52 protein-coding genes and 1 tRNA gene (1 of these 53 running past the window's edge) are annotated in these 57,134 nt (G+C 66.2%); 46 read left to right on the top strand and 7 right to left on the bottom strand.

Features of this window, described 5'->3' with window-relative positions:
- The 8 genes in view from AC0Z2B_RS12680 to AC0Z2B_RS12645 are tightly spaced (at most 41 nt apart) and all read left to right on the top strand, a layout consistent with a single transcriptional unit that may run on beyond the window.
- Positions 1-145, top strand: the 3' portion of a protein-coding gene (locus tag AC0Z2B_RS12680; RefSeq protein ID WP_473005840.1) for a MotA/TolQ/ExbB proton channel family protein. It extends 491 nt beyond the left edge of the window; the window shows 145 of its 636 coding nt (coding positions 492-636); the start codon falls outside the window, past its left edge; it ends in the stop codon at positions 143-145.
- The gene (locus AC0Z2B_RS12675) at positions 142-567 is read left to right on the top strand and encodes an ExbD/TolR family protein (RefSeq protein WP_416423133.1); all 426 of its coding nucleotides are present in this window, start codon (positions 142-144) and stop codon (positions 565-567) included. The genes AC0Z2B_RS12680 and AC0Z2B_RS12675 overlap by 4 nt, the downstream gene beginning before the upstream one ends.
- Positions 567-1,568 carry a tetraacyldisaccharide 4'-kinase gene (lpxK, locus tag AC0Z2B_RS12670; RefSeq protein ID WP_476297012.1) on the top strand — a complete coding sequence of 334 codons (1,002 nt, stop codon included), beginning with the start codon at positions 567-569 and terminating at the stop codon, positions 1,566-1,568. Before AC0Z2B_RS12675 ends, lpxK begins: the two co-directional genes overlap by 1 nt.
- A 41-nt stretch (positions 1,569-1,609) precedes the next feature.
- Positions 1,610-1,795: a Trm112 family protein gene (locus tag AC0Z2B_RS12665; protein WP_027977460.1), complete on the top strand. Its 186-nt coding sequence runs from the start codon at positions 1,610-1,612 to the stop codon at positions 1,793-1,795.
- Complete coding sequence (gene kdsB, locus AC0Z2B_RS12660) at positions 1,792-2,556, top strand: 3-deoxy-manno-octulosonate cytidylyltransferase (protein WP_476297010.1); 765 nt, start codon at positions 1,792-1,794, stop codon at positions 2,554-2,556. Before AC0Z2B_RS12665 ends, kdsB begins: the two co-directional genes overlap by 4 nt.
- Positions 2,556-3,020, top strand: a complete 465-nt coding sequence (locus tag AC0Z2B_RS12655; RefSeq protein ID WP_473005842.1) for an arsenate reductase/protein-tyrosine-phosphatase family protein — start codon at positions 2,556-2,558, stop codon at positions 3,018-3,020. The genes kdsB and AC0Z2B_RS12655 overlap by 1 nt, the downstream gene beginning before the upstream one ends.
- Entirely contained in the window at positions 3,017-4,036 is a 1,020-nt protein-coding gene (gene murB, locus AC0Z2B_RS12650; protein WP_476297008.1) for a UDP-N-acetylmuramate dehydrogenase, read from the top strand. Before AC0Z2B_RS12655 ends, murB begins: the two co-directional genes overlap by 4 nt.
- Before the next feature lie 21 nt (positions 4,037-4,057).
- A complete protein-coding gene (locus tag AC0Z2B_RS12645) occupies positions 4,058-4,645 on the top strand; it encodes a nucleotidyltransferase family protein (protein WP_476297006.1) in 588 nt (195 codons plus the stop codon).
- Between the two features lie 367 nt (positions 4,646-5,012).
- Here AC0Z2B_RS12645 and rne read toward each other — a convergent pair whose 3' ends face one another.
- Positions 5,013-8,351 (bottom strand): ribonuclease E, encoded by a 3,339-nt coding sequence (gene rne, locus AC0Z2B_RS12640; protein WP_476297004.1) that lies wholly within the window; start codon positions 8,349-8,351, stop codon positions 5,013-5,015.
- Positions 8,352-9,091: 740 nt separating this feature from the next.
- Between rne and rluC the strand changes: the two genes are divergently transcribed.
- From rluC to AC0Z2B_RS12625, 3 genes are read left to right on the top strand one after another with little or no spacing between them, the layout of a single operon-like run.
- Positions 9,092-10,051: a 23S rRNA pseudouridine(955/2504/2580) synthase RluC gene (gene rluC, locus AC0Z2B_RS12635; protein WP_476297002.1), complete on the top strand. Its 960-nt coding sequence runs from the start codon at positions 9,092-9,094 to the stop codon at positions 10,049-10,051.
- Positions 10,041-10,703: an HAD-IA family hydrolase gene (locus AC0Z2B_RS12630; RefSeq protein WP_476297000.1), complete on the top strand. Its 663-nt coding sequence runs from the start codon at positions 10,041-10,043 to the stop codon at positions 10,701-10,703. Before rluC ends, AC0Z2B_RS12630 begins: the two co-directional genes overlap by 11 nt.
- 23 nt (positions 10,704-10,726) lie before the next feature.
- Positions 10,727-11,710, top strand: a complete 984-nt coding sequence (locus tag AC0Z2B_RS12625) for a S49 family peptidase (RefSeq protein ID WP_416423142.1) — start codon at positions 10,727-10,729, stop codon at positions 11,708-11,710.
- A gap of 129 nt (positions 11,711-11,839) precedes the next feature.
- Here AC0Z2B_RS12625 and AC0Z2B_RS12620 read toward each other — a convergent pair whose 3' ends face one another.
- Entirely contained in the window at positions 11,840-12,418 is a 579-nt protein-coding gene (locus tag AC0Z2B_RS12620) for a Maf family protein (RefSeq protein ID WP_476296998.1), read from the bottom strand.
- Between the two features lie 94 nt (positions 12,419-12,512).
- On the opposite strand from AC0Z2B_RS12620, the gene AC0Z2B_RS12615 reads away from it, so the two are divergent.
- The 20 genes from AC0Z2B_RS12615 to AC0Z2B_RS12520 all read left to right on the top strand — a co-directional run bounded on the left by AC0Z2B_RS12615 (position 12,513) and on the right by AC0Z2B_RS12520 (position 35,277).
- Positions 12,513-13,040, top strand: a complete 528-nt coding sequence (locus AC0Z2B_RS12615) for a YceD family protein (RefSeq protein ID WP_158155984.1) — start codon at positions 12,513-12,515, stop codon at positions 13,038-13,040.
- 13 nt (positions 13,041-13,053) lie between these two features.
- Positions 13,054-13,236, top strand: coding sequence for a 50S ribosomal protein L32 (rpmF, locus tag AC0Z2B_RS12610; protein ID WP_008375086.1), 183 nt, complete (start codon positions 13,054-13,056; stop codon positions 13,234-13,236).
- Between the two features lie 3 nt (positions 13,237-13,239).
- Positions 13,240-14,250 (top strand): phosphate acyltransferase PlsX, encoded by a 1,011-nt coding sequence (plsX, locus tag AC0Z2B_RS12605; RefSeq protein ID WP_476296996.1) that lies wholly within the window; start codon positions 13,240-13,242, stop codon positions 14,248-14,250.
- 127 nt (positions 14,251-14,377) lie between these two features.
- Positions 14,378-15,319: an ACP S-malonyltransferase gene (gene fabD, locus AC0Z2B_RS12600; RefSeq protein ID WP_416423145.1), complete on the top strand. Its 942-nt coding sequence runs from the start codon at positions 14,378-14,380 to the stop codon at positions 15,317-15,319.
- A gap of 16 nt (positions 15,320-15,335) precedes the next feature.
- Positions 15,336-16,076, top strand: a complete 741-nt coding sequence (fabG, locus tag AC0Z2B_RS12595) for a 3-oxoacyl-ACP reductase FabG (protein WP_416423146.1) — start codon at positions 15,336-15,338, stop codon at positions 16,074-16,076.
- Positions 16,077-16,272: 196 nt separating this feature from the next.
- On the top strand, positions 16,273-16,509 hold the full coding sequence (acpP, locus tag AC0Z2B_RS12590) for an acyl carrier protein (protein WP_007987170.1): 237 nt from the start codon (positions 16,273-16,275) through the stop codon (positions 16,507-16,509).
- 110 nt (positions 16,510-16,619) lie between these two features.
- Entirely contained in the window at positions 16,620-17,864 is a 1,245-nt protein-coding gene (gene fabF / locus AC0Z2B_RS12585) for a beta-ketoacyl-ACP synthase II (RefSeq protein ID WP_476296994.1), read from the top strand.
- Positions 17,864-18,679 carry an aminodeoxychorismate lyase gene (gene pabC, locus AC0Z2B_RS12580; protein WP_476296992.1) on the top strand — a complete coding sequence of 272 codons (816 nt, stop codon included), beginning with the start codon at positions 17,864-17,866 and terminating at the stop codon, positions 18,677-18,679. Before fabF ends, pabC begins: the two co-directional genes overlap by 1 nt.
- 3 nt (positions 18,680-18,682) lie before the next feature.
- Positions 18,683-19,846 carry an endolytic transglycosylase MltG gene (gene mltG, locus AC0Z2B_RS12575; protein ID WP_476296990.1) on the top strand — a complete coding sequence of 388 codons (1,164 nt, stop codon included), beginning with the start codon at positions 18,683-18,685 and terminating at the stop codon, positions 19,844-19,846.
- Positions 19,843-20,475: a dTMP kinase gene (gene tmk / locus AC0Z2B_RS12570; protein WP_416423150.1), complete on the top strand. Its 633-nt coding sequence runs from the start codon at positions 19,843-19,845 to the stop codon at positions 20,473-20,475. Before mltG ends, tmk begins: the two co-directional genes overlap by 4 nt.
- Positions 20,468-21,454 (top strand): DNA polymerase III subunit delta', encoded by a 987-nt coding sequence (locus AC0Z2B_RS12565; RefSeq protein WP_476296988.1) that lies wholly within the window; start codon positions 20,468-20,470, stop codon positions 21,452-21,454. Before tmk ends, AC0Z2B_RS12565 begins: the two co-directional genes overlap by 8 nt.
- 60 nt (positions 21,455-21,514) lie before the next feature.
- A complete protein-coding gene (locus AC0Z2B_RS12560; RefSeq protein ID WP_416423152.1) occupies positions 21,515-21,871 on the top strand; it encodes a PilZ domain-containing protein in 357 nt (118 codons plus the stop codon).
- Between the two features lie 15 nt (positions 21,872-21,886).
- The gene (locus tag AC0Z2B_RS12555) at positions 21,887-22,672 is read left to right on the top strand and encodes a TatD family hydrolase (RefSeq protein ID WP_476296986.1); all 786 of its coding nucleotides are present in this window, start codon (positions 21,887-21,889) and stop codon (positions 22,670-22,672) included.
- A gap of 374 nt (positions 22,673-23,046) precedes the next feature.
- Positions 23,047-23,682, top strand: coding sequence for a TetR/AcrR family transcriptional regulator (locus AC0Z2B_RS12550; protein WP_416423154.1), 636 nt, complete (start codon positions 23,047-23,049; stop codon positions 23,680-23,682).
- A 100-nt stretch (positions 23,683-23,782) separates the two neighbouring features.
- Positions 23,783-24,751 carry a GTP 3',8-cyclase MoaA gene (locus tag AC0Z2B_RS12545; protein ID WP_416423155.1) on the top strand — a complete coding sequence of 323 codons (969 nt, stop codon included), beginning with the start codon at positions 23,783-23,785 and terminating at the stop codon, positions 24,749-24,751.
- An 87-nt stretch (positions 24,752-24,838) separates the two neighbouring features.
- Complete coding sequence (locus tag AC0Z2B_RS12540; RefSeq protein ID WP_416423156.1) at positions 24,839-25,444, top strand: DUF4823 domain-containing protein; 606 nt, start codon at positions 24,839-24,841, stop codon at positions 25,442-25,444.
- 20 nt (positions 25,445-25,464) lie between these two features.
- Positions 25,465-26,028: a DUF1285 domain-containing protein gene (locus tag AC0Z2B_RS12535; RefSeq protein ID WP_476296984.1), complete on the top strand. Its 564-nt coding sequence runs from the start codon at positions 25,465-25,467 to the stop codon at positions 26,026-26,028.
- A 290-nt stretch (positions 26,029-26,318) separates the two neighbouring features.
- Complete coding sequence (locus AC0Z2B_RS12530; RefSeq protein ID WP_416423158.1) at positions 26,319-26,702, top strand: cupin domain-containing protein; 384 nt, start codon at positions 26,319-26,321, stop codon at positions 26,700-26,702.
- Positions 26,703-27,025: 323 nt separating this feature from the next.
- Positions 27,026-34,012, top strand: a complete 6,987-nt coding sequence (locus tag AC0Z2B_RS12525; RefSeq protein ID WP_476296982.1) for a hybrid non-ribosomal peptide synthetase/type I polyketide synthase — start codon at positions 27,026-27,028, stop codon at positions 34,010-34,012.
- A 65-nt stretch (positions 34,013-34,077) separates the two neighbouring features.
- Positions 34,078-35,277 carry an MFS transporter gene (locus tag AC0Z2B_RS12520; RefSeq protein WP_476296980.1) on the top strand — a complete coding sequence of 400 codons (1,200 nt, stop codon included), beginning with the start codon at positions 34,078-34,080 and terminating at the stop codon, positions 35,275-35,277.
- 123 nt (positions 35,278-35,400) lie between these two features.
- Here AC0Z2B_RS12520 and AC0Z2B_RS12515 read toward each other — a convergent pair.
- Positions 35,401-35,476, bottom strand: a tRNA-Asn gene (locus AC0Z2B_RS12515).
- Positions 35,477-35,547: 71 nt separating this feature from the next.
- Positions 35,548-36,744 (bottom strand): amino acid aminotransferase, encoded by a 1,197-nt coding sequence (locus tag AC0Z2B_RS12510; RefSeq protein ID WP_416423163.1) that lies wholly within the window; start codon positions 36,742-36,744, stop codon positions 35,548-35,550.
- Between the two features lie 330 nt (positions 36,745-37,074).
- Here AC0Z2B_RS12510 and uvrB point away from each other — a divergent pair, with 330 nt between their 5' ends.
- Entirely contained in the window at positions 37,075-39,090 is a 2,016-nt protein-coding gene (uvrB, locus tag AC0Z2B_RS12505; RefSeq protein ID WP_416423164.1) for an excinuclease ABC subunit UvrB, read from the top strand.
- Positions 39,091-39,130: 40 nt separating this feature from the next.
- Here the strand turns inward: uvrB and AC0Z2B_RS12500 are convergent, their stop codons facing one another.
- Together AC0Z2B_RS12500 and fliK are read right to left on the bottom strand one after the other, a co-directional pair.
- Entirely contained in the window at positions 39,131-39,448 is a 318-nt protein-coding gene (locus tag AC0Z2B_RS12500) for an EscU/YscU/HrcU family type III secretion system export apparatus switch protein (protein ID WP_473005863.1), read from the bottom strand.
- Positions 39,445-41,004 (bottom strand): flagellar hook-length control protein FliK, encoded by a 1,560-nt coding sequence (fliK, locus tag AC0Z2B_RS12495; RefSeq protein ID WP_476296978.1) that lies wholly within the window; start codon positions 41,002-41,004, stop codon positions 39,445-39,447. The genes AC0Z2B_RS12500 and fliK overlap by 4 nt, the downstream gene beginning before the upstream one ends.
- Positions 41,005-41,197: 193 nt before the next feature.
- Here fliK and ccmA point away from each other — a divergent pair, with 193 nt between their 5' ends.
- The 14 genes from ccmA to AC0Z2B_RS12425 all read left to right on the top strand — a co-directional run bounded on the left by ccmA (position 41,198) and on the right by AC0Z2B_RS12425 (position 56,228).
- Positions 41,198-41,830, top strand: a complete 633-nt coding sequence (gene ccmA, locus AC0Z2B_RS12490; protein WP_476296976.1) for a cytochrome c biogenesis heme-transporting ATPase CcmA — start codon at positions 41,198-41,200, stop codon at positions 41,828-41,830.
- Positions 41,827-42,498 carry a heme exporter protein CcmB gene (ccmB, locus tag AC0Z2B_RS12485; protein WP_476296974.1) on the top strand — a complete coding sequence of 224 codons (672 nt, stop codon included), beginning with the start codon at positions 41,827-41,829 and terminating at the stop codon, positions 42,496-42,498. Before ccmA ends, ccmB begins: the two co-directional genes overlap by 4 nt.
- A gap of 59 nt (positions 42,499-42,557) precedes the next feature.
- Complete coding sequence (locus tag AC0Z2B_RS12480) at positions 42,558-43,316, top strand: heme ABC transporter permease (RefSeq protein WP_416423169.1); 759 nt, start codon at positions 42,558-42,560, stop codon at positions 43,314-43,316.
- Positions 43,313-43,489: a heme exporter protein CcmD gene (gene ccmD, locus AC0Z2B_RS12475; protein ID WP_416423170.1), complete on the top strand. Its 177-nt coding sequence runs from the start codon at positions 43,313-43,315 to the stop codon at positions 43,487-43,489. Before AC0Z2B_RS12480 ends, ccmD begins: the two co-directional genes overlap by 4 nt.
- Positions 43,486-43,953 (top strand): cytochrome c maturation protein CcmE, encoded by a 468-nt coding sequence (gene ccmE / locus AC0Z2B_RS12470; RefSeq protein ID WP_416423171.1) that lies wholly within the window; start codon positions 43,486-43,488, stop codon positions 43,951-43,953. The genes ccmD and ccmE overlap by 4 nt, the downstream gene beginning before the upstream one ends.
- Positions 43,954-43,957: 4 nt before the next feature.
- Positions 43,958-45,931 (top strand): heme lyase CcmF/NrfE family subunit, encoded by a 1,974-nt coding sequence (locus AC0Z2B_RS12465; protein WP_476296972.1) that lies wholly within the window; start codon positions 43,958-43,960, stop codon positions 45,929-45,931.
- Positions 45,928-46,464, top strand: a complete 537-nt coding sequence (locus AC0Z2B_RS12460; RefSeq protein WP_416423173.1) for a DsbE family thiol:disulfide interchange protein — start codon at positions 45,928-45,930, stop codon at positions 46,462-46,464. The genes AC0Z2B_RS12465 and AC0Z2B_RS12460 overlap by 4 nt, the downstream gene beginning before the upstream one ends.
- Positions 46,461-46,931, top strand: coding sequence for a cytochrome c-type biogenesis protein (locus AC0Z2B_RS12455; protein ID WP_476296970.1), 471 nt, complete (start codon positions 46,461-46,463; stop codon positions 46,929-46,931). The genes AC0Z2B_RS12460 and AC0Z2B_RS12455 overlap by 4 nt, the downstream gene beginning before the upstream one ends.
- Positions 46,928-48,130 (top strand): c-type cytochrome biogenesis protein CcmI, encoded by a 1,203-nt coding sequence (gene ccmI, locus AC0Z2B_RS12450; protein WP_476296968.1) that lies wholly within the window; start codon positions 46,928-46,930, stop codon positions 48,128-48,130. The genes AC0Z2B_RS12455 and ccmI overlap by 4 nt, the downstream gene beginning before the upstream one ends.
- A 2-nt stretch (positions 48,131-48,132) precedes the next feature.
- A complete protein-coding gene (locus AC0Z2B_RS12445) occupies positions 48,133-48,540 on the top strand; it encodes a hypothetical protein (RefSeq protein ID WP_476296966.1) in 408 nt (135 codons plus the stop codon).
- A 493-nt stretch (positions 48,541-49,033) separates the two neighbouring features.
- Positions 49,034-51,043: a DUF1302 domain-containing protein gene (locus tag AC0Z2B_RS12440; protein WP_476296964.1), complete on the top strand. Its 2,010-nt coding sequence runs from the start codon at positions 49,034-49,036 to the stop codon at positions 51,041-51,043.
- A 12-nt stretch (positions 51,044-51,055) separates the two neighbouring features.
- Positions 51,056-52,423 (top strand): DUF1329 domain-containing protein, encoded by a 1,368-nt coding sequence (locus AC0Z2B_RS12435; protein WP_476296962.1) that lies wholly within the window; start codon positions 51,056-51,058, stop codon positions 52,421-52,423.
- Between the two features lie 422 nt (positions 52,424-52,845).
- Positions 52,846-53,832: a YCF48-related protein gene (locus AC0Z2B_RS12430; protein ID WP_473006827.1), complete on the top strand. Its 987-nt coding sequence runs from the start codon at positions 52,846-52,848 to the stop codon at positions 53,830-53,832.
- Positions 53,833-53,852: 20 nt separating this feature from the next.
- Positions 53,853-56,228, top strand: a complete 2,376-nt coding sequence (locus tag AC0Z2B_RS12425) for an efflux RND transporter permease subunit (protein ID WP_476297191.1) — start codon at positions 53,853-53,855, stop codon at positions 56,226-56,228.
- 97 nt (positions 56,229-56,325) lie between these two features.
- Here the strand turns inward: AC0Z2B_RS12425 and AC0Z2B_RS12420 are convergent, their stop codons facing one another.
- Positions 56,326-57,048, bottom strand: a complete 723-nt coding sequence (locus AC0Z2B_RS12420; RefSeq protein ID WP_416423179.1) for a FadR/GntR family transcriptional regulator — start codon at positions 57,046-57,048, stop codon at positions 56,326-56,328.
- Positions 57,049-57,134: the final 86 nt, after the last annotated feature.

The following is a 57,134-nucleotide window of genomic DNA, read 5'->3' as shown; positions in this document are numbered from 1 at the left end:
GGTGGGTATTCCGGCGGTGTTCTTCCACCGTTTCCTGCAACGTCGCATCGACGAGCTGGTAGTGGGCATGGAGCAGGAAGCGATCAAGCTGGTGGAAATGGTGCAGGGTGACCGCGAGGTCGATCTGGCCGAGGACAAAGCGTGAAGTTCCGCCGCAAGCAACGAGAGCAGATCGACATCAACCTGGTGTCGCTGATCGACGTGGTGTTTGTGCTGCTGCTGTTCTTCGTGGTCACCACCACCTTCACCAAACAGACGCAGTTGCGCGTGGACCTGCCCGAAGCTGTCAGTGGCAGCCCCGAGCAGGACGCCGGCAAGACCCTGGACATTGCCATCAGCGCCGACGGCGTCTACTCGGTGAACAACAAGCTGCTGCCCAAGAGTGACCTGAACACCCTGATGGATGCGCTGCAGGCCGAGTCCGGCGGCGACAGCAAGTTGCCGCTGTCGATCAGCGCCGACGGCAAGACCCCGCACCAGGCGGTGATCACCGCCATGGACGCCGCCGGCAAGCTGGGCTTCAGCCACCTGAGCATGACCACGGTCGAGGCGCAGGCGAACAACTGATGGCCTTTTCCGATCGCTTGTTGGCGGCCTGGTACACCGGTCATCCGGCGCTGGCGCTGCTGCGCCCGCTGGAATGCTTGTACCGCCGCGTCGTGGCTGGCAAGCGCCAGCGTTTCCTGCGCGGGGAGGGCACTATCTACCGTTCCCCGGTGCCGGTGCTGGTGGTGGGCAACGTCACCGTCGGTGGCACCGGCAAGACGCCGATGATCCTCTGGCTGATCGAGCACTGCCGGCGCCAGGGCCTCAAGGTCGGCGTGGTCAGCCGTGGCTACGGTGCCAAGCCGCCGCAGCTGCCGTGGCGCGTTGGCGCCAGCGACAGCGCGGCGGTGGCCGGTGACGAGCCGCTGCTGATCGTGCAGCGCAGCGGCGTGCCCCTGATGATCGACCCCGACCGCAGCCGTGCCGTGCAGGCGCTGACGGCGGCCGAGCCGCTGGACCTGATCCTCTCCGACGATGGCCTGCAGCATTACCGCCTGGCCCGTGACCTGGAGCTGGTGCTGATCGACGCCGCCCGCGGCCTGGGCAACCAGCGCTGCCTGCCCGCCGGCCCGCTGCGCGAACCCGTCGAGCGCTTGCAGACGGTTGATGCCGTGCTGTTCAACGGTGCCGAGCAGGACCGCGACCAGGGTTTCGCCTTCACCCTGCAACCTACCGCGCTGGTCAACGTGCTGACCGGCGAGCGTCGCGGCCTCGACCTGTTCGCCCCCGGCCAGGCCGTGCATGCGGTAGCCGGCATCGGCAACCCGCAACGTTTCTTCAATACCCTGCAGGCGCTACACTGGCGGCCACAGGCTCACGCGTTCGCCGACCACGCCGAGTACAGCCTGGCGGCACTGACTTTTTCACCGCCGCTGCCGCTGGTCATGACCGAGAAGGACGCCGTCAAATGCCGTGCCTTCGCCCGGGACGACTGGTGGTACCTGGCCGTCGACGCACAGCCCTCGCCGGGCTTCGTCGCCTGGTTCGACGCCCGCTTGCCCAGCCTGCTGGCGCGTACCTGACCCTTTTCGCTTCACGCTTGCTCTTTTGCCAAGGACCTAACATGGACACCAAACTGCTCGACATCCTCGCCTGCCCGATCTGCAAGGGCCCGCTGAAACTCAGCGCCGACAAGACCGAGCTGATCAGCAAGGGCGCCGGCCTGGCCTACCCGATCCGCGACGGCATCCCGGTGATGCTGGAAAGCGAAGCGCGCACCCTGACCGACGAAGAGCGCCTGGATAAATGAGCCAGGCGTTCACGGTTGTCATTCCGGCGCGTTTCTCTTCGACGCGCCTGCCGGGCAAGCCACTGCAGCTGATCGCCGGCAAGCCGATGGTCCAGCACGTCTGGGAACAGGCGCGCAAGAGCGCGGCCCAGCGCGTGGTGGTGGCGACTGACGATGCGCGCATCGTCGAGGCCTGCCAGGCCTTCGGCGCCGAAGTGCTGCTGACTCGCGCCGACCATGAGTCGGGCACCGACCGCCTGGCCGAAGTGGCCCAGGCCCTGGGCCTGGCTGCCGATGCCATCGTGGTCAACGTCCAGGGCGACGAGCCGCTGATCCCGCCAGCGGTGATCAACCAGGTGGCCGCCAACCTGGCCGCCCACGCCGAAGCAGGCATGGCCACCCTGGCCGAGCCCATCGAGGACGTCGAATCGCTGTTCAACCCCAACGTGGTGAAAGTGGTCGCCGACCTCAATGGCCTGGCGCTGACCTTCAGCCGCGCCACGCTGCCGTGGGCCCGCGACCAGTTCGCCAACGACCGTGACAGCCTGCCTGCCGGCGTGCCGTTCCGTCGCCACATCGGCATCTATGCCTACCGCGCCGGCTTCCTGCAGGACTTCGTGGCCTGGGGCCCGTGCTGGCTGGAAGAGACCGAGCGCCTGGAGCAGCTGCGTGCCCTGTGGCACGGCGTGCGCATCCATGTCGCCGACGCTGTCGAAGCACCGCCTGCCGGTGTCGACACCCCGCAGGACCTGGAGCGCGTACGGCGCCTGCTGGAGGCCTGATGCGCGTCCTGTTCGTGTGCCTAGGCAATATCTGCCGCTCGCCCACCGCCGAAGGCGTGCTGCGCCATCAGTTGCGCGCGGCCGGCCTGGCCGAGCAGGTGCAGGTGGCGTCGGCCGGCACCGGCGACTGGCACGTGGGCAAGCCGCCGGACAGTCGCACCCGTGCCGCGGCCCTGCGCCGCGGCTACGACCTGTCGGCCCAGCGCGCCCAGCAGGTCAGTGCTGCCGATTTCGGCCGCTACGACCTGATCCTGGCGATGGACCACAGCAACCTGGGCAACCTCAAGCGCCTGCAGCCGGCCAACGGCCGTGCCGAACTGGACCTGTTCCTGCGCCGTTACGACGGCGCGGTGGACGAGGTGCCCGACCCGTATTACGGCGGCGAGCAGGGCTTCGAGCAGGTATTGGACCTGATCGAGCTGGCGTGCGCCGGCCTGGTCAATGAATTGAAGGGGCGGCTATGAGCCTGCAGATCCGTGAGCAGGTATCGCTCAAGCCGTTCAACACCTTTGGTATCGACGTCAAGGCACGCTGGTTCGTCGAGGTCGACAGCGACGACCAGGTGCGCCAGGCGCTGGCCTGGGCCCAGGAGTGCCAGGTGCCGGTGCTGCCCATTGGCGGGGGCAGCAACCTGCTGCTGACCGCCGACGTGCAGCAGTTGGTGATGCGCATGGCCAGCACCGGCGTGCGCGTGCTTGCCGATGATGGCCAGCAGCTGGTGATCGAGGCCGAGGCCGGTGAGTCGTGGCACCCGTTTGTCCTGCAAACCCTGGCCATGGGCCTGGCCGGGCTGGAGAACCTCAGCCTGATCCCCGGCACTGTGGGCGCGGCGCCCATGCAGAATATCGGCGCCTATGGCGTCGAGATCAAGGACGTGTTCCACGGCCTGACTGCCCTGGACCGCCATACCGGCGCGCTGCGCGACTTCAGCCTGGCCGAGTGCGCCTTTGGCTACCGTGACAGCCTGTTCAAGCGCGAGCCTGGGCGTTGGCTGATCCTGCGCGTGCGCTTCACCCTGGCCCGCGCGGCGCAGCTGCACCTGGACTACGGCCCGGTGCGCCAGCGCCTGGCCGAGCAAGGCATCGAGGCGCCGACGCCCACTGATGTGAGCGCGGCGATCTGCAGCATTCGTCGGGAAAAGCTGCCCGACCCGGCCGAGCTGGGCAATGCCGGCAGTTTCTTCAAGAATCCGGTGGTGCCGGCAGCGCTGGCCGAGCGGATCAAGGCCGAGCACCCGGACCTGGTGGGCTATCCCCAGGCCGATGGCCAGGTCAAGCTGGCTGCGGGTTGGCTGATCGAGCGCGCAGGCTGGAAAGGCTTCCGCGACGGTGATGCCGGCGTGCATCGCCTGCAATCGCTGGTGCTGGTCAACTATGGCGCGGCCACCGGGCAGCAACTGCATGGCCTGGCCATGCGTATCCAGGCCGATATCCTCCAGCGCTTCGGTGTGGCGCTGGAGATGGAGCCGAACCTCTACTGAAGCCAACCTGGAGGCGCCAGCGTGACACCGTGCATCGTGGTATTGGCAGCGGGGCAGGGCGCGCGCTTCCAGGCGCAGGCGGGGGCGGGGCAGAGCAAGCTGCTGGCGCCATGTCCTGGCCTGGACGGGGTCGAGCGCCCCGTGCTGGCGCAGACCCTGCGCAGCCTCGATGGGTTGCCCGGTGAGCGGGTGCTGGTCACGCGCCCGGATCGTCCGGAAATCGCCGAACTGGGTCGCCTGCATGGCTTCCAGGTCATCCTTGCTCCCTCTCCCGGCATGGGTGACAGCCTGGCGGCTGCCGTCGCGGCGGCGCCATTGGCGGCTGGCTGGCTAGTGGTGCTGGGCGACATGCCGTTCATTCGGCCCGATACCTACCGACAGGTGTCGATGGCTGTTCACGATCGAATCATCTGCGTGCCTGTGGCGGGGCAGGGCTATGGGCACCCAGTGGCCTTTGGCAGCGCTTTTTCGGCTGGCTTGATGGGCCTGAGTGGCGACCAGGGGGCGCGGCGGTTGTTTGCGGGCGCGACGGTCGTCGAGATCGCGGTTGCCGATCCTGGGATCTATTGCGATATCGACTTGCCTTCGGATCTTTTGCGGCGCCTGTGACGCGGCCTGCGGCCGCTGCTACAGGTGTAATCGATAGGCTTTTTAACGCTTCAAGGTCAGACGGCTCTTCTGCCGCGTGTGCAGCTTCGGCCCGCCTCGTAGCAGCTGCCGCCAGGCGGCGTCTGCTTCATGCGGTGAACCAGGCACACCGCAGGGTCCGTGACGCGGCCTGCGGCCGCTGCTACGGGTCAGACGGCTTTTCTACCGCGTAGCAGCTGCCGCCAGGCGGCGTCTGGTTCATGCGGTGAACCGGGCGCACCGCAGGGGCCATGACGCGGCCTGCGGCCGCTGCTACGGGGGGCAATCGATAGGCGAAAAAAAGCCCCCGGTGCATTGCTGCAGCGGGGGCTTTTTTAACGCTTCAAGGTCAGACGAACGGCTTGTGCTCGTGCTGCTCTTCTACTGCGTGTGGCGCGTGTGCAGCTTCGGCGGCCTGGGCGGCAGCGGCGGCTGCAGCGGCGGCGGCTTCGGCTTCACGCTTGCGGCGACGCACTTCACGTGGGTCGTTCGGGGCGCGGCCGTTGCTGGCCAGTACCACGGCCGGGGCTTCCACTACAGGCTCGGCAACCACTTCGGGCTGGGCTTCGACAACCGGCTCAACCGCAGCTTCAACCACAGGGGCAGCTTCGACCACTGGCGCAGGGGCGGCTTCCACCACCTCGGCAACCGGCTCAGGCTGGATGTCGACCACAGGGGCGGCAGCTTCTTCGACGGTCTTTGGCGCTGGCGCCTCGAACACGAAGGAAGGCTGCTCGACTACCGGGGCGGCGAACACTTCAGGCTCCGGCTTGGCTTCGACCACCGGGGCAGCTTCAACCACTGGGGTGACTTCAACCGGTGCTTCGCTGGCTGGGGTCTCAACCACTGGGGTTACTTCGACCGGCTGGTCGGCCACCACTTCGGCGTGAACCACTGGAGCAGCAGCTTCTTCAGCAGCTTCGACAATCGGGGCCGGGGCCTCGATCACTTCAGCGGCAGCTTGCACAGCTACTTCAGCAGGGGCTTCAACAGGTGCTTCGACAGGTGCTTCAACAGCAACCGGCGCTTCTACCGCAGCAGTGGCGCGCTCGGCTTGAACGGCGGCTTCGGCTTCGGCCGGAGCGCTGATCTCGCTGTGGGCGACGGCTTCGGTCACGGCCAGGCCGGCAGCCAGTTCAACGCCCGATGGCTCGGTGCCTTCTTCCTGGCCTTCTTCGCTGCCTTCAACCACGTTGCCGTTGGCGTCACGCTGGCGCTCACGACGGTTGCTGCGGCGACGCTGGCCACGGGAGCGGCGGCGAGGGCGTTCGCCGTCGGTGCCTTCCTGGTTCTCGTCCTGCAGCAGCTCTTCGTTGGTCGGCAGCGCCTCGTCGGCTTCGGCTGCAGCCACGGTGGCGGCAACGGCGGCCACGGCTACGGCTTCACCTTCAACCTGCTCGGGACGCAGCACGCGCTCGCGCGGTGCACGTTCTTCGCGAGGAGCACGCTCTTCGCGTGGCGCACGCTCTTCACGTGGTGCACGCTCTTCGCGTGGCGCACGCTCTTCACGAGGAGCACGTTCTTCGCGTGGTGCACGCTCTTCACGTGGCGCACGTTCTTCGCGTGGGGCGCGTTCTTCACGCGGTGCACGCTCTTCGCGTGGGGCACGTTCTTCACGTGGCGCGCGCTCAGGGCGCTCTTCACGTACGGCCGGGGCTACGGCGTCCAGCGGCTCGCGCAGTTCGCGGACCGGGCGGTCTTCACGGCTGCGACGGTCTTCACGCGGTGCACGCGGCTCGCGCGGCTGGCGTGGAGCACGTTCTTCACGGGCGGCCGGGGCGTCCTCGCGGGCTTCGCGCGGTGCACGTTCTTCACGTGGCGCACGCTCTTCGCGCGGCTTGCGGTCTTCGTCGCGGCGGCCGTTACGGCTGCGGCTCTGCTGGCGGCCGTTGCGGCGCTCTTCGTTGCGCTGTGGGCGCTCTGGAGCAGCTGGTTTTTCAACCACGACCGGGGCAGCAGGCTCTTCCTTGGTAGCGAACAGGCTGACCAGCGACTTCACCAGGCCCTTGAACAGGCTTGGCTCAGGCACGACTGGCGCCGGCGCAACCGGGGCGGCAGGTGCAACCGGGGCTTCAACCGGCACCGGCGCGGAAGTGCGCGGCGGGGCGGTCTTGACCGCGGCTTCCTGGCGTACCAGGGTGCGGGTGGCGGCCACTGGCTGGGCTTCTTCGACTTCGGCTGCAGCGATCTCGTAGCTCGACTGGGCGCTCTGGGCTTCCGGGCTGTCGTCGCGCAGGCGCTGCACTTCGAAATGCGGGGTTTCCAGGTGGTCGTTCGGCAGGATCACGATGCGGGCGCGGGTGCGTAGTTCGATCTTGGTGATCGAGTTGCGCTTTTCGTTCAGCAGGAACGCAGCGACCGGGATCGGCACCTGGGCGCGGACCTCGGCGGTGCGGTCCTTCAGGGCTTCTTCTTCGATCAGGCGCAGGATGGCCAGCGACAGCGATTCGACGTCACGGATGATGCCGGTGCCGTTGCAGCGTGGGCAGACGATGCCGCTGCTTTCGCCCAGGGATGGACGCAGGCGCTGACGGGACATTTCCAGCAGGCCGAAGCGCGAGATGCGGCCGATCTGCACGCGGGCGCGGTCGGCTTCCAGGCATTCGCGGACTTTTTCTTCCACGGCGCGCTGGTTCTTGGCCGGGGTCATGTCGATGAAGTCGATCACGATCAGGCCGCCGATGTCACGCAGGCGCAGCTGGCGAGCGATCTCTTCGGCCGCTTCCAGGTTGGTCTGCAGGGCGGTTTCTTCGATGTCGCTGCCTTTGGTGGCACGCGCCGAGTTGATGTCGATGGACACCAGGGCTTCGGTCGGGTCGATCACGATCGAACCGCCCGACGGCAGTTCGACCACGCGCTGGAAGGCGGTCTCGATCTGGCTTTCGATCTGGAAACGGTTGAACAGCGGCACGCTGTCTTCGTACAACTTGATCTTGCTGGCGTACTGCGGCATCACCTGGCGGATGAAGGTCAGGGCTTCTTCCTGGGCCTCGACGCTGTCGATCAGCACTTCGCCGATGTCCTGGCGCAGGTAGTCGCGGATGGCGCGGATGATGACGTTGCTTTCCTGGTAGATCAGGAAAGGCGCGGAACGGTCCAGGGAGGCTTCCTTGATCGCGGTCCACAGTTGCAGCAGGTAGTCCAGGTCCCACTGCATCTCTTCGCTGCTGCGGCCAAGGCCGGCAGTGCGCACGATCAGGCCCATGTCGGCCGGGGCTACCAGGCCGTTCAGCGCTTCACGCAGCTCGTTGCGCTCTTCGCCTTCGATGCGGCGCGAGATGCCGCCGGCACGTGGGTTGTTGGGCATCAGCACCAGGTAACGACCGGCCAGGCTGATGAAGGTGGTCAGGGCGGCGCCCTTGTTGCCACGCTCTTCTTTTTCGACCTGGACGATGACTTCCTGGCCTTCGCTCAGGACGTCCTTGATGTTGACGCGGCCTTCAGGGGATTTCTTGAAGTATTCGCGGGAGATTTCTTTGAGTGGCAGGAAGCCGTGACGCTCGGAGCCGAAGTCGACGAAGGCGGCTTCCAGGCTCGGTTCGATGCGAGTGATCCGGCCCTTGTAGATGTTGGCCTTCTTCTGCTCGCGGGCGCCGGACTCGATGTCCAGGTCGTAGAGGCGCTGGCCGTCTACCAGTGCAACGCGCAACTCTTCAGGTTGGGTTGCGTTAATCAGCATTCTTTTCATGTAGTACCGTCGGTTTCCGGGCTGCCGGAAACGGCGTTCGGCACACACGACTTCTCACGGTCGGTGTCAGGTGCGTCAGCAGGGGCGAGGCCACTGCAGTGTCCAGCGAGGTTCATCCAACGGGGATGAAGTCGCGACGACGCGTCCTGCTTGCTGTGGTGTCAAAAGCACTCAGTCAGGAGGAGGAATCAATTGTCCTGCGTGGACGCCGGTAGGCGTCTGAATCAAGCCCGGGTCGTGTCGTGAGGCGCCTGTGGCAGTACTCGACATGACGCGGTGCTACACGGTCCGACGATTGTGCATCTCCACCCTACACGTATCCCTGATAATTCGGGTGCTGCCGCGCGCTGAATCCGCAACGGGTTGGCATTTATCGCAAGCACCGATGGGGTGCTGGCGCATTTATGGCTAAGGCTTTGTGTTTCCGAAGCATTCGCCGTTACCGGATGACAACGACCGCGTGGGATGAGAGTGGCATCGAAAAAAAACTGAAAATGAGTGCAAAAACACCGCTCTTTTTGGCTTTCTCTCGGTCTTCTCACATCTGCGCCGGTTACGTTGCGTACCACCCCGTAATCAAGCAAAAACCCCGTCGGACGGCCTCGCGTCCTCATGAATTGCGTTGGCAAGGGCCGGTCTACTACCGCATATCCGCTTGCCCGCCACTTTTGGCGGCGTTCGCGACTATAGCAGCAATCATTAAGTGCTTCAAATCCATAAAAAATTGTTATTATGGAGGAATGACGACTACAACCCCTCCAACCTCCGGCGTCCAGCTGCTCGAGGTTGCGCCGGAATATGCCGGCCAAAGAATCGACAATTTCCTCATCACTGCACTCAAGGGCGTGCCCAAAACCTTGGTCTACCGCATCCTTCGCAAAGGCGAAGTGCGGGTGAACAAGGGGCGCATCAAGCCCGAATACAAGTTGCAGGCCGGGGACATTATCCGTATTCCACCTGTGCGCCTGCCCGAGCGCGACGAGCCCGTGCCGCTGGCCCAGGGCCTGTTGCAGCGCCTGGAAGCCTCGATCGTGTACGAGGACAAGGGCCTGCTGGTGATCAACAAACCGGCCGGCATTGCCGTGCACGGCGGCAGCGGCCTTAACTACGGGGTGATCGAAGCCTTCCGTCAGCTGCGCCCCGACGCCAAGGAGCTGGAGCTGGTGCACCGCCTGGACCGCGACACCTCCGGGCTGCTGATGATCGCCAAGAAGCGCAGCATGCTGCGCCACCTGCACGCCGCCCTGCGTGGCGATGGCGTCGACAAGCGCTACATGGCGCTGGTACGCGGCCGCTGGGATTCGGCGCGCAAGCAGGTCAACGCGCCGCTGCAGAAGAGCAACCTGCGTTCGGGCGAGCGCATGGTCGAGATCGACGAAGAGGGCAAAGAAGCCCTGACCCTGTTCAAGGTGCTGCGCCGCTTCGGCGACTTCGCCACCATGGTCGAGGCCCGGCCGATCACCGGTCGTACCCACCAGATTCGCGTGCATGCCCTGCACGCCGGCCACAGCATTGCGGGTGACAGCAAGTACGGCGACGAGGAGTTCAGCAAGGAAATCCGCGACCTGGGCGGCAAGCGCCTGTTCCTGCACGCCTACGCCCTGACCGTGCCGCTGCCCGATGGCGGCGCGCTGAAGCTCGAGGCGTCGGTGGACGAAATGTGGGCCAAGACCGTGGAGCGCCTCGCCAGTGCGCCGTGACTATGACCTGCTGATCTTCGACTGGGACGGCACTCTGTCCGATTCCATTGGTCGGATTGTCGAGGCCATGAAAGTGGCGGCGCGCGCCGCGGGTTATGCCGAGCGCAGCGACGAAGCGATCAAGGGCATCATCGGCCTGGCGTTGCCAGAGGCAATTCTTACGCTGTATCCGGAAATGGATGACAGCCAAGTCGTAGCTTTTCGTCAACACTATGCCGATTGCTACATGGCCATGGATGCTGAGCCGTCGGCGCTGTTCCCTGGCGTGCCTGAGGCGCTGGAAGCCTTCCGTGCCCAGGGTTACCGCCTGGCGGTGGCCACGGGCAAGGCGCGTCGCGGCCTGGACCGGGTGCTCAAGGCGCACGGCTGGGAGGCGTACTTCGACATTACCCGGGCCGCCGATGAAACCCGCAGCAAGCCGCACCCGCTGATGCTGGAAGAAATCCTCGCCCACTGCCAGGTGCCGCGCGAACGCGCGCTGATGGTGGGGGATGCGGCGTTCGACCTGCTGATGGCGCGCAACGCGGGCATGGACGCCGTGGCCGTGGGTTACGGGGCGATGCCGCTGGAGGCGCTGTTGGTGCATGAGCCGGTGCTGGCCATCGAGCGTTTCAGCCAATTGCATGAGTGGTTGGCCAGTTCGACGAATTGAATTTTTCCCGAGGGAGCTGAACGATGTCTGATGAATGGAAAGCGCCCGACGCCGAAAAGCGCGGTGATGACAAGAGCTGGCAATTGCTGGAAAGGACGTTGCAAGCCAATGTCATCGAGCATCGGCGGACCCGGCGCTGGGGGATTTTCTTCAAGCTGCTGACCTTCGTTTATCTGTTCCTGGCCTTCGCCGCGTTCACGCCGCTGCTGGACATGGAAAAAAGCGCCACGCGCGGCTCCCATTACACCGCGCTGATCGAGGTGCGCGGGGTGATCGCCGATCAGGAGGCCGCCAGTGCCGACAACATCATCGGCAGCCTGCGCGCCGCCTTCGAAGACCCCAAGGTCAAGGCCGTGGTGCTGCGCATCAACAGCCCTGGCGGCAGCCCGGTGCAGGCCGGCTACGTGGTGGACGAGATTCATCGGCTGCGCAAGGAACATCCGGACACCAAGCTGTACGCGGTGATCAGTGATCTGGGTGCCTCGGGCGCCTACTACATTGCCAGTGCCGCCGACCAGATCTACGCCGACAAGGCCAGCCTGGTGGGTTCCATTGGCGTGACGGCGGCTGGCTACGGCTTCGTCGGCACCATGGAGAAGCTGGGCGTGGAGCGTCGCGCCTACACCTCGGGTGAGCACAAGTCGTTCCTCGATCCGTTCCAGCCGGCCAAGCCGGACGAGACCAAGTTCTGGCAGGGCGTGCTGGATACCACGCACAACCAGTTCATCTCGGTGGTGAAGCAGGGGCGTGGCGACCGCCTGAAGGATAAGGAGCATCCGGAGATGTTCTCCGGCCTGATCTGGTCGGGCGAGCAGGCGCTGCCGCTGGGGCTGATCGACGGCCTGGGCAACGCCAGCTACGTGGCACGCGAGGTGGTGGGCGAGAAGGAGCTGGTCGACTTCACCGTCGAGGATTCGGCCCTGGACCGCTTCTCCAAGAAGCTGGGCGCCAGCGTGGCCGAGAAGCTGGCGCTGTACATGGGCTTCAGCGGTCCTTCGTTGCGCTGATAGCAACCGCTTCATCGCCAGAATCGCGTCGCCTGCATCGCGACCAAGGCCGGCTCCTACGCCATTCCCGTAGGAGCCGACCTTGGTCGCGATGCAGGCGACACGGTTCCATTGCGGTTGTCATTGCCTTCAGGGCACCTGCACCCCTTCCTGCAACAACATATCCACCAGCCGGATCAGCGGCAGCCCTACCAGGCTGGTCGCGTCCGGCCCGTGGGTGCGCTTGAACAAGCTCACCCCCAGCCCCTCGGCCTTGAAGCTGCCCGCGCAATCGTAGGGCTGCTCGGCCCGCAGGTAGCGCTGGATGGTCGCCAGGTCCAGCTCGCGCATCTCCACGGTAAACGGCACGCAATCCACCTGGCAGTGCCCTGTGGTGCTGTTGAGCAGCGCCAGGCCGGTGAGGAAGGTGACGCTGGTGCCGCTGGCTTCCAGCAGTTGCGCGCAGGCGCGGTCGAAATCGTGGGGCTTGCCCAGGATCTGCTCGCCCAGCACCGCCACCTGGTCGGAGCCAATGATCAGGTGGTCGGGGTGGCTGGCCGCCAGGGCGCGGGCTTTCTGCTCGGCCAGGCGCTTGACCAGGGCTTCGGCGGGCTCGTCCGCCAGGCGGCTCTCGTCGATATCAGGGCTGGCGCAGGTGAAGGGCAGGCGCAGGCGGCCCAGCAATTCCCGGCGGTAGGGCGAGCTCGAGGCAAGTAACAAGGGCAGCATGGCGGTCTCCTGTGGATGAATGGTCATTCTATCATTGGGTTAGGGCCTAATTTCCTTTGACAGGGGAGGGGGTCGTCCCTAGAATGCTGCGCCTATGTTGAATGACCCGATTCCACCTCACGTTGACCCGCGCAAATTGGCCGATCGTGGCGTAACCCTTGAAGGTTCGCTGCCATTATCCGATTTGGAGAGACTCTGCGACCCGCTTTCCGACAATGTCGGTACGGTGCAGGCTAAATTCGTTTTCGAACGAGACGAGCGAAAGGCCGTGGTTATCCACAGCCATCTCGACGTCGAAGTCAAGATGGTATGCCAGCGTTGTCTTGAGCTGGTCACCCTGCCGATCCACAGCGAATGCAGTTATGCTGTGGTGAAGGAGGGTGCAAATACCCAGTCGTTACCGAAAGGTTATGACGTGCTGGAACTGGGCGAAGATCCTTTGGATCTGCAGGCATTGATCGAGGAGGAGCTTCTGCTCGCCTTGCCCATTGTGCCTGCTCATCATCCGGAAGAATGCCAGCAGCCGGCGGGCGCAGATGAGCCCGAGCCGAGCGAGGACGAGGTAACGCGGTCCAACCCGTTCAGTGTATTGGCGCAGTTAAAGCGTGACCCAAACGTTTAGGAGTTAATCAATTATGGCTGTTCAGCAGAACAAAAAATCCCGCTCTGCCCGTGACATGCGCCGTTCGCACGACGCCCTGTCGGCTAGCACCCTGTCGGTCGAGAAGACCACTGGCGAAGTACACCTGCGCCACCACGTTTCGCCAGAAGGCGTATACCGTGGCCGTAAAGTGATCGACAAGGGCGCTGACGAGTAATCCTTGTCCGCTCAAGTCATCGCGATTGACGCAATGGGCGGGGACTTCGGTCCCCGCAACATTGTCCAGGCCAGCCTTGCCTGCCTGTCTGCTACCCCCTCGCTGTACCTGACCCTCGTCGGTCACCCCCTACTCCTTGAAGAATTGATCGCCAGCCAACCCGGTGTGGATCGCGCGCGCCTGCAGATTGCTGCGGCCAGCGAAGTCATCGGCATGGACGAGCGGCCGTCCCAGGCCTTGCGTGGCAAGCCGGACTCTTCGATGCGGGTGGCGCTGGAGTTGCTGCGTGACGGCAAGGTGCAGGCGTGCGTGAGTGCAGGCAACACCGGTGCGCTGATGGCCTTGTCGCGCCACGTGCTCAAGACCTTGCCCGGCGTCGATCGCCCGGCGATGGTGGCCGCCATTCCCACGCAAACCGGCTCGTGCCAGTTGCTGGACCTGGGTGCCAACGTCGATTGCAGTGCCGAACACCTGTTCCAGTTCGCCGTGATGGGTTCGGTGGCCGCCGAGGCGCTGGGCGTGGTGCGCCCGCGGGTGGCGCTGCTCAACGTGGGCACCGAGGACATCAAGGGCAACCAGCAGGTGAAGCTGGCCGCCAGCCTGTTGCAGGGCGCGCGCGGGTTGAACTACATCGGCTTCATCGAAGGCGATGGCGTGTACCGCGGCGAGGCGGACGTAGTGGTGTGCGACGGCTTTGTCGGCAACGTGCTGCTCAAGTCCAGCGAAGGCCTGGCGACCATGATCAGCGGGCGCATCGAGGCATTGTTTCGACACAATTTGCTGTCGCGGGCCGTCGGTGCCCTGGCCATGCCGCTGCTCAAGCGCTTGCAGGCCGACCTGGCGCCCGCGCGGCACAACGGCGCGAGCTTCCTGGGCCTGCAGGGCATCGTGGTGAAAAGCCACGGTTCGGCCGGTGTGCAGGGCTTCCAGAGCGCGATTTCGCGGGCGTTGGCCGAAATTCAGGAAAATCTTCCCCAGCGCCTGCACGGGCAGCTGGAAAATCTGTTGCTTTAGGCATATCCGCCAAGGAGTGCTTAAATGTGACCACCCGGTTCTCTCTGTCATCCAACTGTCAGTTTCTTGCGTTCAACTCCGGTTGCACGTCAATTCTCCGACGACAAGATCAATAAGGGCTTGTTAAATGTCTGCATCCCTCGCATTTGTCTTTCCAGGGCAAGGTTCCCAGTCCCTGGGCATGCTCGCCGAGCTGGGCGCCCAATACCCGCTGGTGCTGGAAACGTTCAAGGAAGCTTCCGACGCGCTGGGTTACGACCTGTGGGCGTTGATCCAGGAAGGTCCGGTAGAAAGCCTCAACCAGACTGACAAGACCCAGCCTGCCATCCTGGCAGCCTCGGTGGCCTTGTGGCGCCTGTGGCTGGCCGAAGGTGGCGAGCGCCCGGCATTCGTCGCCGGCCACAGCCTGGGCGAATACAGCGCCCTGGTGGCCGCTGGCTGCCTGAGCCTGGCTGACGCGGTCAAGCTGGTGGAGCGCCGTGGCCAACTGATGCAGGAAGCCGTGCCGGCCGGGCAGGGGGCCATGGCGGCCATCCTGGGCCTGGACGACGCCGTAGTGGTCAACGCCTGCGCCGAAGCGGCCCAGGGCGAGGTGGTCAGCGCGGTGAACTTCAACTCCCCGGGCCAGGTGGTGATTGCCGGCTCTGCAGCTGCCGTGGAGCGTGCCATCGAGCTGCTCAAGGCAGCCGGTGCCAAGCGCGCCCTGCCGCTGCCGGTCAGCGTGCCGTCGCACTGCGCGCTGATGAAGCCGGCTGCCGAGCGCTTCGCCGAGTCGATCAACGCCATCGACTGGCAGGCCCCGCAGATCCCGGTGGTGCAGAACGTCAGCGCCGCCGTGCCGGCCGACCTGGACACCCTCAAGCGCGACCTGCTGGAGCAGCTGTACAAGCCGGTCCGCTGGGTCGAGTCGGTGCAGTACCTGGCTGCCAACGGCGCCCCGCGCCTGGTCGAATGCGGCCCGGGCAAGGTCCTGGCTGGCCTGAACAAGCGCTGCGCCGATGGCGTCAGCACTGAAAACCTGAATACCCCAGACGCGTTCGCTGCCGCTGTTGCGGCGGCGAAGGCCTGAAATAGGAGAAGCCTGCATGAGCCTGCAAGGTAAAGTTGCACTGGTTACCGGCGCCAGCCGTGGCATTGGCCAGGCTATCGCCCTGGAACTGGGCCGTATGGGCGCTACCGTCATCGGTACCGCCACGTCGGCCTCGGGCGCCGAGCGCATCGCCGCCACCCTCAAGGAAAACGGCGTGCAGGGCACCGGCCTCGAGCTGAACGTGACCAGCGACGAATCCGTCGCCGCCGTACTGGCGACCATCACCGAACAGTTCGGTGCCCCCACCATCCTGGTCAACAACGCCGGCATCACCCGCGACAATTTGATGCTGCGCATGAAGGATGATGAGTGGCATGATGTCATCGATACCAACCTCAACAGCCTGTACCGGCTGTCCAAGGGCGTGCTGCGCGGCATGACCAAGGCACGCTGGGGTCGTATCATCAGCATTGGTTCGGTTGTCGGTGCCATGGGCAACGTCGGCCAGGTGAACTACGCTGCTGCCAAGGCGGGCCTCGAGGGCTTCAGCCGCGCGCTGGCCCGTGAAGTGGGCTCGCGTGCAATCACGGTCAACTCGGTGGCCCCTGGCTTCATCGACACCGACATGACCCGTGAGCTGCCTGAAGCGCAGCGTGAAGCCTTGCAGACCCAGATCCCTCTGGGTCGCCTGGGCCAGGCCGAAGAAATCGCGAAAGTGGTGGCTTTCCTGGCCTCGGAAGGTGCAGCCTATGTGACCGGTGCTACTATCCCGGTCAACGGCGGCATGTACATGTAAGTGAAATGTGACGGATTGCTTCAAAAAAATGTCATACGTGTCGTTCAAAATCCGTTATAAAGCTGCATCCAAATTCTAGGTGGCGGGTGAGTGTGATCGGGAGCCGACGCTTTCAGCTTGAAATGCCGAAGCCTTCCTATAAACTTGCACACTGGCCAGCTGCCTGACTTATGTCCATTAGGAGTGAAAACAAGGTATGAGCACCATCGAAGAACGCGTCAAGAAAATCGTCGCCGAGCAACTGGGCGTTAAAGAAGAAGAAGTCGTGAACACTGCTTCCTTCGTAGAAGATCTGGGTGCCGATTCCCTTGACACCGTTGAGCTGGTGATGGCTCTGGAAGAGGAATTCGAGACCGAAATCCCTGACGAAGAAGCTGAGAAGATCACTACTGTTCAAGCCGCTATCGATTACGTCACTGCCCACCAGGCTTAAGACTTTGTAATCGCAGCTTCTTGTCATGGAAAAACCGCACTGCCTTTGCTGGCGTGCGGTTTTTTCTTTAGATGAGATGTAAAGGTTGTTCCTAGAATAAGGAGAGCGCTGTGTCGCGTAGACGCGTCGTGGTCACCGGTATGGGTATGCTGTCGCCACTGGGCACGGATGTGCCGAGCACCTGGCAGGGCATTCTGGCTGGCCGCAGTGGCATTGGTCTGATCGAGCATACCGACCTTTCTGCCTACTCCACCCGTTTTGGCGGCTCGGTCAAAGGCTTCAACGTCGAGGAGTACCTGTCGGTCAAGGAAGCCCGCAAGCTCGACCTGTTCATTCAGTACGGCCTGGCGGCCGGTTTCCAGGCAGTGCGTAACGCCGGCCTGGAAGTGACCGATGCCAACCGTGAGCGCATTGGCGTGGCCATGGGCTCGGGTATCGGTGGCCTGACCAACATCGAGGAAACCTGCAAGATCCTGCACGCCTCCGGGCCGCGTCGGATTTCGCCGTTCTTCGTGCCGGGTTCGATCATCAACATGATTTCCGGTTTCCTGTCCATCCACCTGGGCGTGCAGGGGCCCAACTACGCCATCGCCACGGCGTGTACCACCGGTACGCACTGCATCGGCATGGCGGCGCGCAACATCGCCTACGGCGAAGCCGACGTGATGATTGCCGGTGGCGCCGAAATGGCTGCCTGTGGCCTGGGCATGGGCGGCTTCGGTGCCTCCCGCGCGCTGTCCACCCGCAACGACGAGCCAACCCGGGCCAGCCGCCCGTGGGACAAGGGCCGTGATGGCTTCGTGCTGTCCGACGGCGCCGGTGCCCTGGTGCTCGAAGAGCTGGAGCACGCCAAGGCGCGTGGCGCCACCATCTACGCCGAGCTCGTGGGCTTTGGCATGAGCGGTGACGCCTACCACATGACCTCGCCGCCCGAAGACGGCGCGGGTGCCGCCCGCTGCATGGCCAACGCCCTGCGCGATGCTGGCGTGAACGGCAGCGATGTGCAGTACATCAACGCCCACGGTACCTCCACCTCGGCGGGTGACCTGGCGGAAGCCTCGGCCATCAAGTCGGTGTTCGGTGACCATGCCTACCAGCTGGCGGTCAGCTCGACCAAGTCCATGACCGGTCACCTGCTGGGTGCCGCGGGCGCGGTGGAAGCGATCTTCAGCGTCCTGGCCATCAACAGCCAGGTGGCGCCGCCCACCATCAACCTGGACGAGCCTGACGAAGGCTGCGACCTGGACTTCGTCCCGCATCAGGCGCGCAACATGCCGATCGACGTGGTGCTGTCCAACTCGTTCGGCTTTGGTGGCACCAACGGCTCGCTGGTGTTCCGCCGGTTCAACGGCTGATGCTCAGCTGGGTCGACGGCGTGCCGGCGGACACGCTGGCGCTGAAGAACCGCGGCCTGGCCTATGGCGATGGGGTGTTCGAGACCATCGCCGTCAAGGCCGGCCAGCCGCTGTTGCTGGCGCGCCACCTGCAGCGTCTGCTGCAGGGTTGCCAGCGCCTGGCAATCAGCCTTGACGCGGCCCTGGTCGAGGCGGAACTGGCGGCCTGTGCCGCGCAGCTGGGCGAGGGTGTGCTCAAGCTCATCGTCACCCGTGGCGACAGCCAGCGCGGCTACGCCGCCGACCCCCTGGCGCCGGCCCGGCGCCTGGTTCAGGGCAACCCGCCCGCCGCTTACCCCGCTGCCCATGCCGAGCAAGGCGTGCGCCTGTTCGACTGTGCCACGCGCCTGGCCGAACAGCCGCTGCTGGCTGGCCTCAAGCACCTCAACCGCCTGGAGCAGGTGCTGGCCCGCGCCGAATGGTCCGGCCCGGACTTTGCCGAAGGTTTGATGCGGGATATGTCCGGGCGCCTGGTCGAAGGCGTGTTCAGCAACCTGTTCCTGGTGCGTGACGGTCAGTTGCTGACCGCTGATCTGGCGCGCTGTGGCGTCGCCGGGGTCATGCGCGCCGAGCTGTTGGCCCAGGCTGCTGCCCTGGGCATTCCCGTGCAGGTCCGCGACCTGTGGCCTGAAGACCTGTGGCAGGCCGATGAAGTGTTCGTCTGCAACAGCGTGTATGGCATCTGGCCCGTTCGCGCTTTCGCGTCACTGAACTGGTCGCCGGGGCCGCTCACCCGTAAACTGCAGAGCCTTGCCCGCGCACTATTGGATGTGTGATTCGTGAGACGTAAATTCTTGGTGCTGCTGGAGACCCTGGTTATCCTGGCAGGCCTGACGCTGGGCGTTGCCGCCTGGAAAGTGCACAGTGCACTGGACCAAACCCTTAATGTCGCCCAGGAAGACCTCCTGGACGTGCCCAATGGCTCCACGCCCACCGGCACCTTCATGCGCATGCAGGCCAAGGGCACGCTGCGCGATGCCTTCTGGCTGCGCCTGTACTGGCGCTTCAACCTGGCCGGCACGCCGCTGCACAGCGGCGAGTACCGCCTGACCCCGGGCATGACCCTCAAGGACCTGCTGGGCGTGTGGCAGCGCGGTGAGGTGGTGCAGTACAACCTGACCCTGGTGGAAGGCTGGAACTTCCGCCAGGTGCGCGCTGCCCTCGACAAGCAGGAGAAGCTCAAGCACACCCTGGCCGGGCTGAGCGACGCCGAGGTCATGACCCGCCTGGGCCATGAAGGCGTGTTCCCCGAAGGCCGGTTCTTCCCCGACACCTACAAGTACGTGCGCGGCATGACCGACGCCGAGCTGCTGGGCCAGGCCTACAGCCGCCTGGACGAGGTGCTGGCCAAGGAGTGGACCGACCGTGCCCCTGATGTGCCGTATGACCAGCCCTATCAGGCGCTGATCATGGCCTCGCTGGTGGAGAAGGAAACCGGCGTGCCCCAGGAGCGCTCGCAGATCGCCGGCGTGTTCGTGCGCCGCCTGGCCACCGGCATGCTGCTGCAGACCGACCCCACGGTGATCTACGGCATGGGCGAGCGCTACACCGGCAAGTTGACGCGCGCCGACCTGCACGAGCCAACGCCGTACAACACCTATACCAACGCCGGCCTGCCGCCCACGCCGATCGCCATGGTCGGCCGCGAGGCGCTGCATGCCGCATTGAACCCAGCCAGTGGTACCAGCCTGTATTTCGTCGCCCGCGGCGACGGCAGCCATGTGTTCTCCGACGACCTCGACGAGCACAACAACGCCGTGCGCGAGTTCCAGCTCAAGCGCCGCGCCGACTACCGGTCCAGCCCTGCGCCCGCCCCGGTGCCGGCACCCGCGCCAGGCCAGGACGCGGCCACGCAGCCGCCGACGGTACCGGCGGCAAGCCCCGACACGGCCACCGACAGCAAAGCCGGTGCGCCCCAAGACACTCAGAAGGACAGCCAGTGAGCGGTTTATTCATTACCCTTGAAGGCCCCGAAGGCGCGGGCAAGAGCACCAATCGCGAGTACCTGGCCGAGCGCCTGCGCGCCGCCGGCCTGGACGTGGTGCTGACCCGCGAACCGGGCGGCACGCCGCTGGCCGAGGGCATCCGCGAACTGCTGCTGGCCCCCAGCGACGAAGCCATGCACGCCGACACCGAGCTGCTGCTGGTGTTCGCCGCCCGCGCCCAGCACCTGAGCGAAGTGATTCGCCCGGCGCTGGCCCGTGGCGCGGTGGTGCTGTGCGATCGCTTCACCGACGCCACCTACGCCTACCAGGGCGGCGGCCGCGGCCTCAGCCACGCGCGCATCGCCAGCCTGGAAGCCTTCGTCCAGGGTGACCTGCGCCCCGACCTGACCCTGGTGTTCGACCTGCCGGTGGAAGTGGGCCTGGCCCGCGCCACCGCCCGTGGCCGCCTGGACCGCTTCGAGCAGGAAGGCCGGGCCTTCTTCGACGCGGTGCGCAACACCTACCTGCAACGGGCCGCCGCGGCGCCCGAGCGCTACACCCTGGTCAACGCCGCCCTGACCCTGGGCGAGGTGCAGCAGCAGCTTGACAGCCTGCTGCCCGGCATCGAGGCGCGCGCCCGTGGCTGAGGCCTACCCGTGGCAGGACAGCCTCTGGCAGCACCTGGCCGGCCGTAGCCAGCACGCCCACGCGTACCTGCTGCATGGCCCCCAGGGCATCGGCAAGCGTGCCCTGGCCGAGCGCCTGATGGCCTTGCTGCTGTGCCAGCAGCCCCAGGGCCTGGCCGCCTGCGGGCAGTGCAAGTCGTGCCACCTGCTGGCAGCGGGCAGCCACCCGGACAACTACATCCTGGAACCCGAGGAGGCCGACAAGGCCATCAAGGTCGACCAGGTGCGCGACCTGGTCGGCTTCGTGGTGCAGACCGCCCAGCTGGGCGGGCGCAAGGTGGTGCTGATCGAGCCGGTGGAGGCCATGAACATCAACGCTGCCAACGCCTTGCTCAAAAGCCTTGAGGAACCATCGGGCAATACCGTGCTGCTGCTGGTCAGCCACCAGCCCAGCCGCCTGCTGCCCACCATCAAGAGCCGTTGCGTGCAGCAGGCCTGCCCGCTGCCCAGCCAGGCCATGAGCCTGGACTGGCTGGCCGGCGCCTTGCCCGAGTGCACGCCCGAGCAGCGCGAAGAGCTGCTGACCCTGGCCGCCGGCTCGCCGCTGGTGGCGGTGCGCCTGCAGGCCCAGGGCGTGGTCGAACAGCGCGCGCTGGTGGTGGACGGGGTGAAGAAGCTGCTCAAGCAGCAGGCCTCGCCCACGCAGTTGGCGGAAAGCTGGAACGCCATCCCGTTGCTGCTGCTGTTCGACTGGTTCTGCGACTGGTCCAACCTGATCCTGCGCTACCAGTTGACGCAGGACGAGGAGGGGTTAGGCTTGGGGGACATGCGCAAGGTGGTGCAGTACCTGGCGCAAAAGAGTGGGCAGGGCAAGGTCCTGGCCGCGCAGGACTGGATTCTGGCGCAGCGCCAGAAGGTGCTGGCCAAGGCCAACCTCAACCGGGTGTTGTTGCTCGAAGCGTTGCTGGTGTCCTGGGCAGGCTTGCCCGGCCAGGCTTGAAGAGCGTAGTGGGGCCCACCGTGGTGGGCCCTCAGTAGTTGGCGCAATCGAGGAATTTCAATGAATCAGCCAGTCAATCCCGGCCCGCGCAACGGCATCCTGTCCCTGACCATCAAGGACAAGTCGGTGCTGTACGCCGCCTACATGCCGTTCATCAAGAACGGCGGGCTGTTCATCCCCACCAGCAAGAGCTACAAGCTGGGCGATGAGCTGTTCATGCTGCTGAACCTGATGGACGAGCCGGAGAAGATCCCGGTCGCCGGCCGTGTCGCCTGGATCACCCCCAAGGGCGCCCAGGGCAACCGCGCCGCCGGCGTTGGCGTGCAGTTCAATGACGGTGACAACACCGCCCGTAACAAGATCGAAACCTACCTGGCCGGCGCCATCAAGTCCGACCGCCCCACTCATACGATGTAAGTTGCCCCAATGCCCATGCTTGTCGATTCCCACTGCCACCTCGATCGTCTGGACCTGGCCCAGCACGACGGTTCCCTCGATGCCGCCCTGCAGGCGGCCCGTGACCGCGGGGTAGGGCACTTCCTGTGCATCGGCGTCAGCGCCGACAACGCCGGCGCGGTCAAGGCCGTGGCCGAGCAATACGCCGACGTCGACTGTTCGGTGGGCATCCACCCGCTGGACCTCAAGCCCGGTGAAGCGCCAGCCCTGAAGTGGCTGCTCGAAGAGCTGGACCACCCGCGCGTGGTGGCCATCGGCGAGACCGGCCTGGACTACCACTACGAGCCCGAGGCGGCTGAACTGCAGCAGGCCTCGTTCCGCCTGCACCTGGAAGCGGCCAGCATCACCGGCAAGCCGGTGATCATCCACACCCGCGGCGCCCGCGCCGACACCCTCGACCTGTTGCGCGAGGCCAAACTGCCCCAGGCTGGCGTGCTGCACTGCTTCACCGAGGACTGGGAAATGGCCAAGGCGGCCCTGGACATGGGCTATTACATCTCCCTGTCGGGCATCGTCACCTTCCGCAACGCCGACGCCCTGCGCGACGTCGCCCGCCAGATGCCGGCCGACCGCCTGCTGGTGGAGACCGACTCGCCATACCTGGCGCCGATACCGCACCGCGGCAAGCCCAACCTGCCGCAGTACGTGCGCGAAGTCGCCGAATTCCTGGCGCTGGTGCGTGGCGAAAGCTACGAGCAACTGGCCGAGCAGACCACCGCCAACTTCAAGCGGCTGTTCCCGCTGGCCCACGTCGCCGGCTGAGGCAAATCCGGGGCAAAAAAAACCCGGGTTCTGGGGGGTGAATCCGGGTTAAGACCATTAGGAGTAAAACAAAGGCGTGCGATCCATTGACACCTTTATCGGCGTCTCACTTGGGGGGTATGAGCACGTCGACACTTCAAGTATTGGCTAGCCTGCGCACTATGCCACCGGTGATTGAGCGTTTTTTAAACAGATTTGGAATACGTCCGCGTCCATTGAGTGCTCTTGGCTTGGTTGGGCCCTGAAAGCGTCAAAAAACAGGTGGTAAAATTGTACCGGCACGTGTCGGCAACCGCTGTCATGGTTGGAACTTCCGTGCAATTTGCTGCAAGTTAGGCATAATACCGGCCTTCGATTTTGATCCAGTCCTTCTTATGCAGAAAGAACCTCGTAAGGTCCGTGAGTTTCGTCGCCGGGAGCAAGAGATCCTCGACACCGCGCTCAAACTGTTCCTGGAACAGGGTGAAGACAGCGTCACCGTCGAGATGATCGCGGATGCCGTGGGCATCGGCAAAGGCACGATTTACAAGCACTTCAAGTCCAAGGCGGAGATCTACCTGCGCCTGATGCTCGACTACGAGCGTGACTTGAACGAACTGCTGCATTCGGCGGACGTCGACCGCGACAAGGAAGCCCTGTCGCGCGCCTACTTCGAATTCCGCATGCGTGACCCGCAGCGCTACCGCCTGTTCGACCGCCTGGAAGAGAAGGTGGTGAAGGGCAACCAGGTGCCGGAGATGGTCGAGGAACTGCACAAGATCCGCGCCTCCAACTTCGACCGCCTGACGCTGCTGATCAAGGGCCGCATCACCGAGGGCAAGCTCGAGGACGTGCCGCCGTACTTCCACTACTGCGCCTCCTGGGCCCTGGTGCACGGCGCCGTGGCGCTGTACCACTCGCCGTTCTGGAGCAACGTGCTGGAAGACCAGGAAGGCTTCTTCCAGTTCCTGATGGACATCGGCGTGCGCATGGGCAACAAGCGCAAGCGCGACAGCGAACCTTCCGCCTGATTCGTCGCCGGTCAGGCGTATACTGATTCGATGGGGGCTTGCAAAAACCTGACTTTTCGGTCAGATTTTTGCAGTCCGCTTCCCCCATGCCGGAGTCATCATGATCGTCGATCGTCAAGGCAGGTCCTTTCGCAACCTGCGCGTCAGCCTGACGGCGGCCTGCAACTACGCCTGCACCTACTGCGTGCCCGACGGCAAGCGCCTGGTGGCCGCGCAGGACGAGCTGTCCGCCGCCGCCCTGGTGCGCGGCGTGCAGTACCTGATCGAAGCCGCCGGCATCGAGCGGCTGCGCATCACCGGCGGCGAACCGCTGGTCAGCCCACGCCTTGAAGAGTTCCTGCACGGCGTCGCGCCGCTGGGCCTTGCGGACATCAGCCTCACCACCAACGGCCAGTTGCTGTCGCGCAAGCTGCCGTTGCTGCTGGACACCGGCATCCGCCGCCTCAACGTCTCCCTCGACACCCTGGACCCCGACGCCTTCCGCGGCATCGCCCGTGGCGGCGACCTGCGCACCGTGCTCGATGGCCTGGAGCGGGCGCGGGCGGCGGGCTTGCGCATCAAGGTCAATATGGTGCCGCTGCGCGGGCGCAACGTCGACCAGGTGCTGCCGCTGCTGGACTATTGCCTGGACCGCGGCTTCGAGCTGCGCTTCATCGAACTGATGCGCATGGGCCACCTGGCCCGCGACAGCGCCGGCTTCCACGCCCAGTTCATTGGCCTTGACGCCTTGCTGGCGCTGATCGGCGAACATTACGAGTACCAACAGGCCAGCGCGCCGGTGGACGCCACCGCGTTGCGCTACGAGGTGCCGGGGCGTGGTTATTTTGGCGTGATCGCCAACGAGAGCGTGCCGTTCTGTCGTACCTGCTCGCGCTTGCGCCTGTCGTCCACCGGGTGGCTGCACGGCTGCCTGTCGTCCAGCAACCGCCACTACGTCGGCGACCTGCTGGAACTGCCCCGCGAACAGGCACTGCCGGCCCTGCAGGGCCTGCTGCAGAAGGCCTTGGGCGATAAGCAGGAGGTGGCGTTTTCAGGCGGCGCCACGGTGATGAAGATCATCGGCGGCTAAACCTTGCGGGGCGGATACGCAGACTGGCGCAAAAGCTGCATCACGCGGCTATTCGCCGGTTTTCCGTCACCGGCCTCTGGAGGAAAGATGCGTAGCCTGGTCTTGCTGCTCGCGCTGTTGGCGCTGGGCGGCTGCATGAGTGTGAGCGACATGGGTGAAGCCACCCGCGAACAATTGAGCGACGCCGGTGTGCTGAACCACAGCAACACCCGCCGCCTGAACAACTTCCGCCTGCAGCCGGATTCGTTCATCTACATCGGCCAGGGCGCCTTCGCCCCGCCGGGCAGCGCCTACCCCAAGCCTAACGTGGTGGCCGAGGCGGCGTTCAACGGCTTCATCGACTACTTCCCCATGGTCCGCCGCGCCCGCGCGCCGCTGGGCCTGGAGCAGGCCCTGGGCGAGGCCCGCAGCGCCGGCGCCAGCTACCTGCTGTACACCCGCTTCGCCAATGCCGATGACCGCATCGGCAACGCCGACGAGTGGGCCGACCAGGAAGCCGTCGACCGCCTGGGCGTGGACAACGGCACCATCCAGGTGATGCTGATCGAAACCAACACCCGCTACCTGATCGACAGCGCCACCATTCGCATGCGCGGCGGCCTGCTGAGCATCCACAACCAGAAGCCGGAAGATTTGCTAGAGCCGCCGCTGGAGGATTACGCTCGTATCCTGTTGGGCATGAGTCGCCCGTAAAGCGGTTACAGGAGCAAGGCATGAGTGGTGCAGGCAAGGCGAACGATCTGCTGGCGCAGATCCCCAGCAGCGGCAAGGGCCTGCCGCCCGTGCACCTGTGGAACCCGGACTTCTGCGGCCACATCGACATGCGCATCGCCCGGGACGGTACCTGGTACTACCTGGGCACGCCCATTGGCCGCAAGCCCATGGTGCGCCTGTTCTCCACCATCCTGCGCCGCGATGGCGACGACTACGTGCTGGTGACCCCGGTGGAGAAGGTCGGCATCACCGTCGACGATGCGCCCTTCGTCGCCGTGACCCTGGACGTGGAAGGGCAGGGCGAGGCCCAGGTGCTGCGCTTCACCACCAACGTCGACGACAGCGTGGTGGCCGACGCCGCCCACCCCCTGCGCGTGGAGACCGACCCCGCCACCCAGGAGCCGGCGCCGTACCTGCTGGTGCGCAGCAACCTCGAGGCCCTGGTGCACCGCAACGTCTTCTACCAGTTGGTCGAACTGGCCAGCGTGCGCGAAATCGACGGCCAGCGCTGGCTGGGCGTGTGGAGCAGCGGCGAGTTCTTTCCCATCGGCCTGGAGCCCTGACAATACGGGACGCCGCCTTCGGCAGCTGCTACAGGGGGGGCGCGGAACCCGCCGATCGCGTCGCCTGCATCGCGGCCAAGGCCGGCTCCTACCCCGAACGCTGTAGGAGCCGACTTTAGTCGCGATGCAGACGACGCCATTTCAAGACATTTGCTGCTACAGAGAGCCCCGTAGCAGCGGCCGCCAGGCCGCGTCCCGTTCATTGGCCCCCCAATCTTCCCGCCCATTGGCACTGTAGCCAGCGAACGAACGCGCCTATCTTCATCTCATCCCATCACGAGGCCACGAAGATGAACCTGCGCATCCTGCTCGCCACCGCCCTGCTGTCCACCAGCGCCTTCGCCCACGACAACGTGAAGATCCTGCAACAGCAGAGCCCACCCAACGCCCCGGGCCAGCAGGCCATCATGCTCACCGTCGACTACGCCCCCGGCCAGGCCTCCGACGCCCACAGCCACCCCGGCTCCGTGATGGCCTACGTGCTCGAAGGCAGCGTGGTGTCGCAGCTCAAGGGCCAGGCGCCGGTGACCTACAAGCAAGGACAGTACTGGTACGAGCCGGCCGGCACCGTGCACCTGGTGTCGCGCAACGCCAGCAAGACCCAGCCGGCGAAGTTGTTGGTGTGGGTGTTGAAAGGGCAGGACCAGCAGGTGCTGGAGCCGTACAAGCCCTAAAACCCTGCAGCCATGGCACGATCCCGACTCACCGTTCGTCGGGATCCCCACCCCTGCTCGATAGACCGCCGAACGCATTCTCCGTACACTGCCGCGTGATGGCGGTTTGCTATTCGTTTGCGTGATAACCCCGGCAATCGGGGGGTTCAGCCGAAACACAGCCGCCGTTGAACCACCCGTTTCACGATGACTCCCGACTCTCCCGTATTCCGCATCGAGCCTCGTTCCGTGGCTGGCCCTTTCCTGTGGCTGTCCTCCCGGCGCGCGCCCATGCCGGGGGTGAGTGCGTGGGCAATAAACGACCTTCACTAGGCTAACCCAGATTGACCAACCCTCTGCAGCATTCGCGCCCTGGCACCTCTTCGCTTGACCACCCCGTTGTTGCTTCCCCTGGTATCACCACTGCGCCCCTGTCCCGTGGGCAGCGCGCCATGTGGTTCTTGTGGAGCCTGAACCCCGACGGCGCACAGTACGGCCTGCCCATGGCCTGGACCATTCGCAGTGCCCTGGACCTTGCGGCCTTCGCCGGTGCCCTGCAGGATCTGGTCGATCGTCACCCGGTGTTGCGCACCACCTACGCAGCCCCCCAGGGCGAGCCGCTGCAGATGATTCATGCCCAAGCGCCGGTGGACTTCCAGCACCACGACGCCAGCCAGTGGAGCGCCAAGGCGCTGCACGCACGCCTGGCCCAAGAGGCCGACCAGGGTTTCGACCTGCAGCATGGCCCGGTGTTTCGCGCCCGGCTGTTCTCGGCCCGTGCCGATGAGCAGGTGCTGTTCCTGAACTGCCATCACATCGCCGCCGACACCTGGTCGCTGATCGTGCTGATGGAAGAGCTGGGCCTGCTGTACCGGGCGCGAGTGCTGGGCGAGGCGGCGGTGCTGCCGGACATGGGCCTGCCGTTCGAGGCCTATGTAGGCTGGCAGCAGCAACTGCTGGAGTCGCCTGCCGGCGAGCAGCATTGGGCCTACTGGCAGCAGGTGCTGCAGCGCCCGCCGGTGCTGGACCTGCCCACCGACCGCCCGCGCCCGCGGGTGCAGACCCACGTCGGCGCCGGGCATGCCTTCGAGTTCGACCAGGCCTTCACCCAGCAGATCCGGGCCCTGGCCCGCGAGCAGGACGTGACCTTCTACACCGTGCTGATGGCGGCCTTCTACGTGCTGCTGTACCGCTACACCGGGCAGGATGACATTGTCGTCGGTTCGCCGCGCTTCGGCCGCCCGCCCGAGGGCCATGCGCGTACGGTCGGCTATTTCGCCAGCCCGTGCGCCTTGCGTGCGCAGCTGGACGGCGAGCAGCCGTTCAGTGACTTCCTGGGCCATGTGCGCAGCGTGCTGGTGGGCGCCAAGGCGCACCAGGACTACCCGTTCCCGCTGCTGGTGGAAAAACTCAACGTGGCCCGCGATAGCAGCCGCAGCCCGGTGTTCCAGGTGTCCTTCACCTACCAGAAATCCCACCTGGCGCACCTGAGCGGCGTGGCGGCGGCGCGCATGGGCCTGGGCGGCGCGGTGGTGGACCTCAGCGGGCTGGCGCTGGAGTCCTACCCGCTGGAACAGCATGGGGTGAAATTCGACCTCGACTTCGTGGTCGAGGAGGTGGACGGCTGCCTGCGCGCAGTGTGCTGGTACAACACCGACCTGTGGGACGCCCGCAGCATCGGCTACCTGGTGGCCCACTACCAGGCGCTGCTGGCCAGCGCCGTGCAGGCGCCGGCCCAGGCCATTGCCCGCCTGCCGATGCTGACGGACGGCGAGCGCGCCAACTTTGCCGCCTGGAACGCCACCGACGCGCGCTTCCCCCAGGAGCCGGTGCACCACTGGGTGGAAGGCTGGGCCCAGCGCACGCCGGACCGCGTGGCCCTGCTCCATGAAGACCAGGCCATCAGCTACGCCGAGCTCAACGACCGGGCCAACCGCCTGGCCCATTACCTGCGCCGCAATGGCCTGCAGCCGGGGCAGCCGGTGGGCGTGAGCATGGAGCGCAGCCCCGAGCTGGTGGTGGGTATCCTTGCCATCGTCAAGGCCGGTGGCGCCTACCTGCCCCTGGACCCCGGCTACCCGGCGGACCGCCTGGCCTACATGCAGGAGGACTCGGGCCTGAGCCTGCTGCTGACCCGCGCAGGCGCGGGCGCCGAGCCAGCGTCGGCCAAGGTGCAACAGCTGTGCGTGGATACCCACGGTGCGGCCATCGCCCAGGAGCCTGCCAGCAACCCCGAGCGGGTGTCGCGGCCCGACGACCTTGCGTACATCATCTACACCTCCGGCTCCACCGGCCGGCCCAAGGGGGTGATGCTGGAGCACTACGGCCTGTCGAACATGGTCCATGCCCAGATCGAGGGCTTCGCCATCAGCGAGCAGAGCCGCGTGCTGCAGTTCGCCTCGGTGAGCTTCGATGCCTCGGTGTCGGAGATCTTCACCGCCCTGTGCGCCGGCGCGGCGCTGTGCCTGGCGGCCAAGGCGGACATCATGCCCGGCTCGGCGCTGATCAACACCATCGCCCGCCACGCCGTCACGGTGGTCACCCTGCCGCCGTCGGTGCTGGCGCTGCTGCAGCCCGAAGAGGTGCCCACCCTGCGCACCGTGGCGGCGGCGGGGGAGGCCTGCAGCCTGGACATCGTCAAGCGCTGGGCTCCTGGTCGGCGCTTCCTCAACGCCTACGGCCCCACCGAAGCCACCGTGTGCGCGACCATGGCCGTGCTGGGTGCCGAGACCACGCGGGTCACCCTCGGCCAGCCGCTGGCCAACACCCGCCTGTACCTGCTCGACTCGCGTCTGCAACAGGTGCCGGTGGGCATCGCCGGCGAGATCCACATCGCCGGCGTGGGCCTGGCCCGTGGCTACCTCAACCGCCCGGACCTGACCGCCGAACGCTTTATCGCCAACCCGTTCGAGGGCGGTGAGGCGCGCCTGTACAAGACCGGCGACCTGGCCCGCTACCTGCCCGATGGCAGCCTGGAGTACCTGGGCCGCCTGGATCACCAGGTGAAAATTCGCGGTTTCCGCATCGAACTGGGCGAAGTGGAAGCGGTGATTGCCGCCTGTGCCGGCGTGCGCGAAGCACTGGTGATCGCCGGTGGCAGCACGCCGTCGCTGCTGGCCTACGCCATTGCCGACGCGGCCACCGTGACCGCCGCCGACATCCGTGCCCACGCCCAGGGCACCTTGCCGGATTTCATGGTGCCGGCGGCGATCATGCTGCTCGACGCCTGGCCCCTGACCCCCAACGGCAAGATCGACCGCGCCGCCTTGCCAAGCCCGGCCGAGCAGCGGGCCAGCAGCCACCTGGTCGCCCCCCGGGACCTGCTGGAACAGCAGATCGCTGCGGCCTGGACCACGGTGCTCAAGCTTGAGGCCGTGGGCATCGACGACAACTTCTTCGAGGTGGGGGGCAACTCCCTGGACCTGGTGCGGGTAGAACTCGAGCTGGAGAAGGTGCTGGGCTACCGCGTGGCGACCATGGACCTGTTCCGCTTCGCCAACATCCGTACCCTGGCCGAACACCTGCGCGGCGCCCCCCAAGGCACCCGCCCCGCACCCCAGGCGCCGAGCCTGAGCAGCGTGGGCGTGGACACCGATATCGCCATCATCGGCATGGCCGGGCGCTTCCCCGGCGCGGCCAACGTCGAGGCGTTCTGGTGCAACCTGGCCGCCGGCGTCGAGTCGGTGGGCGAGCTGAGCGACGAACAGCTGCTGGCCGCTGGCGTCGACCCCGCGCTGCTGGCCGACCCGCGCTACGTGAAGCGCAAGGGCGTGCTCGATCAGGTCGAGCAGTTCGACGCCGCGTTCTTCGGCTACCCGCCACGCGAAGCGCTGTTGATGGACCCCCAGCAGCGGCTGTTCCTGGAAACCGGCTGGCACGCCCTGGAGCACGCCGGTTATGCCAATGCCGACTATCGCGGGCGCATTGGCGTGTACGGCGGTACCGGGCGCTCGGGTTACCTGTTGCACTACCTGGAGACCAACCCGGGCAGTGCCGCCGAGCTGTTCCAGACCACCATCCTCAATGAAAAGGATTTCCTCTCCACGCGCCTGGCCTACAAGCTCAACCTGCGCGGCCCGGCGCTGACGGTGCAGACCGCGTGCTCCACCTCGTTGGTGGCGGTGCACCTGGCCTGCCAGCAGCTGATCCTGGGCGAGTGCGACATTGCCCTGGCTGGCGGGGTGTCGATCGAGGTGCCCCATGGCACCGGCTACCTGCACCAGGACGGCCACATTCTGTCCGGTGACGGCCGCTGCCGGCCGTTCGACAGCCAGGCCCAGGGCACCGTGCGCGGCAGCGGCGGGGCGCTGGTGGTGTTGAAGCGCCTCTCGGCGGCGGTGGCCGACGGCGACCACGTGTGGGCAGTGATCAAGGGCTCGGCCATCAACAACGACGGCAACGCCAAGGTCGGCTTTACCGCCCCGGCGGTGGACGGCCAGGCCGACGTGATCGAACAGGCGCTGCAGCGCGCCAAGGTCGACCCGGCCACCATTGGCCTGGTGGAAGCCCACGGCACTGCCACGTCCCTGGGCGACCCTATCGAAGTGCAGGCATTGACCCAAGCCTGGCGGCGTCACACCGACGCCACGCAGTTCTGCGTGCTGGGTTCGGCCAAGGCCAACGTCGGCCACCTGGATGCGGCGGCGGGCGTCACCGGCCTGATCAAGGCGGCCCTGGCGCTGCACCACGGGCAAATTCCCGGCACCCTGCATTTCCAGGCGCCCAACCCCAAGCTCGAGCTGGCGCAGAGCCCGTTCAGGGTCAGCGCCGCGCTCAGCGATTGGCCGGCCACGGCCACGCCACGCCGCGCGGCCGTCAGCTCGTTCGGGATTGGCGGCACCAACGCCCACATGATCCTCGAACAGGCGCCGGCAGTTGCCGTGGCGCCGCCAGCGGGCGGTTGCCAGGTGCTGGCGCTTTCGGCAAAAACCGAGGCGGCCCTGGCGCGCATGACCAAGCAGCTGGCCAGCCACCTGCAGGCCAATCCCGGTGTCGACCTGGCGGATGTCGCCTACACCCTGCAACAGGGCCGCAGCCACTTCCAGCACCGCCGCGCGGTGGTTTGCGACACCCCTGCCGCAGCCGTCGAGGCGCTCACGGCGCTGCCCGCCGCGCGCAGCAGCACCGGCCTGGCCGGCCCTGGCGCCGGGGTGACGTTCCTGTTCCCCGGGCAAGGCTTGCAGCAGGTCAACATGGGTCGTGAGCTGTACGACAGCGAAGCGGTGTTCCGCGCTTGCATCGATGACTGCGCACAGCTGCTGCAGCCGGTGATGGGCCTGGACATTCGCACCGTGCTGTACCCGCCAGCGGCGGCCACGGACGCGGCGCGCGAGCAACTGATGCAGACCGCCATCACCCAGCCGGCGCTGTTCGTGGTCGAGTACGCGCTGGCGCAGCAGCTGCAACACTGGGGTGTGCGCCCTGCGGCCATGATGGGGCACAGCCTGGGCGAGTACGTGGCCGCCTGCCTGGCCGGGGTCATGGCGCTGCCTGATGCGTTGCAGTTGGTGGCCCGGCGCGGCCAATTGATCCAGGCGCTGCCCGGCGGCGCAATGCTCGCCGTGGAGGCGTCGGCCCAGGAGCTGCAGGTGTATGCCGTCAACGGCGTCGACCTGGCCGTGGTCAACGCTGCGCGCGCCTGCGTGCTGGCCGGGCCCCTCGCGGCCATCGATGCGGTGCAGGCGCAAGTCGCAGCCGCCGGCCTGCGCTGCAAGCGCGTGGCCACCTCCCATGCCTTCCATTCGGCCATGCTCGACCCGGTGCTGGAGCAGTTCATGGCCGAGGTCAGTGCCGTGCCGCTGCACGCGCCGACCACGCCTTACCTCACCAACGTCACGGGTGACTGGGTGACTGCCGAGCAAGCCACCGACCCGGCGCACTGGGTGCGCCACCTGCGCCAGGCAGTACGCTTTGCCGAGGGCCTGGAGCGCTTGCTGCAGGTGCCCGGTGGGTTGTTCCTGGAAGTGGGGCCGGGGCAGACCTTCACCTCGATCATCCGCAAGCACGCCCTGGCCGCCCATGCCCGCGTGGCCAGCGCGACCCTGGCCAGCAGCGCTGGCGGCGCTGATAGTGCCAGCCTGGCCATGGGCCTTGGCCGCCTGTGGGTGGCGGGCGTGGCGCCGCAGTGGACGGCCTTGCACCAGGGCGCGGCCCGTCGCCGCGTGGCGTTGCCCGGCTACCCCTTCGAGCGTCAGCGCTTCTGGCCCGGCAACACTGCGGCGCCGGCTCGGCAAGTGCCGGCGCCGCAGGTCGAGCCGCGGGCCCAGGGCAATTCCATCGAAGCGCAGTTGGTCGAGATCTTCGAGCAGGTGCTGGGCATGGACGCCATCAGCGTCAGCGACGATTTCTTCGAATTGGGCGGCAGTTCGCTGTCCGCCCTGAGCGTGATCATGCAGGCGCGGCAACGCTTCGGCCAGGCCCTGTCGCCCGCCGCGCTGCTGGAAAACCCCACGGCCAAGGCCCTGGCGGCCACGCTGCAGCGCCAGCAGGCGCCGCGCAGCCCGCAACTGGTGGGCATGCACACCGGCGGCGAACTGCCGCCGCTGTTCTGCATCCACCCCTATGGCGGCCACACCACCAACTACCTGGAACTGACGCGGATGCTGGGCAACGACCAGCCGGTGTATGGCATCCAGGCCGCGGGCCTGCAAGGGGAGGCCACGCCGCTGCGGCGGATCGAGGCCATGGCCACGGCCTATATCGCGCTGGTCAAGACGGTGCAGGCCGAAGGGCCGTATCACCTGGTGGGGCATTCCATGGGCGGCTGCATCGCCTACGAGATGGCCCAGCAGCTCACCGCGCGCGGTGAACGCGTGGCGCTGTTGGCGCTGCTGGATTCGCGCGCGCAGAACGCCAGCGCCCAGCCGCTGTACCGCAACGGCACCTACGGGCAGATGGCCAAGCGGCACTGGCTGAGCGACGACGCGGTGATGCTTGGCATCCTCATGCCCAAGCTGGCCTTCGACTGGGACAGCCTGCAAGGCGTGCCGGCCCAGGCGCAGTGGCTGCAGGTGCTGGCAGCCGCCACCGGCCAGGGTCTGCTACCCGCTGGCTCCAGCGAAGCGCAGCTGCGCCATGTGCTGACGGTGACCGATGCCAACGACGAAGCGCTGCGCAGCTACCAGCCGGCCCCCTACGCCGGCACCGTGCTGCTGTGCTGCGGCGAGCAGGGCTTTGCCCGGCAGTTCGCCGAGCCCGACCTGGGCTGGGGCGTACTGGCCGCGCAACTGGACCTGGCCTGGGTGCCTGGCGACCACCACAGCATCATGGCCAGGGACAACGTCGCGGCCATCGTGGCGCAGCTGCAACGCCACTTGGAAGGTCGCGGCTGACCCGCCGTCAACGCCCTGCAGGCCTGGCTTGCAGGGCAACCCCTGGACGTTATTAAGGATGGGCTGTGTCCACATCAACGCAAATTCGTTTCACCGGCGACGAGCTGAAAATCGTCGCCATGGTCACCGTGCTGCTGTTCATCGGCTTGCTGGGCACCGACATTCACCTGTCCTCGCTGCCGGAAATCATGAGCGTCATGCAGGTGTCGCGTGCCACCTTGCAGGCCTCGATCTCGATCTTCCTGTTCGGCACTGGCGTGGGAGCGCTGGTGTACGGGCCGCTGAGCGACAAATACGGGCGCAAGCCGGTGATCCTCATCGGCATCGCCGTGGCCATCGCCGGCAACCTGTGGGCGGTGTATGCCGCCAAGGCTTCGGTGTTCCTGGCAGCCCGCTTTGTCCAGGGCATTGGCAGCGGGGTGTGCCTGGCGCTGTCGCGGGTGGTGCTGTCGGACATCGTCCAGGGCCCGCGCTACGCCATCGCCAGTTCCTACATCACCTTGTTCACGGGCCTGTCGTTCGTGCTCGGGCCCTTGCTGGGCAGCCTGGTGCAGGCCTGGTTCGGCTGGCGGGCCAACTTCGTGCTCATGGCCCTGTTGCTGGCGGTGATTTTCCTGGCCTACGGCCGTAGCCGGGAAACCAATACCCACAAGGACCCGTCCATCAGCGTGGCCGGCGTGTTCGCCAGCTACGCCGTGGTGCTGGGCGACGCGACCTTCCTGGCCACCACGGTCATGGCCGGCATCGGCATGACCTGCTTCGTGCTGTACACCAGCTCCAGCCCCTTCGTGCTGCAGCAGCGCTTCGGCTTCAGCGCCACCGACTACGGCTGGGCCACGGCCCTGGTGGGCAGCGGCCTGATCATCAGCCGCCTGGCGTTCCCCTGGCTGGTGCGCACCCTGGGCATGCACGCCGCCATGGCGGTGGGTTTTGCCATCACCCTGCTGTGCGGCGCGGCGCTGCTGATCGTGGCGCAACTGGGGCTCATGTCGGCGTGGGTGTTCCTGGCCTGCGTGGCGGGCATCTCGTTCAGCTACTCCTTCATCGTCCTGTGCGCCTCGGCGCTGGCGATCAACCGCTTCCCCACCCGGCGCGGGGCGGCGGGGGCGCTGTATTGCTGCTCGCAGATGGGGTTGGCGTTCGGCGTCAACAGCCTGGTGTCGGCGGCGGGGAATGACGTGGTGACGCTGCTGGGAGTGAGCTACGTGGTGCTTCCGGTGCTGGGGTTGGCCTTGTGCCTGCGGATGAGAACGGCGGCGGCCTGACCCGCAATAGCGGCAAACACAATCCCGTAGCAGCGGCCGCCAGGCCGCGTCCCAGGCGCCGCTACTCATTTCCAAACCCCAGAAACGACAAAGCCCCTCTAAAAGAGGGGCTTCGTTATGTTTTGGCTCCACGACCTGGACTCGAACCAGGGACCCAATGATTAACAGTCATTTGCTCTACCAACTGAGCTATCGCGGAATCTGGTGCCTATGTTACTGATTCAAAAGGAGAAGTCAACACCTTTTGTTAACTTCTCCCGCTGAACGGCATCACAGCACGGCAACGATCGCCTTGATCACGCGGTCGATGTTGCTCTGGTTCAGGGCTGCCACGCAGATGCGGCCGGTGTCCAGGGCGTAGATGCCGAAGTCGCTGCGCAGGCGCTGGGCCTGGGCGGCGGTCAGGCCCGAGTAGGAGAACATGCCGCGCTGCAGGCCGACGAAACCGAAGTCGCGGTTGGCGCCGGCGGCGGCCAGGCCTTCGACCATCTGGTTGCGCATGCCACGGATGCGCAGGCGCATCTCGGCCAGTTCGGCTTCCCACATGGCGCGCAGCTCAGGGCTGTTCAGCACGGTGGCGACGATCATGGCGCCGTGGGTAGGCGGGTTGGAGTAGTTGGTGCGGATCACGCGCTTGACCTGGGACAGCACGCGGGTGCTTTCTTCCTTGGACTCGGTGACGATCGACAGCGCGCCAACGCGTTCGCCGTACAGCGAGAACGACTTGGAGAACGAGCTGGAGACGAAGAAGGTCAGGCCCGACTCGGCGAACAGGCGCACGGCGGCGGCGTCTTCGTCGATGCCGTCGCCAAAGCCCTGGTAGGCCATGTCCAGGAACGGCACGTGGCCCTTGGCCTTGACGGTTTCCAGCACTTGCTTCCAGTCTTCGGGGGTCAGGTCGACGCCGGTCGGGTTGTGGCAGCAGGCGTGCAGCACGACAATGGAGCCGTTGGGCAGGGCGTTCAGATCTTCGAACAGGCCGGCACGGTTGACGCCATTGGTGGCGGCGTCGTAGTAGCGGTAGTTCTGCACCGGGAAGCCGGCGGTTTCGAACAGGGCGCGGTGGTTTTCCCAGCTTGGGTCGCTGATGGCGACGACGGCGTTGGGCGAGAGCTGCTTGAGGAAGTCGGCACCGATTTTCAGTGCGCCGGTGCCGCCAACGGCTTGCACGGTGACCACGCGGCCTTCGGCCAGCAGTGGCGACTGGGCGCCGAACAGCAGTTTCTGCACGGCCTGGTCGTAGGCGGCGATGCCGTCGATCGGCAGGTAGCCGCGGGCGGCGTGCTGGGCAACACGTGCGGTCTCGGCTTCGACGACGGCACGCAACAGGGGAATTCGCCCTTGTTCATCACTGTAAACGCCCACGCCCAAGTTGATCTTGTCGGTGCGGGTGTCAGCGTTGAACGCTTCGTTCAGGCCCAGGATAGGATCGCGGGGTGCCAATTCGACAGCAGAAAACAGGCTCATTTTTACCGTAGCTCTGATTGGAGGGTAATGGGGGTACACCGCTCCAAAAATGCACTAGAGCGGTGCACAAACGGGGAGTCAGTATAGAGATCCTTGCTTGCACCTGCGACAGCTTGATGCAGGTTTTCCGGCCCAATTTCGCTTTTTTTTTACACCGTTAGTCATTTCGATGTGGGCGCGGTCCAATAACCTTGTAGGCCTTATCTTGAAACTGACACCGCAAAACACCACTTGGGGTATAAGATACTGTCTATAAATACAGGCGTCGGTTGCCGCCCGTGATCGTTTTCGTCTGCAGGGCGCGTCCTGCCGATGACCAAGAGGTTCGCCATGTCCGAGTTCCAGCTCGTCACCCGTTTCCAGCCTGCCGGCGACCAGCCCGAGGCCATCCGCCTGATGGTGGAGGGCATCGAAGCCGGCCTTGCGCACCAGACCCTGCTCGGCGTGACGGGCTCGGGCAAGACCTTCAGCATCGCCAACGTGATCTCCCAGGTTCAGCGGCCGACCCTGGTGCTGGCGCCGAACAAGACCCTGGCGGCGCAGCTGTACGGCGAGTTCAAGGCGTTCTTCCCCAACAACGCCGTGGAGTATTTCGTTTCCTACTACGACTACTACCAGCCGGAAGCCTACGTGCCGTCGTCCGACACCTTCATCGAGAAGGACTCGTCGATCAACGACCACATCGAGCAGATGCGCCTGTCGGCCACCAAGGCCCTGCTGGAGCGCAAGGACGCCATCATCGTCACCACGGTGTCGTGCATCTACGGCCTGGGCAGCCCCGAGACCTACCTGAAAATGGTGCTGCACGTGGACCGCGGCGACAAGCTCGACCAGCGCGCGCTGCTGCGCCGCCTGGCCGACCTGCAGTACACCCGCAACGAGATGGATTTTGCCCGCGCCACCTTCCGGGTGCGCGGCGACGTGATTGACGTGTACCCAGCGGAGTCGGACCTGGAAGCCATTCGCATCGAGCTGTTCGACGACGAGGTGGAGAGCCTGTCGGCGTTCGACCCGCTCACCGGCGAGGTCATCCGCAAGCTGCCGCGCTTCACCTTTTACCCCAAGAGCCACTACGTGACCCCGCGCGAGACCTTGCTGGAGGCCATCGAAGGCATCAAGGAAGAGCTCAAGGAGCGTCTGGACTACCTGCGCGACACCAACAAGCTGGTGGAAGCCCAGCGCCTGGAGCAGCGCACCCGTTTCGACCTGGAGATGATGCTGGAGCTGGGCTACTGCAACGGCATCGAAAACTACTCGCGCTACCTGTCGGGCCGCCCGGCGGGCGCGCCGCCGCCCACTTTGTACGATTACCTGCCGCCCGATGCGCTGCTGGTGATCGACGAATCCCACGTCAGCGTTCCCCAGGTGGGCGCGATGTACAAGGGCGACCGTTCGCGCAAGGAAACCCTGGTGGAGTATGGCTTCCGCCTGCCGTCGGCGCTGGACAACCGGCCCATGCGCTTCGACGAGTGGGAAGGGGTGAGCCCGCAGACCATCTTCGTCTCGGCCACGCCGGGCAAGTATGAAGAAGAGCACGCCGGCCGGGTGATCGAGCAGGTGGTGCGCCCCACCGGCCTGGTGGACCCGCTGGTGGAAGTGCGGCCGGCGCTGACCCAGGTGGACGACCTGCTGTCGGAGATCCGCAAGCAGGTGGCCATCGAGGAGCGGGTGCTGGTGACGGTGCTGACCAAGCGCATGGCCGAGGACCTGACCGATTACCTGGCCGACCACGACGTGAAGGTGCGTTACCTGCACTCGGACATCGACACTGTGGAGCGGGTGGAGATCATTCGCGACCTGCGCCTGGGGACCTTCGATGTGCTGGTGGGTATCAACCTGCTGCGTGAAGGCCTGGACATGCCCGAGGTGTCGCTGGTGGCGATTCTCGACGCCGACAAGGAAGGTTTCCTGCGCTCTGACCGTTCGCTGATCCAGACCATCGGCCGCGCCGCGCGGAACCTCAACGGCCGGGCGATTCTGTACGCCGACCGCATGACCGGTTCCATGGAGCGCGCCATCGGCGAGACTGAGCGCCGGCGCGAGAAGCAGGTGGCCTTCAACGAAGCCAACGGCATTGTCCCCCAGGGGGTGGTCAAGGACGTCGCCGACATCATGGAAGGCGCCACCGTGCCCGGCTCGCGCAGCAAGAAACGCAAGGGCATGGCCAAGGCCGCCGAAGAAAACGCCAAGTACGAAAACGAGTTGCGCTCGCCCAGCGAGATCAACAAGCGTATTCGCCAGCTGGAAGAGAAGATGTACCAGTTGGCCCGCGACCTGGAGTTCGAGGCGGCGGCGCAGATGCGCGACGAGATTGGCAAGTTGCGCGAGCGGTTGTTGAACGTCTGAGCCGTGGTGCCTCGGGACGCGGCCGGCGGCCGCTGCTACGTTATCGGGGTGGGGTGATATCGCGTTCCACCGGGGCCGGGTTGGGGTCGAACCCCTGGGGGTACTTGCCCTTCAAGTTCCAGGCGAAGGCGATGATTTCGGCGATGGTGCGGTACAGCGCCTCGGGGATGCTGTCGCCCAGCTCCAGCCGCGCCAGCAGCTTCACCAGCTCGGCGTTCTCGTAGATCGGCACCTCGTATTCCCGGGCGATGGCCAGGATGGCCTCGGCCAGTTCATCGTCGCCCTTGGCGGTGAGGGTCGGGGCCTGTTGGCCGTCGTAGGTCAGGGCGATGGCCTGACGGGGGGCTTTGGCAGTCATGCGGTTTCATCCACCCAGCGTTGTTCCAGTTGCGTGCTCGGGCCCTGGGGCGGCATGCCCTGGTGGCATTGCAGGTCGCTGACGGCCAGGCCTGCGGCCAACAGCTGCTGGCGCAGGTTGCCCAGCTCGCTGTCGATCAGCCGTGCGGTGGCAGGCCACTGTGCCCACAGCTGGCTGCTGAGGCTGCCGCGCAACAGCTGCGCCTGGATCTGCAAGGGGCCCAGCGGGTCCAGGTCGAAGGCCAGGTCCACGCGCCACAAGGGGTCTTTGCTTTCCCGCTGCTCCTGGGGTTGCGCGGCCTGCTCCTGGGGTTCGTCCTCACGCTGCACGCGCACCTGCAGGGGCACGATGTCCTGCTGGTTGCGCATGGGGATTTCCAACTGCCAGGTGGTCAGCACCTTGCCGTCCTCGCTCATGCCACTCTGGGCCAGGCTCGACAGCTGGTGGCTCTGCAGCCGCGACACCGCCGCCGAGGCCAGGCGCAGCAAATTCTGCAAGTCGTTTTCACCGTCGGCGCCGCCCAGCAGCCGCGCGGGCAGGGGGAAGCTGCTGGTGTCGGGCTTGTCGCCGATCTGGCCGAGCGTGCCCAGCGCAGTGCGCACGTAGCCGGGCAGGGCGTTGGCCAGCGCCTTGGCGGCGTCGGCAGGGTTGAACGGGGCATTGCCCGGCAGGTTGGGCAGAATCTGCGCCACCAGGCGCAGCAGGCTGCTTTTCAGATCGTCGGGCTGGGCGCCGTTCTGCGGGGTCAGCAACTGCGCTTCCAGGAACAGGCCGCTGGCGTTCAGGGCCTGGGCCACGCCGCGGGCGTCGGTCAGTTGGCGAATGTCCGGCAGGCTGGCCAGCAGGCGGCTGGCGCTGGCGCGCAGGTCGTCACCCACCTCGCTGCTGTCGCCCAGGTTTTGCAGCGCCGCCAGCAGGCCTTCCAGCGAGCCCTGGCGGCTTTGCTGGGTTTGCAGCTGCTGGCTGACCGCCAGCTGCTCCAGCCGCCCGCCCAGGGGCAGGAAACTCAGGCTCTGGCTGCCTTGCACCTGGGCGCTGAGCAGGCTGCCCAGCCGCAGCGGCCCGGGGCTGTCGATTTCCAGGGTGCTGCCGGCCATGGCGGTGTTGAGCAGGGTGACCAGCGAGCGGTAATTGGCCGTCTGCGGCTGGAACTGGCTGCTCAGCACCTTGCCCTGCACCAGGGTGCCCACCGGCAATTGTTGGGTATCCAATTGAGTGAGGGTGCTGACGCTGCTGGCCTTGGCCTGCTGCACCGTGACCGCCAGATTGCCCGAGGCCAGCTGCGTGACCGTCACCTGGGCGCCCTGGGCCAGGGGTTGCTGGCTGGTGGCCTGCACGGTGGCCTTGTCGCCGTTGGCAGTGACCAGCGACAGCACCACCTGGAACGGCTGGCCGGCGCCACCCTTGCTCGACAGCACCTGGCCGCTGGCGCTATCGCCCACGTCCATCAGGCCGTCGAGCGAGGTCAGCAGCTTCAGCACGTCGCCGCTGCTGACGCTGGCGCGCAACGCGCTGGCCGACGGCAGTTGGGTGGGAAGGCTGGTGATATCAGTCATGGAGGCCTGGCCTGCGGAAATTGCCATGATGGCAGTGGGGGGCGATATGTATAATGCGGCACCAACTTCTTCGAAGCTTGTATACAGTGCACGTCGAACGCTTGCAAAAAGTACGCCGATGCCAGTTTAACGGCAACGGCGGCGCGCACTTGAACGGCGCCTGTACCCTTTATCCGATTGATAAGGTCTTCGTTTGATTCCTCATCTCCAAGCCCAGGCCCTGGCGTGCGAGCGTGACTGGCGGATGCTGTTCGAGCAGCTGGAGCTGGCCGTCGGCCCCGGCGACATGCTGCAGGTCAGCGGCCCCAACGGCAGCGGCAAGACCAGCCTGCTGCGCCTGCTTGCCGGTTTGATGCAACCTACTGCCGGCCAGGTGCTGCTGGGCGGCAAGCCATTGGCCGGGCAGGGCGCGGCGCTGGCGCGCATGCTGCTGTGGATCGGCCACGCGGCCGGCATCAAGGACGTGCTCAGCGCCGAGGAAAACCTTACCTGGCTGTGCGCGCTGCACCAGCCGGCCTCCCGCGCCGCCATCTGGGAAGCCCTGGCGGCAGTGGGCCTGCACGGTTTCGAAGACGTGCCATGCCACACCCTGTCGGCCGGCCAGCAGCGCCGCGTGGCCCTGGCGCGCCTGTACCTGCCGGCGCCGCCGCTGTGGATCCTCGACGAGCCCTTCACCGCCCTCGACAAGCACGGCGTGGCCCAGCTGGAGGCGCACCTGGCCGCCCACTGTGACAACGGCGGCATGGTCATCCTCACCACCCACCACACCCTGACGGTGATGCCGGCCGGCTACCGCGAGCTGGACCTGGGGCGGTGGGCAGCATGAGCGGCGTATTCCTGCAACTGCTCAAGCGCGAGGCGCGGCTGCTGGTGCGCCGGCCTGCCGAACTGATCAATCCGCTGGTATTCTTCGCCATAGTGATCGCCCTGTTTCCCCTGGCGGTAGGCCCGGAGGCGCAATTGTTGCGCACGCTGTCACCGGGGCTAGTCTGGGTAGCAGCGCTGTTGTCGGTGCTGCTGTCGCTCGATGGCCTGTTCCGCAGTGATTTCGAAGATGGCTCCCTGGAGCAGTGGGTGCTGTCGCCGCACCCGCTGCCGATGCTGGTGCTGGCCAAGGTGCTGGCCCACTGGGCGTTCTCCGGGCTGTCGCTGGTGTTGCTGTCACCCCTGCTGGCGCTGATGCTGGGCCTGCCGGTGGCGTGCCTGCCGGAGCTGCTGGCCTCGCTGTTGCTGGGCACCCCGGTGCTCAGCCTGCTGGGCGCGGTGGGTGCGGCGCTGACGGTGGGGCTCAAGCGCGGCGGCCTGTTGCTGGCGCTGGTGATCCTGCCTTTATACATACCGGTACTGATTCTCGGCAGTGGCGCCCTGCAGGCGGCCCTGCAAGGCATGCCGACCGCCGGCTACCTGCTTTGGCTGGGTAGCCTGACAGCCCTCGCTGTCACCCTCACACCCTTTGCGATAGCCGCTGGCCTGAAGATCAGCGTCGGCGAATAATGATGCCAGCCCCCATGAGGGCTGGCGAAGATTCAGGATGCACCGTGATGAATAGCAGCGTGATCAGTTGGACTTGGTTTCACAAACTCGGCTCGCCCAAATGGTTCTACGGAATCAGCGGGCGCCTGCTGCCGTGGTTGAGCATCGCCGCGGCGTTGCTGCTGGCCATTGGCGTGGTCTGGGGCCTGGCCTTCGCGCCGCCGGACTACCAGCAGGGCAACAGCTTCCGCATCATCTATATCCACGTGCCGGCGGCCATGCTGGCGCAGTCCTGCTACGTGATGATCGCCGTCGCCGGCCTGGTGGGGCTGGTGTGGAAGATGAAGATCGCCGACATCGCCCTGCAATGTGGCGCACGCATCGGCGCCTGGATGACGGCGTTGGCGCTGCTCACCGGTTCCATCTGGGGCAAGCCCACCTGGGGCACGTTCTGGGTGTGGGACGCACGCCTCACGTCGATGCTGATCCTGCTGTTCCTCTACGTGGGCCTGATTGCCCTGGGCCACGCCATCACCAACCGCGACAGCGCCGCCAAGGCCTGCGCGGTGCTGGCGCTGGTGGGCGTGGTCAATATCCCGATCATCAAGTACTCGGTGCAGTGGTGGAGCACCCTGCACCAGGGCGCCACCTTCAGCCTCACCGAAAAACCGGCCATGCCTGCGGAAATGTGGCTGCCGCTGCTATTCACCGCCCTGGGCTTCTACTGCTTCTTCGGCGCCGTGCTGCTGATGCGCATGCGCCTGGAAGTGCTCAAGCGCGAGGCACGCAGCAGCTGGGCCAAGGCCGAAGTGGCGCAGGCGCTGGAGGGTCGCGTATGAATTTCGCTTCATTCGGCGATTTTCTCGCCATGGGCCATCATGGTGCCTATGTGTGGTCGGCCTACGGCATCTGCCTGGTGGTGCTGGCCAACAACGTCGCCGCGCCGCTGCTGGCGCGCCGGCGCTATTTGCAGGAAGAGGCGCGCCGTCTGCGCCGGGAGAAAGGCAAGTGAATCCGCTGCGCAAGAAACGTCTGTTGATCATCGTCGGCCTGCTGGTGGGCCTGGGCGTGGCCGTGGGCCTGGCCCTGAGCGCGCTGCAACAGAACATCAACCTGTTCTACACCCCCACCCAGATCGCCAACGGCGAAGCGCCGGTGGACACCCGCATCCGCGCCGGCGGCATGGTGGAAAAGGGCTCGCTGGTGCGTTCGGCCGACTCGCTGGACGTGCGTTTCGTGGTCACCGACTTCAACAAGCACGTCACCATCACCTACCGCGGCATCCTGCCGGACCTGTTCCGCGAAGGGCAGGGCATCGTCGCCCTGGGTAAGCTGGACGCCAATGGCGTGGTGGTGGCCGACCAGATCCTGGCCAAGCACGACGAGAAATACATGCCGCCGGAAGTCACCAAGGCGTTGAAGGACAGCGGCCAGTCCGCTGCCGGCGCCCCGGCGCAGCCCGGCAAGGAAGGTTGAGACCATGATTCCCGAACTCGGCCACCTGGCCATGATTTTGGCCCTGTGCTTTGCCCTGGTGCAGGCCACCGTCCCCCTGTTTGGCGCCTGGCGCGGCGACCGCCAATGGATGGGCCTGGCCCAGCCAGCGGCCTGGGGGCAATTCTTCTTCCTGGCCTTTGCCTTTGGCAGCCTGACCCACAGCTTCATGACCGACGACTTTTCCGTCGGCTATGTCGCTAACAACTCCAACAGCGCCTTGCCCTGGTACTACAAGTTCAGCGCCGTGTGGGGCGCCCATGAAGGCTCGCTGCTGCTGTGGGCGCTGATCCTCGGCGGTTGGACCTTCGCCGTGTCGGTGTTCTCGCGCCAGTTGCCGCAGGTGATGCTGGCGCGGGTGCTGGCGGTGATGGGCATGATCAGCACCGGCTTCCTGCTGTTCCTGATCCTCACCTCCGACCCGTTCGCGCGCATCCTGCCGCAGGTGCCGGCCAACGGCGCCGACCTCAACCCGCTGCTGCAGGACCCCGGGCTGATCATCCACCCGCCCATGCTGTACATGGGCTACGTGGGCTTCTCGGTGGCCTTCGCCTTCGCCATCGCCGCCCTGCTCGGCGGCCGCCTGGACGCCGCCTGGGCGCGCTGGTCGCGGCCCTGGACCATCGTTGCCTGGAGCTTCCTGGGCTTCGGCATCACCCTGGGCTCCTGGTGGGCCTACTACGAATTGGGCTGGGGCGGCTGGTGGTTCTGGGACCCGGTGGAAAACGCCTCGTTCATGCCGTGGCTGGTGGGCACCGCGCTGATCCACTCGCTGGCGGTCACCGAGAAACGCGGGGTGTTCAAGAGTTGGACCGTGCTGTTGGCCATCGCCGCGTTCTCGCTGAGCCTGCTGGGGACCTTTCTGGTGCGTTCCGGCGTGCTGACCTCGGTGCACGCGTTCGCCTCGGACCCGGCGCGCGGGGTGTTCATTCTGATCTTCCTGCTGTGCGTGGTCGGCGGCTCGCTGACCCTGTTCGCCGTGCGTGCGCCGGTGGTCAAGAGCCACGTGGGCTTTGGCCTGTGGTCGCGCGAGACGCTGCTGCTGGGCAACAACCTGGTGCTGGTGGTGGCGGCCTCGATGATTTTGCTGGGCACCCTGTACCCGCTGGTGCTCGACGCCATCAGCGGCGCCAAGCTGTCGGTGGGCCCGCCGTACTTCAACGCGCTGTTCGTGCCGCTGATGGCCATCCTCATGGTGGTGATGGCGGTGGGCGTGCTGGTGCGCTGGAAGGACACGCCGCTGCAGTGGCTGCGCGGCATGCTCACCCCGGTGCTGATCGGCGCCGTGGTGCTGGCGCCGATCGGCGGCCTGCTGGTGGACAACTTCGACTGGGCCATCCTCACCGTGTTCGCCCTGGCCGCCTGGGTGCTGCTGGCCGGCGTGCGTGACCTGCTCGACAAGACCCGCCACAAAGGCCTGCTCAATGGCGCCCGCAGCCTGACCCGCAGCTACTGGGGCATGCACGTGGCGCACCTGGGCATTGCGGTGTGCGCCCTGGGCGTGGTGCTGTCCAGCAGCCACAGCGCCCAGCGCGACCTGCGCATGGCGCCCGGCGACGCCGTGGACCTGGCCGGCTACCACTTCATTTTCGACGGCGCGCAGCACTATCGCGGGCCGAACTTCACCTCTGACCGCGGCACCCTGCGCGTCAGCAAGGACGGCAAGGACGTGACCGTGTTGTACCCGGAAAAACGCCTGTACACCGTGCAGCAGTCGATGATGACCGAAGCCGGCATCGACGCAGGCTTCACCCGTGACCTCTACGTGGCCCTGGGCGAACCGCTGGAAAACGGCGCCTGGGCGGTGCGCGTGCACGTCAAGCCGTTCGTGCGCTGGATCTGGTTCGGCGGCCTGCTGACCGCCCTGGGTGGCGCGCTGGCGGCCATGGACCGGCGGTATCGGGTGAAAGTGCGCGCCAAGGTGCGTGATGTATTGGGTCTGGATGGAGCGGCCGCATGAAGCGCTGGATGTTGTTGGTGCCCCTGGCACTGTTTCTCGTGGTGGCGGTGTTCCTCTACCGCGGCCTGTACCTGGACCCTTCGGAACTGCCGTCGGCCATGATCGGCAAGCCGTTCCCGGCGTTCGCGCTGCCATCGGTACAGGATGGCAAGCCGCTGACCGAGGCTGACCTGAAAGGCAAGCCGGCACTCGTCAACGTCTGGGGCACCTGGTGCATTTCCTGCCGGGTCGAGCACCCGGTGCTGACCAAGCTGGCCCAGCAGGGGGTGGTGATCTACGGGGTCAACTACAAGGATGACAACGCCGCCGCGCTGAAGTGGCTGCAGGACTTCCACAACCCCTACCAGATCAATATCAACGACGAGCAGGGCGGCCTGGGCCTGAACCTGGGCGTGTACGGCGCGCCGGAGACCTTCCTCATCGACGCCAAGGGCGTGATCCGCTACAAGCACGTGGGCGTGATCGACGACACCGTGTGGCGCGAGCAGCTGGCCAGCCAGTACCAGGGCCTGGTCGACGAGGCCCGGCCATGAAGCGCTGGCTGGCCGCCGCCGGCCTGGCGCTGGGCCTGGCGGGCGTGGCCCAGGCGGCCATCGACACCTACCAGTTCGCCAACGACGCCGAGCGTGACCGTTACCGCGAGTTGACCCAGGAACTGCGCTGCCCCAAGTGCCAGAACCAGGACATCGCCGACTCCAACGCGCCCATCGCCGCCGACCTGCGCCGGGAAATCTTCCGCATGCTGGGCGAGGGCAAGGACAACCAGCAGATCATCGACTTCATGGTCGACCGCTACGGCGAGTTCGTGCGCTACAAGCCGGCGCTCACCGCCCGTACCTGGCTGCTGTGGTTCGGCCCCGGCGTGCTGCTGGTGGGTGGCGTGGGGGTGATCCTGCTGATCGTCCGTCGCCGCCGTGCCACCGGCACCGACGCTGAACCCGAACTGTCCCCCGAAGAGCGCGCGCGCCTCGCCACCTTGTTGGATAAAGAACACCCATGATTGATTTCTGGCTTGCCGTGGGCCTGCTGTTGCTGGTGGCCCTGGGCTTTTTGCTGATCCCCGTGGTGCGCGGCCGTCGCGCCCAGCAGGAAGAAGACCGTACCGCCCTGAACGTGGCCCTGTACCAGGAGCGCATCGCTGAACTTTCGGCGCAACAGGCCGAGGGCGTGCTCACTGCCGAACAGCTGGAGGCCGGCCGCGCCGAGGCCGCCCGCGAGCTGCTGGCCGACACCGAGGGGGCCGACGGCGCCCGCGTGTCGCGCCTGGGCCGGCCGCTGCCGCTGCTGGCGGCGCTGCTGGTGCCGGCATTGGGCCTGGGCCTGTACCTGCATTTTGGCTCCAGCGACAAGGTGGAGCTGACCCGCGAGTTCGCCACGCCGCCCACATCCATGGAACAGATGACCCAGCGCCTGGAGCGTGCGGTGGCCGCGCAGCCGGATTCGGCCCAGGGGCTGTTCTTCCTCGGCCGTACCTACATGTCGCAGAACCGTCCGGCGGACGCGGCGCGGCTGTTCCAGCGCACCCTGGCGGTGGCCGGGCGCGAGCCCGAAGTGCTGGGCCAGTTGGCCCAGGCCGAGTATTTCGCCAGCAACAAGAAGTGGTCGCCGGAGATCCAGGCGCTCACCGATGAAGCGCTGAAGGCCGACCCCAAGGAAGTCACCAGCCTGGGCCTGCGCGGCATCGCCGCCTTCGAGGGCCAGCGCTATCAGGAAGCCGTGGACTACTGGCAGCGCCTGCTGGTGCTGCTGCCGGCGGACGATCCGTCCCGCACCGCCCTGCAGGGTGGCATCCAGCGCGCCGCCGACAAGATCACCGCCGGCGGTGGCAGCGTGGCGGCGGCTCCGGTGGAGAAGGCCGCGGCGCTGCTCAAGGTGCACGTCGACCTGGGCGCCGAGCTGAAAACCAAGGTGCAGCCGGGCGACAGCGTGTTCATCTTCGCCCGCGCCGCCTCCGGGCCGCCGATGCCGCTGGCGGTGAAGCGCCTAACCGTGGCCGACTTGCCGGCCAGCGTCGAGCTCACGGATGGCGATGCAATGATGCCGCAGCTGAAACTGTCGAACTTTCCCGAGGTCCAACTTGTCGCGCGCATCTCCCGTGCCGGCCAGCCGACCAAGGGCGAGTGGGTCGGCCGCAGCCAGCCCCTGGCCAGCAGCACCACCGCGCCGCAAAACCTGACCATCGACAGCCCGGATCTCTGATCATGCACGCCATTGCCCGTGTTTCCCTGTTAACCCTGATCGCGGGCCTGAGCGCCTGCGCGGTGCAACACCCGCAGCCGCAGCCCAACGCCCCGACCATCCCGTCGCTGCCCCAGACCCGCCCGGCGCCGCAGCCTGGCCGGCCCCTGCCGGTGACCCCTGGCAACCCGGCCAGCAAGCCTGCGCCGCGTACCTCGGCCAGCTTCGCGCCGCCACCGGGCGGGGCCAGCCACTGGGAGCCGAAACTGGGCGTGTACGTGCTTGAAGGCCAGGCGGACACCTACTACCGCCAGCGCACCTACTACCGCTGGAATGGCGGCTGGACCTGGGCCACCAGCCTCGATGGCCCCTGGCAGGCCACCGACACCGGCGGCGTGCCACCCGGCCTGGGCCGCCTGCACGGCCAATAACACGCCACATTGGGCATACACCTTCCCGTAGCAGCGGCCAAAGGCCGCGTCCCCAGGCGCCGCGTCCTTCCAGCCACACCTCGTTGCCCCCAGACGCCGCCTGCGGCAGCTGCTACGCAGATCCCCGTAGCAGCGGCCAAAGGCCGCGTCCCCAAGCGCCGCGTTCTTCCAAGCACACCTCGTTGCCCCCAGACACCGCCTGCGGCAGCTGCTACGCAGATCCCCGTAGCAGCGGCCAAAGGCCGCGTCCTCAAGCACCGCGTTGTTCCAGGAAAACCCTGGATTTGTAGGAGGTTTTACCCCGCTGCGTAGGGTATTCCTGAAAATCCGCTCCCCGGCGCATTAGCGCTATCGCTCCCTCGTTACCCTTGGCACTCTGCCTCCCTGACCTTCATCTGCCGGTCAGCACCCGCCTTTTTTTCATACCTTGGGAAATGTCCTACGGATTGACCCTGCGGGTTCGGAAAACAATAAGATTTTCAGGGAGATCACCATGCGTAACCATGCAGTCGCGGTACCCCCAAGCCTGGCACCGGCACGCGCCGGCTACACCTTGGCGGGGCTTTTGCCGTTCCTGGCCTGCGTGCCCGCCGAGGCCGTGGAATTCAGTTTCCTGGAGGATGAAGTGCGCGGCTCGCTGGACACCACCCTGTCCTACGGGCAGCTGTGGCGGGTCCAGGGGCGGGACAAGGGCAACGATGACATCAACGCCAACGACGGCAATCGCAACTTCGACCCGGGGCTGGTTTCCTCGGTCTACAAGTTCACCAGTGAACTGGAAACCTCCTACAGGAACTACGGGCTGTTCCTGCGTGCCAGCGGCTTCTATGACAGCCGCATCATGGACGGCCACACCGACTACAACCGCAACAACAACCCGGTCCAGCCCAGCCAGAATTTCCCTGCTGACCGCCATTTCAGCCGCGCCACCCGCGACCACGCCGGCAGCAACGTGGAAATCCTCGACGCCTACGTGCGCGGCGACTGGGACGTGGCCGGCATGCCGGTGTCCGGGCGCCTGGGGCGGCAGGTGTTCAACTGGGGCGAGGGCATCTTCTACCGGGGCGGGGTAAACACCACCAACCCCATCGACGCCGCCAAGTTCCGCCTGCCCGGCTCGGAGCTCAAGGAAGTGCTGATGCCGGTGGAGGCCATCAACTTCAGCGTCGGCCTCACCGACAACCTGTCTGTGGAAAGCTTCTACCAGTTCAACTGGAAGGAAACCGCCATCGACCCAGTGGGCACCTACTTCGCCGAGACCGACCTGTTCGCCAAGGGCGGCCACACCGCCTACGCCGAAGTACCGGCGCTGCGCGCGGTCACCGGCCTGTACCAGGGGCTCAGCGCCCTGGGCGTTGGCGGCCTGCAGGGCGGCGGGGGCATCGACCGCTACGGCAACCTCAAGGCGGCCAGCATCGGCCCCGACATCAATGCCCGCAACGACGGCCAGTTCGGCGTGGCCTTCCGGTATACCGCCGAGCAGTTGAACAACACCGAGTTCGGCTTCTACTTCGTCAACTATCACAGCAAGGAGCCGACCATCCATGCCGACCTGGGGGCGTACAAGGGGCTGAACCTGACCCAGATCAAGGCTGCCGCGGCGCCGGCCATCCAGCAGCAGGTGGCGCAACAGATGGATATGTCCCGCGAGCAGCTGCAGGCAGCGATCGCCGCCAACCCTACCGGGCAAGTCGCCGCCGCCTACAACGCCGCCCTGACCCAGGCCGCCAACGGCGTCGCCACCCTCGACGTCGCCAACCAGGTGCGTGGCCGCCGCGAGTTCGCCGAGGACATCCGCATGTTCGGTGCAAGCTTCAACACCCGCCTGGGCGAGGCCGCGCTGTTCGGTGAATTCACCTACCGCCCCAACATGCCCATCGGCATGGCCTCCACCAGCGACCTGGTCGGCGACCTGCTGGCCCAGGCCGGCCCGCTGGCCGACGGCAAGACGGTGAACATCGGCGGCAAGCACGTGCGCCTGGGCGACGAGGTGCAGAGCAGCGAGCGGGTGCAGATGTTCAACGCCTCCCTCGGCACGCTCTACAGCTTCGGCCCGCGCTGGGGCTTCGATGGCATTAACGCCGTGGCCGAGGTGGCGTCCGAGCACCTGCGCGGCAGCAGCCTGCAGTACACCGCCTTCGACGGCAGCCGCCGCTACTACGCCAGCCGCGCCAACGCCGGCTACAGCGTTGGCTTCGGTCGCGACGCGCAGGTTACCCCGGACGCCTATGGCGCCACGCTCATGGTGATCGGCACCTGGAACAACCTGGTGGGCGGCGTCAACGTCTCGCCGTTCCTGACCTACAAGGACGATTTCAGCGGCAACTCGCACCTCACCGGCAACTTCATCGAGGGCCGCAAGGCCTACTCGGCGGGGCTACGGGCCAACTACCAGAACAGCCTGGAAGCCGAGCTGCAATACACCGAGTTCTACGGCGGCGGGCAGAAAAACGCCGTGCGCGACCGCGACAACATCGGTTTCAACGTCAAGTACTCGTTCTAAGGGAGAACCACCATGCTCACATTTTCGAGATGGCCAGGCGTGGCCGTGCTGCTCGCCTGTTTCGCCACCCCGGTGCTGGCGGCCGACCCCCAGGGCGGCGTGCAGCTGGGCGTGACCCTGACCCCGCTGGGCGCGCAAAAGGCCGGCAACGCCGCCGGCACCATTCCGCCGTGGACCGGCGGCCTGGTGGCCCCGCCTGCCGGCTACCCCGGCTCCGGCCACCCGCATGTCGACCCGTTCCCCGCCGACAAGCCGATGTTCACCATCACTGCCGCCAACCTGGCGCAGTACCGTGACCACCTCAGCCCCGGCCAGCTGGCGCTGTTCAAGACGTACCCCGACACGTTCCGCATGCCGGTGTACGTGAGCCGGCGCACTGGCGCCGCGCCCCAGTGGCTGTACGACAACACCCGCCACAACGCTGCCAACGCCGTGCTCGCGCCCGACGGCAACGGCTTCACCGGCGCCCAGGGCGGCATTCCGTTCCCCATCCCGGCCAGCGGCGTCGAGGCGCTGTGGAACCACGTTGCCCGTTACCGCGGCATTTACGTGGAGCGTCGCGCCGCCGAGGTGGCGGTGCAGCGCAACGGCAGCTACGTGCCCATCGTCGCCGAGCAGCAGGGCCTGTTCCGCTTCTACGACCCGCAGCCTGCGGCAGACACCAATGACAACATGCTGTTCTACTACCTGAACCAGATCCGCAGCCCGGCGCGCCTGGCCGGTGGCGTGGTGCTGGTGCACGAGCCCCTGGACCAGGTGCGCGAGCCGCGCCAGGCCTGGATCTACAACCCCGGCCAGCGCCGCGTGCGGCGTGCACCGAGCCTGGCCTACGACACCCCCATCAGCAGCGCCGACGGCCTGCGCACCGCCGACGACACGGACATGTTCAACGGTTCGCCCGACCGCTACGACTGGCACCTGGTGGGCAAGCAGGAGCTGTATATCCCCTACAACAACTACCGCCTGGGCCAGCGCGCGGTGAAATACGCCGACCTGATCAAGCCCGGCCACCTCAACCCCGAGTTCACCCGCTACGAGTTGCACCGCGTGTGGGTGGTGGAGGGCACCCTCAAGCCCGGCGCGCGGCACTTGTACGCCAAGCGCCGGCTGTACCTGGACGAAGACAGCTGGCAAGCCGCGGTGGTGGACCAGTACGACGGCCGTGGCGAGCTGTGGCGGGTGTCCATGGCCTACCTGAAGAACTTCTACGAGTTGCCCACCACCTGGTCGGCGCTGGACGTGTTCCATGACCTACAGGCGCGGCGCTACCACGTGCAGCACCTGGACAACGAGGAAGCCAGCACCGTGGACTTCAGCCGGCCGATACCTGCGGCGGCGGATTTCAGCCCGGCGGCGCTGCGGCGCATGGGTACGAGGTAATTAGGTACGAGGTAAATAGGTACTCGATAAAGAGGCACCCGATAACGGCGGATGATGGCCCGACATTCAGCCTTGCCTGCACAGCCCCGCCCGCTGCGGCTGGCGCCTGGCCCGGCAAGGCTCTGGCCTGCAGGTGCGGGGCCTTCTGCTAGGGTTGGGGAAGCGCCGTGCGGGCCGCCGGCGAATGAAAGAACACACCGCGCGCGTTGTCAGCCCGTTTCCGGGCTGGCTAGGATAGACCAGCTTTCGCGGGGCTCTGGCGTGCTGGTTTCAGCCAACCCCCACCCAGGCTGGTCAAATAACAATAATGGGAGTGCGCTATGAGCGAGCCGGTCAGGCGTGGTGGCAAGCACGCCACAGGGAAGGGCGCGTGGCGCCCATGGGTGGCATTGTCGATGGCCGTGGGGCTGGGGGTGGGCGGCATGGCGGGCATGGCCCGGGCTGCCGACCCCAGCGCGGATGCACAAGTGTGGTCGGTGGAGTCGGCCAAGGCCGTGCGCGGCCTGGTGCTGGACGTGGTCAGCGCCGGCAAGCGCCTGGTGGCCGTGGGCGACCGCGGCCACGTGCTGTACTCCGATGACCAGGGCGTGACCTGGGCCCAGGCCAAGGTGCCCAGCCGCCAGCTGCTGACGGCGGTGTTCTTCGTCGACCCCCAGCATGGCTGGGCCGTGGGCCATGACGCGCAGATCCTCGCCACCGCCGACGGCGGCGCCACCTGGACCAAGCAGTTCGAAGACCTCAAGCGCCAGGCGCCGCTGCTCGACCTGTGGTTCAAGGACACCAGCACCGGCTTCGCCATCGGCGCCTACGGCGCGCTGCTCACCACCACCGACGGCGGCCAGCACTGGCAGGACGTCAGCGACCGCGTCGACAACCCCGACCAATTCCACTTCAACGCCATCGGCGCGGTGAAGGACGCCGGCCTGTTCATCGTCGGCGAGCAGGGCAGCCTGTTCCGTTCCCGCGACTGGGGGCAAAGCTGGGAAAAGGTCCAGGGGCCCTACGAGGGCTCGCTGTTCGGCCTGCTGGCCACCGGCGAACCGCAGACCCTGCTGGTGTACGGCCTGCGCGGCAACCTGTTCCGCTCCACCGATTTCGGCGACACCTGGGCCAACGTGCCCCTGCAAGGCCCGCGCGGCCCGCTGGAGTTCGCCCTGTCGGGCGCCACGCGCCTGGACGACGGCACCCTGGTGCTGGTGGGCAACAGCGGCACGGTGCTGCGCAGCAAGGATGACGGCAAGACCTTCAGCCTGTTCAACCGCCCCGACCGCCTGTCGCTGTCGGCCGTTACCGGCGGTGCCGGCGGCACCCTGGTGGTGGCCGGGCAGGGCGGCGTGCGGGTCACCGCGGCCAACGGCGCCGACCTCGGCCAGCAACAGGCCAGCCTTCAGAAGGTGGGCCAACCATGACCGTCCGGGAGCAGATTTCCATGAGCAGCCACCACCAGGACAAGGCCACGTTCCTTGAACGCCTGATCTTCAACAACCGTCCTTCGGTCATCATCCTCTGCCTGCTCGCCAGCCTCTTCCTGTTCTGGCAAGCCACGCAGATCCGCCCCTCCACCAGCTTCGAGAAGATGATCCCGCTCAAGCACCCGTTCATCCAACGCATGCTCGAGCACCGCAACGACCTGGCCAACCTGGGCAACACCGTGCGCATCTCGGTGGAGGCGGTGAACGGCGATATCTTCAACAAGGACTACATGGAGACCCTGCGCCAGATCAACGACGAGGCGTTCTACATTCCCGGCGTCGACCGCTCGGGCATGAAGTCGTTGTGGAGCCCCAGCGTGCGCTGGACCGAGGTCACCGAGGAAGGCTTTGCCGGCGGCGAGGTGATTCCGCAGAGCTACAACGGCTCGGCCGACAGCCTCGAATTGCTGCGCAGCAACATCCTCAAGTCCGGCCAGGTGGGGCGCCTGGTGGCCAACGACTTCAAGTCGAGCATCGTCGAGATCCCGCTGCTGGAGTCCTACCCCGACCCCAACGACCAGGGCAAGCTGCTGAGCCTGGACTACCAGAAGTTTTCCCACAGCCTTGAGGAAAAGATCCGCGACAAATTCCAAGCGCAGAACCCCAACGTCAAGGTGCACATCGTCGGCTTCGCCAAGAAGGTCGGCGACCTGATCGACGGCCTGATCATGGTGGTGATGTTCTTCGGCGTCGCCTTCGTCATCACCCTGGTGCTGCTGTATTTCTTCACCAACTGCCTGCGCAGCACCATCGCCGTGCTCAGCACCACGCTGGTGGCGGTGGTCTGGCAGCTGGGGCTGATGCACGCCTTCGGCTTCGGCCTGGACCCGTATTCGATGCTGGTGCCATTCCTGATCTTCGCCATCGGCATCTCCCACGGCGTGCAGAAAATCAACGGCATCGCCCTGCAGTCCAGTGACGCCGACAACGCCCTGACCGCAGCGCGGCGCACCTTCCGCCAGCTGTTTTTGCCGGGCATGATCGCGATCCTGGCCGACGCCGTGGGCTTCATCACCCTGTTGATCATCGACATCGGCGTGATCCGCGAGCTGGCCATCGGCGCCTCGATCGGCGTGGCGGTGATCGTGTTCACCAACCTGATCCTGCTGCCGGTGGCGATTTCCTACGTGGGCATCAGCAAACGCGCCATCGAGCGCAGCAAGAAGGATGCGGTGCGCGAGCACCCGTTCTGGCGCGCGCTGGCGAACTTTGCCAGCCCGAAAGTGGCGCCGATTTCCGTGGCGCTGGCCGTGCTGGCCCTGGGCGGCGGCCTGTGGTACGGCCACAACCTGAAGATCGGCGACCTCGACCAGGGCGCCCCGGAGCTGCGCCCCGACTCGCGCTACAACCAGGACAACCAGTTCATCATCGACCACTACGCCACCAGCTCCGACGTGCTGGTGGTGATGGTGCAGACCGCCGCCGAAGGCTGCTCGCGCTACGAGACCATGCAGCCGATGGACGAGCTGATGTGGCAGCTGGACAACACCGCCGGGGTGCAGTCGACGGTGTCGCTGGTCACCGTGAGCAAGCAGGTGATCAAGGGCATGAACGAGGGCAACCTGAAGTGGGAAAGCCTGTCGCGCAACCCCGAGGTGCTCAACAGCTCGGTGGCCCGCGCCGACGGCCTGTACAACGGCAATTGCTCGCTGGCGCCGCTGCTGGTGTTCCTCAACGACCACAAGGCCGAGACCCTCGACCGCGCCGTGGCGGTGATCAAGCAGTTCGCCGCCAGCCATGACAGCGACGGCCTGCAGTTCCAGCTGGCGGCGGGCAATGCCGGCATCGAGGCGGCCACCAACGAGGTGATCAAGCAGGCCGAGCTGACCATCCTGATCCTGGTGTACATCTGCGTGGCGGTGATGTGCCTGATCACCTTCCGCTCGTTCGCCGCGACGCTGTGCATCGTGCTGCCGCTGGTGCTGACCTCGGTGCTGGGCAACGCGCTGATGGCGTTCATGGGCATCGGCGTCAAGGTCGCGACCCTGCCGGTGGTGGCGCTGGGGGTGGGCATCGGCGTGGACTACGGCATCTACATCTACAGCCGCCTGGAAAGCTTCCTGCGTGCCGGGCTGCCGCTGCAGGAAGCCTACTACCAGACGCTGAAATCCACCGGCAAGGCGGTGCTGTTCACCGGCCTGTGCCTGGCGATCGGCGTGTGTACCTGGATCTTCTCGGCCATCAAGTTCCAGGCCGACATGGGCCTGATGCTGACGTTCATGCTGCTGTGGAACATGTTTGGCGCGCTGTGGCTGCTGCCGGCGCTGGCGCGGTTCCTGATCAAGCCGGAGAAGATGGCGGGCAAGGCGGGCGGGTCGATATTCGCGCACTGACGCGGCCTGCGGCGGATGGCCGCCCCGCCGCTGCTACGACGGACCTCGCGTAGCAGCTGCCGCAGGCTGCGTCTGGGCGTTACGCGGTGGCAGGAGGTTACAGAGTCAACTCCGACCCCAACACCATCCCCAACGCATTGCGCGCATCATCCAGCTGCACCAGCGTCGCCTGCCGCGCTGCCAGGGCATCGCGGTTCTCGATGGCGGTCAGGATCGCCTTGTGCCGTGGCATCGCCAGTTCATGCAGGTTGGGCCGCTGGTTGGAATGCTTCAACGCCTCGCGCAGCGCCAGCGCCAGCATGTTGCACAGGTGCGCCAGCAGGTCGTTGTGGGTGGCTTCGGCAATGCGGCTGTGGAAGTCCAGGTCCGGCTGCAGCAAAGCCTCAGGCGTGGGCGCCGCTTCCATGCGCTGGTAGGCCTCGGCAATCGAGGCCACGTCTTCGGCCGTGGCATGCTGCGCCGCCAGGGCCGCCGCCGCCGGCTCGATGATCGCCCGCACGCTGGTCAGCAACGCGAAGAACTCGTTCTGCGGGCTGCTCTGCATCAGCCAGTGCAGCACGTCCGGGTCCAGCAGGTGCCACTCGCGCCGCGCCTTCACCACCGTGCCCACCCGCGGCTTGGAATACACCAGCCCCTTGGCCACCAGCACCCGCGTGGCCTCACGCAGCACCGGCCGGCTGACCGCATATTCCTCGCACAACAGCGCCTCGGCGGGCAGCTTGTCATCGGGCTTCAGCCGCCCGGAGACGATCTGCATGCCGATTTCCTGCACGATGCGCGCGTGCATGCTTTTGCGGTCGGAGGGTTTGCGGTAGTCCATGGGGGGCGGGGAGGTCCTGAGCGATGGTTGGCGCGATCATAGCATTCCCAAGGCGTATCGCCTCCCGTAGCAGCGGCCGCCAGGCC

Source organism: Pseudomonas sp. GYB4201, from assembly GCF_056312595.1.
This window is presented reverse-complemented; position numbering and strand designations above follow the sequence as displayed.

Excerpts from the sequence above, each read along its gene's own strand:
- lpxK (WP_476297012.1), top strand. The coding sequence starts at position 567 with ATGGCCTTTTCCGATCGCTTGTTGGCGGCCTGGTACACCGGTCATCCG.
- AC0Z2B_RS12665 (WP_027977460.1), top strand. The coding sequence starts at position 1,610 with ATGGACACCAAACTGCTCGACATCCTCGCCTGCCCGATCTGCAAGGGC.
- kdsB (WP_476297010.1), top strand. The coding sequence starts at position 1,792 with ATGAGCCAGGCGTTCACGGTTGTCATTCCGGCGCGTTTCTCTTCGACG.
- AC0Z2B_RS12655 (WP_473005842.1), top strand. The coding sequence starts at position 2,556 with ATGCGCGTCCTGTTCGTGTGCCTAGGCAATATCTGCCGCTCGCCCACC.
- murB (WP_476297008.1), top strand. The coding sequence starts at position 3,017 with ATGAGCCTGCAGATCCGTGAGCAGGTATCGCTCAAGCCGTTCAACACC.
- rne (WP_476297004.1), bottom strand. The coding sequence starts at position 8,351 with ATGAAAAGAATGCTGATTAACGCAACCCAACCTGAAGAGTTGCGCGTT.
- rluC (WP_476297002.1), top strand. The coding sequence starts at position 9,092 with ATGACGACTACAACCCCTCCAACCTCCGGCGTCCAGCTGCTCGAGGTT.
- AC0Z2B_RS12625 (WP_416423142.1), top strand. The coding sequence starts at position 10,727 with ATGTCTGATGAATGGAAAGCGCCCGACGCCGAAAAGCGCGGTGATGAC.
- AC0Z2B_RS12620 (WP_476296998.1), bottom strand. The coding sequence starts at position 12,418 with ATGCTGCCCTTGTTACTTGCCTCGAGCTCGCCCTACCGCCGGGAATTG.
- AC0Z2B_RS12615 (WP_158155984.1), top strand. The coding sequence starts at position 12,513 with ATGTTGAATGACCCGATTCCACCTCACGTTGACCCGCGCAAATTGGCC.
- rpmF (WP_008375086.1), top strand. The coding sequence starts at position 13,054 with ATGGCTGTTCAGCAGAACAAAAAATCCCGCTCTGCCCGTGACATGCGC.
- fabD (WP_416423145.1), top strand. The coding sequence starts at position 14,378 with ATGTCTGCATCCCTCGCATTTGTCTTTCCAGGGCAAGGTTCCCAGTCC.
- fabG (WP_416423146.1), top strand. The coding sequence starts at position 15,336 with ATGAGCCTGCAAGGTAAAGTTGCACTGGTTACCGGCGCCAGCCGTGGC.
- acpP (WP_007987170.1), top strand. The coding sequence starts at position 16,273 with ATGAGCACCATCGAAGAACGCGTCAAGAAAATCGTCGCCGAGCAACTG.
- pabC (WP_476296992.1), top strand. The coding sequence starts at position 17,864 with ATGCTCAGCTGGGTCGACGGCGTGCCGGCGGACACGCTGGCGCTGAAG.
- AC0Z2B_RS12560 (WP_416423152.1), top strand. The coding sequence starts at position 21,515 with ATGAATCAGCCAGTCAATCCCGGCCCGCGCAACGGCATCCTGTCCCTG.
- AC0Z2B_RS12555 (WP_476296986.1), top strand. The coding sequence starts at position 21,887 with ATGCTTGTCGATTCCCACTGCCACCTCGATCGTCTGGACCTGGCCCAG.
- AC0Z2B_RS12550 (WP_416423154.1), top strand. The coding sequence starts at position 23,047 with ATGCAGAAAGAACCTCGTAAGGTCCGTGAGTTTCGTCGCCGGGAGCAA.
- AC0Z2B_RS12545 (WP_416423155.1), top strand. The coding sequence starts at position 23,783 with ATGATCGTCGATCGTCAAGGCAGGTCCTTTCGCAACCTGCGCGTCAGC.
- AC0Z2B_RS12540 (WP_416423156.1), top strand. The coding sequence starts at position 24,839 with ATGCGTAGCCTGGTCTTGCTGCTCGCGCTGTTGGCGCTGGGCGGCTGC.
- AC0Z2B_RS12535 (WP_476296984.1), top strand. The coding sequence starts at position 25,465 with ATGAGTGGTGCAGGCAAGGCGAACGATCTGCTGGCGCAGATCCCCAGC.
- AC0Z2B_RS12530 (WP_416423158.1), top strand. The coding sequence starts at position 26,319 with ATGAACCTGCGCATCCTGCTCGCCACCGCCCTGCTGTCCACCAGCGCC.
- AC0Z2B_RS12510 (WP_416423163.1), bottom strand. The coding sequence starts at position 36,744 with ATGAGCCTGTTTTCTGCTGTCGAATTGGCACCCCGCGATCCTATCCTG.
- uvrB (WP_416423164.1), top strand. The coding sequence starts at position 37,075 with ATGTCCGAGTTCCAGCTCGTCACCCGTTTCCAGCCTGCCGGCGACCAG.
- AC0Z2B_RS12500 (WP_473005863.1), bottom strand. The coding sequence starts at position 39,448 with ATGACTGCCAAAGCCCCCCGTCAGGCCATCGCCCTGACCTACGACGGC.
- fliK (WP_476296978.1), bottom strand. The coding sequence starts at position 41,004 with ATGACTGATATCACCAGCCTTCCCACCCAACTGCCGTCGGCCAGCGCG.
- ccmB (WP_476296974.1), top strand. The coding sequence starts at position 41,827 with ATGAGCGGCGTATTCCTGCAACTGCTCAAGCGCGAGGCGCGGCTGCTG.
- ccmD (WP_416423170.1), top strand. The coding sequence starts at position 43,313 with ATGAATTTCGCTTCATTCGGCGATTTTCTCGCCATGGGCCATCATGGT.
- AC0Z2B_RS12465 (WP_476296972.1), top strand. The coding sequence starts at position 43,958 with ATGATTCCCGAACTCGGCCACCTGGCCATGATTTTGGCCCTGTGCTTT.
- AC0Z2B_RS12460 (WP_416423173.1), top strand. The coding sequence starts at position 45,928 with ATGAAGCGCTGGATGTTGTTGGTGCCCCTGGCACTGTTTCTCGTGGTG.
- AC0Z2B_RS12455 (WP_476296970.1), top strand. The coding sequence starts at position 46,461 with ATGAAGCGCTGGCTGGCCGCCGCCGGCCTGGCGCTGGGCCTGGCGGGC.
- ccmI (WP_476296968.1), top strand. The coding sequence starts at position 46,928 with ATGATTGATTTCTGGCTTGCCGTGGGCCTGCTGTTGCTGGTGGCCCTG.
- AC0Z2B_RS12445 (WP_476296966.1), top strand. The coding sequence starts at position 48,133 with ATGCACGCCATTGCCCGTGTTTCCCTGTTAACCCTGATCGCGGGCCTG.
- AC0Z2B_RS12440 (WP_476296964.1), top strand. The coding sequence starts at position 49,034 with ATGCGTAACCATGCAGTCGCGGTACCCCCAAGCCTGGCACCGGCACGC.
- AC0Z2B_RS12435 (WP_476296962.1), top strand. The coding sequence starts at position 51,056 with ATGCTCACATTTTCGAGATGGCCAGGCGTGGCCGTGCTGCTCGCCTGT.
- AC0Z2B_RS12430 (WP_473006827.1), top strand. The coding sequence starts at position 52,846 with ATGGCGGGCATGGCCCGGGCTGCCGACCCCAGCGCGGATGCACAAGTG.
- AC0Z2B_RS12425 (WP_476297191.1), top strand. The coding sequence starts at position 53,853 with ATGAGCAGCCACCACCAGGACAAGGCCACGTTCCTTGAACGCCTGATC.
- AC0Z2B_RS12420 (WP_416423179.1), bottom strand. The coding sequence starts at position 57,048 with ATGGACTACCGCAAACCCTCCGACCGCAAAAGCATGCACGCGCGCATC.